Origin of the sequence: Martinezella tropici (genome assembly GCF_003287875.1) — a bacterium.
GTDB classification, from domain to species: Bacteria; Pseudomonadota; Alphaproteobacteria; order Rhizobiales; family Rhizobiaceae; genus Rhizobium; species Rhizobium tropici_C.
Window position 1 is genome coordinate 2,501 of sequence record NZ_QMKK01000027.1, and the last position, 56,380, is coordinate 58,880.

Annotated in this window: 49 protein-coding genes, 1 tRNA gene, 2 rRNA genes and 1 riboswitch (1 of these 53 only partly in view); of the genes, 18 read left to right on the forward strand and 34 right to left on the reverse strand. The window is 60.8% G+C overall.

Annotation, left to right across the window (positions count from 1 at the left end; translation table 11 throughout):
- Positions 1-358: 358 nt before the first annotated feature.
- The 3 genes from DQ393_RS10810 to DQ393_RS10820 all read left to right on the forward strand — a co-directional run bounded on the left by DQ393_RS10810 (position 359) and on the right by DQ393_RS10820 (position 4,167).
- Positions 359-3,252 (forward strand): 23S ribosomal RNA (locus DQ393_RS10810).
- A gap of 269 nt (positions 3,253-3,521) precedes the next feature.
- A 5S ribosomal RNA gene (gene rrf / locus DQ393_RS10815) occupies positions 3,522-3,636 on the forward strand.
- A 454-nt stretch (positions 3,637-4,090) separates the two neighbouring features.
- Positions 4,091-4,167 (forward strand) — tRNA-Met (locus DQ393_RS10820).
- 208 nt (positions 4,168-4,375) lie between these two features.
- Here DQ393_RS10820 and DQ393_RS10825 read toward each other — a convergent pair.
- Genes DQ393_RS10825 through DQ393_RS10840 form a run of 4 tightly spaced genes read right to left on the reverse strand, consistent with a single transcriptional unit; the run spans position 4,376 to position 8,133 of the window.
- Positions 4,376-5,428 (reverse strand): ABC transporter ATP-binding protein, encoded by a 1,053-nt coding sequence (locus DQ393_RS10825; protein ID WP_112341784.1) that lies wholly within the window; start codon positions 5,426-5,428, stop codon positions 4,376-4,378.
- A gap of 6 nt (positions 5,429-5,434) precedes the next feature.
- The gene (locus tag DQ393_RS10830) at positions 5,435-6,226 is read right to left on the reverse strand and encodes an ABC transporter permease (protein ID WP_112341894.1); all 792 of its coding nucleotides are present in this window, start codon (positions 6,224-6,226) and stop codon (positions 5,435-5,437) included.
- Positions 6,226-7,050 (reverse strand): ABC transporter permease, encoded by an 825-nt coding sequence (locus DQ393_RS10835; protein ID WP_112341785.1) that lies wholly within the window; start codon positions 7,048-7,050, stop codon positions 6,226-6,228. Before DQ393_RS10835 ends, DQ393_RS10830 begins: the two co-directional genes overlap by 1 nt.
- Positions 7,051-7,095: 45 nt before the next feature.
- Complete coding sequence (locus DQ393_RS10840; protein ID WP_112341786.1) at positions 7,096-8,133, reverse strand: ABC transporter substrate-binding protein; 1,038 nt, start codon at positions 8,131-8,133, stop codon at positions 7,096-7,098.
- Between the two features lie 271 nt (positions 8,134-8,404).
- Between DQ393_RS10840 and DQ393_RS10845 the strand changes: the two genes are divergently transcribed.
- The 4 genes from DQ393_RS10845 to DQ393_RS10860 all read left to right on the forward strand — a co-directional run bounded on the left by DQ393_RS10845 (position 8,405) and on the right by DQ393_RS10860 (position 13,130).
- On the forward strand, positions 8,405-10,282 hold the full coding sequence (locus tag DQ393_RS10845) for an adenine deaminase (protein ID WP_112341787.1): 1,878 nt from the start codon (positions 8,405-8,407) through the stop codon (positions 10,280-10,282).
- A 295-nt stretch (positions 10,283-10,577) separates the two neighbouring features.
- Positions 10,578-11,351 (forward strand): sugar phosphate isomerase/epimerase family protein, encoded by a 774-nt coding sequence (locus DQ393_RS10850; protein ID WP_245430308.1) that lies wholly within the window; start codon positions 10,578-10,580, stop codon positions 11,349-11,351.
- A 330-nt stretch (positions 11,352-11,681) separates the two neighbouring features.
- Positions 11,682-12,470, forward strand: a complete 789-nt coding sequence (locus tag DQ393_RS10855) for an EAL domain-containing protein (protein ID WP_112341789.1) — start codon at positions 11,682-11,684, stop codon at positions 12,468-12,470.
- Between the two features lie 210 nt (positions 12,471-12,680).
- The gene (locus tag DQ393_RS10860; RefSeq protein ID WP_112341790.1) at positions 12,681-13,130 is read left to right on the forward strand and encodes a MucR family transcriptional regulator; all 450 of its coding nucleotides are present in this window, start codon (positions 12,681-12,683) and stop codon (positions 13,128-13,130) included.
- A 109-nt stretch (positions 13,131-13,239) separates the two neighbouring features.
- Here the strand turns inward: DQ393_RS10860 and DQ393_RS10865 are convergent, their stop codons facing one another.
- Positions 13,240-14,847, reverse strand: a complete 1,608-nt coding sequence (locus DQ393_RS10865) for an inorganic phosphate transporter (protein ID WP_112341791.1) — start codon at positions 14,845-14,847, stop codon at positions 13,240-13,242.
- 239 nt (positions 14,848-15,086) lie between these two features.
- On the opposite strand from DQ393_RS10865, the gene DQ393_RS10870 reads away from it, so the two are divergent.
- On the forward strand, positions 15,087-15,389 hold the full coding sequence (locus DQ393_RS10870; RefSeq protein ID WP_112341792.1) for a GCG_CRPN prefix-to-repeats domain-containing protein: 303 nt from the start codon (positions 15,087-15,089) through the stop codon (positions 15,387-15,389).
- A gap of 48 nt (positions 15,390-15,437) precedes the next feature.
- Here the strand turns inward: DQ393_RS10870 and DQ393_RS10875 are convergent, their stop codons facing one another.
- The 3 genes from DQ393_RS10875 to DQ393_RS10885 all read right to left on the reverse strand — a co-directional run bounded on the left by DQ393_RS10875 (position 15,438) and on the right by DQ393_RS10885 (position 17,058).
- Positions 15,438-15,908, reverse strand: a complete 471-nt coding sequence (locus tag DQ393_RS10875; protein ID WP_348628014.1) for a hypothetical protein — start codon at positions 15,906-15,908, stop codon at positions 15,438-15,440.
- A 187-nt stretch (positions 15,909-16,095) separates the two neighbouring features.
- The gene (locus tag DQ393_RS10880; protein WP_112341793.1) at positions 16,096-16,836 is read right to left on the reverse strand and encodes a CbtA family protein; all 741 of its coding nucleotides are present in this window, start codon (positions 16,834-16,836) and stop codon (positions 16,096-16,098) included.
- A gap of 12 nt (positions 16,837-16,848) precedes the next feature.
- Positions 16,849-17,058 (reverse strand): CbtB domain-containing protein, encoded by a 210-nt coding sequence (locus DQ393_RS10885; RefSeq protein WP_112341794.1) that lies wholly within the window; start codon positions 17,056-17,058, stop codon positions 16,849-16,851.
- Between the two features lie 34 nt (positions 17,059-17,092).
- Positions 17,093-17,215: riboswitch (cobalamin riboswitch) on the reverse strand.
- A gap of 87 nt (positions 17,216-17,302) precedes the next feature.
- Here DQ393_RS10885 and DQ393_RS10890 point away from each other — a divergent pair.
- Positions 17,303-17,869: a histidine phosphatase family protein gene (locus DQ393_RS10890; RefSeq protein ID WP_112341795.1), complete on the forward strand. Its 567-nt coding sequence runs from the start codon at positions 17,303-17,305 to the stop codon at positions 17,867-17,869.
- A 61-nt stretch (positions 17,870-17,930) separates the two neighbouring features.
- Here DQ393_RS10890 and DQ393_RS10895 read toward each other — a convergent pair whose 3' ends face one another.
- The 5 genes from DQ393_RS10895 to cyoA form a co-directional block, all read right to left on the reverse strand.
- Positions 17,931-18,695, reverse strand: a complete 765-nt coding sequence (locus DQ393_RS10895; protein WP_112341796.1) for an SURF1 family protein — start codon at positions 18,693-18,695, stop codon at positions 17,931-17,933.
- Between the two features lie 188 nt (positions 18,696-18,883).
- Complete coding sequence (gene cyoD / locus DQ393_RS10900) at positions 18,884-19,288, reverse strand: cytochrome o ubiquinol oxidase subunit IV (RefSeq protein ID WP_112341797.1); 405 nt, start codon at positions 19,286-19,288, stop codon at positions 18,884-18,886.
- The gene (cyoC, locus tag DQ393_RS10905; RefSeq protein WP_112341798.1) at positions 19,285-19,914 is read right to left on the reverse strand and encodes a cytochrome o ubiquinol oxidase subunit III; all 630 of its coding nucleotides are present in this window, start codon (positions 19,912-19,914) and stop codon (positions 19,285-19,287) included. The genes cyoD and cyoC overlap by 4 nt, the downstream gene beginning before the upstream one ends.
- Positions 19,915-19,918: 4 nt before the next feature.
- Complete coding sequence (cyoB, locus tag DQ393_RS10910; RefSeq protein WP_112341799.1) at positions 19,919-21,922, reverse strand: cytochrome o ubiquinol oxidase subunit I; 2,004 nt, start codon at positions 21,920-21,922, stop codon at positions 19,919-19,921.
- A 47-nt stretch (positions 21,923-21,969) separates the two neighbouring features.
- Positions 21,970-23,088 carry a ubiquinol oxidase subunit II gene (gene cyoA / locus DQ393_RS10915; protein WP_112341800.1) on the reverse strand — a complete coding sequence of 373 codons (1,119 nt, stop codon included), beginning with the start codon at positions 23,086-23,088 and terminating at the stop codon, positions 21,970-21,972.
- Positions 23,089-23,480: 392 nt separating this feature from the next.
- On the opposite strand from cyoA, the gene DQ393_RS10925 reads away from it, so the two are divergent.
- Positions 23,481-24,818 (forward strand): MFS transporter, encoded by a 1,338-nt coding sequence (locus tag DQ393_RS10925; protein WP_112341802.1) that lies wholly within the window; start codon positions 23,481-23,483, stop codon positions 24,816-24,818.
- A gap of 57 nt (positions 24,819-24,875) precedes the next feature.
- On the opposite strand, the gene DQ393_RS10930 is transcribed toward DQ393_RS10925, so the two are convergent.
- Together DQ393_RS10930 and DQ393_RS10935 are read right to left on the reverse strand one after the other, a co-directional pair.
- Complete coding sequence (locus tag DQ393_RS10930) at positions 24,876-25,580, reverse strand: LrgB family protein (RefSeq protein ID WP_112341803.1); 705 nt, start codon at positions 25,578-25,580, stop codon at positions 24,876-24,878.
- Positions 25,567-25,974 (reverse strand): CidA/LrgA family protein, encoded by a 408-nt coding sequence (locus tag DQ393_RS10935; RefSeq protein ID WP_112341804.1) that lies wholly within the window; start codon positions 25,972-25,974, stop codon positions 25,567-25,569. Before DQ393_RS10935 ends, DQ393_RS10930 begins: the two co-directional genes overlap by 14 nt.
- Positions 25,975-26,072: 98 nt before the next feature.
- Here DQ393_RS10935 and DQ393_RS10940 point away from each other — a divergent pair, with 98 nt between their 5' ends.
- From DQ393_RS10940 to DQ393_RS10960, 5 genes are all read left to right on the forward strand, one after another.
- Positions 26,073-26,957 (forward strand): LysR family transcriptional regulator, encoded by an 885-nt coding sequence (locus DQ393_RS10940; protein WP_112341805.1) that lies wholly within the window; start codon positions 26,073-26,075, stop codon positions 26,955-26,957.
- A gap of 119 nt (positions 26,958-27,076) precedes the next feature.
- Positions 27,077-28,093, forward strand: a complete 1,017-nt coding sequence (locus DQ393_RS10945; RefSeq protein WP_112341896.1) for an iron ABC transporter substrate-binding protein — start codon at positions 27,077-27,079, stop codon at positions 28,091-28,093.
- Between the two features lie 217 nt (positions 28,094-28,310).
- On the forward strand, positions 28,311-29,864 hold the full coding sequence (locus tag DQ393_RS10950) for an ABC transporter permease (RefSeq protein WP_210260532.1): 1,554 nt from the start codon (positions 28,311-28,313) through the stop codon (positions 29,862-29,864).
- Entirely contained in the window at positions 29,861-30,922 is a 1,062-nt protein-coding gene (locus DQ393_RS10955; protein WP_112341807.1) for an ABC transporter ATP-binding protein, read from the forward strand. The genes DQ393_RS10950 and DQ393_RS10955 overlap by 4 nt, the downstream gene beginning before the upstream one ends.
- Positions 30,923-30,948: 26 nt before the next feature.
- Positions 30,949-32,130: a M20 aminoacylase family protein gene (locus DQ393_RS10960; RefSeq protein WP_112341808.1), complete on the forward strand. Its 1,182-nt coding sequence runs from the start codon at positions 30,949-30,951 to the stop codon at positions 32,128-32,130.
- Positions 32,131-32,238: 108 nt separating this feature from the next.
- Here the strand turns inward: DQ393_RS10960 and DQ393_RS10965 are convergent, their stop codons facing one another.
- The 3 genes from DQ393_RS10965 to DQ393_RS10975 all read right to left on the reverse strand — a co-directional run bounded on the left by DQ393_RS10965 (position 32,239) and on the right by DQ393_RS10975 (position 36,464).
- Positions 32,239-34,023, reverse strand: coding sequence for an adenine deaminase (locus DQ393_RS10965; RefSeq protein ID WP_112341809.1), 1,785 nt, complete (start codon positions 34,021-34,023; stop codon positions 32,239-32,241).
- Positions 34,020-34,943, reverse strand: coding sequence for a nucleoside hydrolase (locus DQ393_RS10970; RefSeq protein ID WP_112341810.1), 924 nt, complete (start codon positions 34,941-34,943; stop codon positions 34,020-34,022). The genes DQ393_RS10965 and DQ393_RS10970 overlap by 4 nt, the downstream gene beginning before the upstream one ends.
- Positions 34,944-35,075: 132 nt before the next feature.
- Positions 35,076-36,464: a M20/M25/M40 family metallo-hydrolase gene (locus DQ393_RS10975; RefSeq protein WP_112341811.1), complete on the reverse strand. Its 1,389-nt coding sequence runs from the start codon at positions 36,462-36,464 to the stop codon at positions 35,076-35,078.
- Between the two features lie 197 nt (positions 36,465-36,661).
- Between DQ393_RS10975 and DQ393_RS10980 the strand changes: the two genes are divergently transcribed.
- Positions 36,662-39,004: a bifunctional diguanylate cyclase/phosphodiesterase gene (locus tag DQ393_RS10980; protein ID WP_112341812.1), complete on the forward strand. Its 2,343-nt coding sequence runs from the start codon at positions 36,662-36,664 to the stop codon at positions 39,002-39,004.
- Between the two features lie 89 nt (positions 39,005-39,093).
- Here DQ393_RS10980 and DQ393_RS10985 read toward each other — a convergent pair whose 3' ends face one another.
- Positions 39,094-39,510 (reverse strand): MarR family winged helix-turn-helix transcriptional regulator, encoded by a 417-nt coding sequence (locus DQ393_RS10985; protein WP_112341813.1) that lies wholly within the window; start codon positions 39,508-39,510, stop codon positions 39,094-39,096.
- Between the two features lie 439 nt (positions 39,511-39,949).
- On the opposite strand from DQ393_RS10985, the gene polA reads away from it, so the two are divergent.
- The gene (gene polA, locus DQ393_RS10990; protein ID WP_112341814.1) at positions 39,950-42,952 is read left to right on the forward strand and encodes a DNA polymerase I; all 3,003 of its coding nucleotides are present in this window, start codon (positions 39,950-39,952) and stop codon (positions 42,950-42,952) included.
- A gap of 237 nt (positions 42,953-43,189) precedes the next feature.
- Here the strand turns inward: polA and phnN are convergent, their stop codons facing one another.
- The 15 genes from phnN to phnG form a co-directional block, all read right to left on the reverse strand.
- Positions 43,190-43,795: a phosphonate metabolism protein/1,5-bisphosphokinase (PRPP-forming) PhnN gene (gene phnN, locus DQ393_RS10995; RefSeq protein ID WP_112341815.1), complete on the reverse strand. Its 606-nt coding sequence runs from the start codon at positions 43,793-43,795 to the stop codon at positions 43,190-43,192.
- A complete protein-coding gene (locus tag DQ393_RS11000; protein ID WP_112341816.1) occupies positions 43,792-44,931 on the reverse strand; it encodes an alpha-D-ribose 1-methylphosphonate 5-triphosphate diphosphatase in 1,140 nt (379 codons plus the stop codon). The genes phnN and DQ393_RS11000 overlap by 4 nt, the downstream gene beginning before the upstream one ends.
- A gap of 15 nt (positions 44,932-44,946) precedes the next feature.
- Positions 44,947-45,633, reverse strand: a complete 687-nt coding sequence (locus DQ393_RS11005; protein WP_112341817.1) for a DUF1045 domain-containing protein — start codon at positions 45,631-45,633, stop codon at positions 44,947-44,949.
- Between the two features lie 188 nt (positions 45,634-45,821).
- A complete protein-coding gene (phnE, locus tag DQ393_RS11010; RefSeq protein WP_112341818.1) occupies positions 45,822-47,168 on the reverse strand; it encodes a phosphonate ABC transporter, permease protein PhnE in 1,347 nt (448 codons plus the stop codon).
- Positions 47,169-47,176: 8 nt separating this feature from the next.
- Complete coding sequence (gene phnE / locus DQ393_RS11015; protein WP_112341819.1) at positions 47,177-48,157, reverse strand: phosphonate ABC transporter, permease protein PhnE; 981 nt, start codon at positions 48,155-48,157, stop codon at positions 47,177-47,179.
- 83 nt (positions 48,158-48,240) lie between these two features.
- Entirely contained in the window at positions 48,241-49,152 is a 912-nt protein-coding gene (phnD, locus tag DQ393_RS11020) for a phosphonate ABC transporter substrate-binding protein (RefSeq protein WP_112341820.1), read from the reverse strand.
- Positions 49,153-49,247: 95 nt separating this feature from the next.
- The gene (phnC, locus tag DQ393_RS11025) at positions 49,248-50,102 is read right to left on the reverse strand and encodes a phosphonate ABC transporter ATP-binding protein (protein WP_112341821.1); all 855 of its coding nucleotides are present in this window, start codon (positions 50,100-50,102) and stop codon (positions 49,248-49,250) included.
- Between the two features lie 223 nt (positions 50,103-50,325).
- Positions 50,326-50,880 (reverse strand): pyridoxamine 5'-phosphate oxidase family protein, encoded by a 555-nt coding sequence (locus tag DQ393_RS11030; protein WP_112341822.1) that lies wholly within the window; start codon positions 50,878-50,880, stop codon positions 50,326-50,328.
- A gap of 93 nt (positions 50,881-50,973) precedes the next feature.
- Entirely contained in the window at positions 50,974-51,591 is a 618-nt protein-coding gene (locus DQ393_RS11035) for a DapH/DapD/GlmU-related protein (RefSeq protein ID WP_112341823.1), read from the reverse strand.
- Positions 51,588-52,295, reverse strand: coding sequence for a phosphonate C-P lyase system protein PhnL (gene phnL, locus DQ393_RS11040; protein ID WP_112341824.1), 708 nt, complete (start codon positions 52,293-52,295; stop codon positions 51,588-51,590). Before phnL ends, DQ393_RS11035 begins: the two co-directional genes overlap by 4 nt.
- Positions 52,296-52,304: 9 nt before the next feature.
- The gene (gene phnK, locus DQ393_RS11045) at positions 52,305-53,081 is read right to left on the reverse strand and encodes a phosphonate C-P lyase system protein PhnK (protein ID WP_015338361.1); all 777 of its coding nucleotides are present in this window, start codon (positions 53,079-53,081) and stop codon (positions 52,305-52,307) included.
- On the reverse strand, positions 53,078-53,974 hold the full coding sequence (locus DQ393_RS11050) for an alpha-D-ribose 1-methylphosphonate 5-phosphate C-P-lyase PhnJ (protein ID WP_112341825.1): 897 nt from the start codon (positions 53,972-53,974) through the stop codon (positions 53,078-53,080). The genes phnK and DQ393_RS11050 overlap by 4 nt, the downstream gene beginning before the upstream one ends.
- Positions 53,971-55,080, reverse strand: coding sequence for a carbon-phosphorus lyase complex subunit PhnI (locus DQ393_RS11055; RefSeq protein ID WP_112341826.1), 1,110 nt, complete (start codon positions 55,078-55,080; stop codon positions 53,971-53,973). The genes DQ393_RS11050 and DQ393_RS11055 overlap by 4 nt, the downstream gene beginning before the upstream one ends.
- Before the next feature lie 3 nt (positions 55,081-55,083).
- Complete coding sequence (gene phnH / locus DQ393_RS11060; protein WP_112341827.1) at positions 55,084-55,710, reverse strand: phosphonate C-P lyase system protein PhnH; 627 nt, start codon at positions 55,708-55,710, stop codon at positions 55,084-55,086.
- Positions 55,710-56,186 carry a phosphonate C-P lyase system protein PhnG gene (gene phnG / locus DQ393_RS11065; protein WP_112341828.1) on the reverse strand — a complete coding sequence of 159 codons (477 nt, stop codon included), beginning with the start codon at positions 56,184-56,186 and terminating at the stop codon, positions 55,710-55,712. Before phnG ends, phnH begins: the two co-directional genes overlap by 1 nt.
- 101 nt (positions 56,187-56,287) lie before the next feature.
- Here phnG and phnF point away from each other — a divergent pair, with 101 nt between their 5' ends.
- Positions 56,288-56,380, forward strand: partial view of a phosphonate metabolism transcriptional regulator PhnF gene (phnF, locus tag DQ393_RS11070; RefSeq protein ID WP_112341829.1) — the beginning only. The gene runs 642 nt beyond the window's last position; 93 of the gene's 735 nt are visible here — the first part of the coding sequence; its start codon is at positions 56,288-56,290; its stop codon lies off the right edge, out of view.

A 56,380-nucleotide genomic window follows, 5' to 3' on the forward strand; every position in this document is an offset into this window, starting at 1 on the left:
AGGCGTCCGAGCCCGGTCTTTATGAAACCAAGGATGGCCTAGCCGGCCGGATATGGTGGAGAGATCGGAGGTAGGAAGGAAGCTTGTCGCTCTGGGTCGTTGTTGTTTGCAGTCCTTCTGGGCTGCATCTGACGGACGGCTGGATTACCGTTGCCTGACCGCGCGGTATCGGATCAAATCTCGAGAAGCTGGTCTTAAGACAGGCTGCAAGCGAGCTGCTCGGCGTAGCTCCGATAAAGCAAGCCTGTCGAACACGTCGATGGCATTGTTGAGTAGGCTGGGTTGTAAAAGGTAACCCGGTCTGTTGTCGTTTCCGCTGGAAACGAACAACTAGATGATGAGCATTGGCAATGAGAACGATCAAGTGTCGTAAGGGCATTTAGTGGATGCCTAGGCATGCACAGGCGATGAAGGACGTGATACGCTGCGAAAAGCCGTGGGGAGCTGCGAATAAGCTTTGATCCATGGATCTCCGAATGGGGCAACCCACCTTAAATGCTTAGAAAATCAAGCGCGCCGTGAGGTGCGAGGCAGTAGCCAATAGGCAATGGGCAGTAGTGGATTGAAACAGACGCTATTGCCTACTGCCTAAGACCTATTGCCTGAGAGCGCGTCAAAGACGCGCTTGGTTTCTAAGCATTGTAACAAGGTATCTTCACCTGAATAAAATAGGGTGTAAGAAGCGAACGCAGGGAACTGAAACATCTAAGTACCTGCAGGAAAGGACATCAACCGAGACTCCGCAAGTAGTGGCGAGCGAACGCGGACCAGGCCAGTGGCAATGAAGTTTAAAGTGGAAGAACCTGGAAAGGTTTGCCGTAGAGGGTGACAGCCCCGTACGCGTAGATAGCTTTATTGTCCTAGAGTAGGGCGGGACACGTGAAATCCTGTCTGAACATGGGGAGACCACTCTCCAAGCCTAAGTACTCGTGCATGACCGATAGCGAACCAGTACCGTGAGGGAAAGGTGAAAAGCACCCCGACAAGGGGAGTGAAATAGAACCTGAAACTGGATGCCTACAAACAGTCGGAGCCCGCAAGGGTGACGGCGTACCTTTTGTATAATGGGTCAACGACTTAGTGTAACAAGCAAGCTTAAGCCGGTAGGTGTAGGCGAAGCGAAAGCGAGTCTGAATAGGGCGATATAGTTTGTTGCATTAGACCCGAAACCGAGTGATCTAGCCATGAGCAGGTTGAAGGTTGGGTAACACCAACTGGAGGACCGAACCCGCATCTGTTGCAATAGATTGGGATGACTTGTGGCTAGGGGTGAAAGGCCAATCAAACTCGGAAATAGCTGGTTCTCCGCGAAATCTATTTAGGTAGAGCGTCTGGCGAATACTCCCGGGGGTAGAGCACTGGATGGGCTATGGGGACTCACCGTCTTACTGATCCTAACCAAACTCCGAATACCGGGAAGTACTACCAGGCAGACACACGGCGGGTGCTAACGTCCGTCGTGAAAAGGGCAACAACCCTAACCTCCAGCTAAGGTCCCCAAGTCATGGCTAAGTGGGAAAGGATGTGAGGATCCCAAAACAACCAGGATGTTGGCTTAGAAGCAGCCATCATTTAAAGAAAGCGTAACAGCTCACTGGTCTAGTCAAGGGTCTTTGCGCCGAAAATGTAACGGGGCTGAAGCCATGCACCGAAGCTGAGGATTCCTCTTTGAGGAGTGGTAGCGGAGCGTTCCGTAAGCTGATGAAGGGATACCCGTGAGGGGTCCTGGAGGTATCGGAAGTGCGAATGTTGACATGAGTAACGATAAAGAGGGTGAGAGACCCTCTCGCCGAAAGACCAAGGGTTCCTGCTTAAAGTTAATCTGAGCAGGGTTAGCCGGCCCCTAAGACGAGGCGGACACGCGTAGTCGATGGGAACCACGTTAATATTCGTGGGCCTGGTGGTAGTGACGGATTGCTTAACTTGTTCACACTTATTGGATTGTGTGGGCGGGGACGCGGTTCCAGGAAATAGCTCCACCGTATAGACCGTACCCGAAACCGACACAGGTGGTCAGGTAGAGTATACCAAGGCGCTTGAGAGAACTATGTTGAAGGAACTCGGCAAATTGCACGCGTAACTTCGGAAGAAGCGTGACCCTTATGTGCGCAAGCATGTGAGGGTGGCACAGACCAGGGGGTAGCGACTGTTTACCAAAAACACAGGGCTCTGCGAAGTCGCAAGACGACGTATAGGGTCTGACGCCTGCCCGGTGCTGGAAGGTTAAGAGGAGGGGTGCAAGCTCTGAATCGAAGCCCCAGTAAACGGCGGCCGTAACTATAACGGTCCTAAGGTAGCGAAATTCCTTGTCGGGTAAGTTCCGACCTGCACGAATGGCGTAACGACTTCCCCGCTGTCTCCAACATAGACTCAGTGAAATTGAATTCCCCGTGAAGATGCGGGGTTCCTGCGGTCAGACGGAAAGACCCCGTGCACCTTTACTATAGCTTTACACTGGCATTCGTGTCGGCATGTGTAGGATAGGTGGTAGGCTTTGAAGCAGGGACGCCAGTTCTTGTGGAGCCATCCTTGAAATACCACCCTTATCGTCATGGATGTCTAACCGCGGTCCGTCATCCGGATCCGGGACAGTGTATGGTGGGTAGTTTGACTGGGGCGGTCGCCTCCGAAAGAGTAACGGAGGCGCGCGATGGTGGGCTCAGACCGGTCGGAAATCGGTCGTCGAGTGCAATGGCATAAGCCCGCCTGACTGCGAGACTGACAAGTCGAGCAGAGACGAAAGTCGGTCATAGTGATCCGGTGGTCCCGCGTGGAAGGGCCATCGCTCAACGGATAAAAGGTACGCCGGGGATAACAGGCTGATGACCCCCAAGAGTCCATATCGACGGGGTTGTTTGGCACCTCGATGTCGGCTCATCGCATCCTGGGGCTGGAGCAGGTCCCAAGGGTTTGGCTGTTCGCCAATTAAAGCGGTACGTGAGCTGGGTTCAGAACGTCGTGAGACAGTTCGGTCCCTATCTGCCGTGGGTGTAGGAATATTGACAGGATCTGTCCCTAGTACGAGAGGACCGGGATGGACATATCTCTGGTGGACCTGTTGTCCTGCCAAGGGCATAGCAGGGTAGCTATATATGGAATGGATAACCGCTGAAGGCATCTAAGCGGGAAACCAACCTGGAAACGAGTGTTCCCTATCAGAGCCGTGGAAGACGACCACGTTGATAGGCCGGGTGTGGAAGTGCGGCAACGCATGAAGCTTACCGGTACTAATAGCTCGATTGGCTTGATCGTTCCCATTGCCAGTGCTCATCGAATAAATTCGACGAGCCAATAGGATGTAGGCAGTAGGCAATAGCCGCTTCTGCCCAGCATCCAAGACGTGTTCAAATAAAAAAATCCAGCTTCTCAAATTGTCCATGCAGCAGCATGAACAGCAAGCCTCCGTATGGACGGCTGATGTCCCCTTCGAGCGACAAGCGAGAAGGAAAGGCATATCAGCCCAGAAAGAGCAACTTGTTGATCCATGCGTTCGCATGGATCAACAAGTTGCGCTTTGCCGACCTGGTGGTTATGGCGGGGTGGCTGCACCCGTTCCCTTTCCGAACACGGCCGTGAAACGCCCCTGCGCCCATGGTACTTCGTCTTAAGACGCGGGAGAGTAGGTCGCTGCCAGGTCTGCTAATCGCAACTCCACGCTAAATCGATGAAATCGATTTATGCGTCACGCTAAATTGCTCAAGCAATCTATGCCTCATAAAATCTTCTCATCACACAGACGGCTCAAGCCGTGCTACAATAGGCCGCTCATGCGGCCTTTGCCGCTTCTGGAGCCAGGAAATTACCCCGACGCGCCCGAAATACGGTGCCAAGGGCGCGACAAACCAAAGGGTTTGCGCAACCGCGATAAGCCCAAACGCGGCTTACGCTGGAAATACGCGACAAATCGCTCCGCGATTTGCGCTGGATAAGACGACAAATCGCTCCGCGATTTGCGTCGGTAACGCGATAAGCCACAACGCGGCTTACGCTGGGAACAAGGGACAAATCCTTCAGATTTGCCCGGATGAAGCATGAACCGCATAGCGGTTCACGCAAGCGCGATAAGCCGCAACGCGGCTTACGCTGGTGACGCGGGGTGGAGCAGCCCGGTAGCTCGTCAGGCTCATAACCTGAAGGCCGCAGGTTCAAATCCTGCCCCCGCAACCAACCTTCCCACACAAGGCCCGCCTAACGCCGGCTTCTTGCCTTCTGCCAACGCCGAGAGCATCCACCATCAGCCCCCAAAACAAGCATAACCAAACCACGCAACGCAACGCGCAAAACAAAGCCTGAACACCGAACCAAGCGTTCCCCAAGCAGCGCAGCCCAAAGCATAAGCGCAAATCCCGAGCCAAGCGCCGCGTCCTCTTACCCTTCAGGCATCCAGAATGCAGCATTGCTCCGGCACCGGCACGAGCATCGCGCTGCTTCCGGCAGCCATCGGCTCCGATAGGACGCCATTGGCGACGATAGTACCGGCCGCTGTTTCGCATTGATACTGATAGGCGCGGCCGAGATAGGTGCGTGTTCCCAGAACCGCCGGCAGGCCGTCGCCTTCGCGTCGAACGGAAAGCCCGTCCGCGCGGCAGCCGAGGACAAAATTGTTCGGGATCGACCCGAAATCGTCCTGCGACAGAGTGATCCTTGCGCCCCCTGCAGCCTCCGCCGTCACCAGTGTACCTGTCCGCTCGACGACCCTCAACGGCAGCTGGTTTTCGAAGCCGACGAAGCGGGCGACGAAGCTGTTGGCAGGCTTGCGGTAGAGGGTCTCGGGCGTATCGAGCTGCATGATGCGCCCGGCATTCATGATTGCGACGCGATCGGAGATCGAGAAGGCTTCTTCCTGATCATGCGTCACATAAAGCGAGGTCGTGCCGTTGGCGCGCTGTAGCTGGCGGATTTCCACGCGCATGTCGACCCGGAGCTTCGCATCGAGATTGGAGAGCGGCTCATCGAACATGAGGAGCGGCGGCTCGATGACGAGGGCGCGAGCGAGCGCGACGCGCTGCTTCTGGCCGCCTGAAAGGGCGCCGGGCAAGCGGTCACCGAGGCCGGAAAGGCCGACGCGGTCCAGCATGGCGCCGGCTTTTATGAGGCGCTCCCTCGTCGGCATGCGGCGCTGCTTGAGACCGAAGGCGACGTTCTCGAGTACTGTCAGATGTGGAAACAGCGCGTAGTTCTGAAACACCAGGCCGATATCCCTGGCATGCGCCGGCAGTGTCGTCAGATCGCGGTCGCCGAGCTTGATCGTGCCGCTCGTCGGCTGCAGGAAGCCGGCGACCAGCCGCAAGGTCGTCGTCTTGCCGCAGCCGCTCGAGCCGAGCAGCGAGACGAGTTCGCCCGCCGCGATCGAAAGCGAAAGATCCTGCAGGACGGCGGTCTTGCCGTAATGAGCACTGATGGAATTGATGGAGAGCGATACGGTCACGGGCGGCTACTTTGTCAGGAAGGTAAGGCCCAGGGTGGCTTCGACGATCGCCATGACGGCGACGGTGAGGAGCATCAGCAGCACGGAAACCGAGGCGATGGTCGGATCGAAGAACTGCTCCATATGGGCGAGGATCTGGATCGGAAGGGTGGATATGCCCGGGCCGGTCAGGAAGACCGAGACCGAGACATCGTTGATCGAGGTGATGAAGGCGAGGATGAAGGCGGCAATGACGCCGGCGCGGATATTTGGCAGCACCACCGTCAGGAAGGTCTTCAAAGGAGGGCAACCGAGACTGATCGCCGCCTCCTCGATGGAGAAATCGAAACTTGCGAGACTGGCGCTGACGACGCGCACCGAATAGGGCAGCACCAGCAGCGCATGGCCGATCAGGAGGCTCGGAAAGATCGGCAGCCCGAGCTCGATCGTGATCGATTTCATCAGCGAGAAGCCGAAGACGATTTCCGGAACGAGGATCGGCAGGACGAAGAGGGTTGAAAGCCAGCGCGGCAGTTCGACCCTGTAACGGCTGATGGCATAGGCTGCTGGAATGCCGATCAGCAGCGAAAGCGTGGTTCCTAGGAAAGCGAGCTCCAGGCTGGTGATCGCCGTCGTGCGGAAGGCCTCGATTTGAAAGATGTTGGAAAACCAGTGCAGCGTGAGGCCCTGCGGCGGGAAGGTGAGATAGGTCGTGTCGCTGAAGGCGGCGCCGATGATGATGACGAGCGGCGCCAGCAGGAACAGGAAGACGAGGGCCGTGAAAGCGATGAGCGCGGGATGGACCGTCCTTGTCATGATCACACCGCCATCGGATTCAGCCGTCGTGCGAGACGGCTCATGATCGCGACAATTCCGATCGTGACGACCACCATGATGGCGGCGATCGTCGAGGCGCCGACCCAATCGAAGGTGACCATGGCGCGCTGATAAAGGAAGGTGCCCATCATCATCTGCTTTTCTCCGCCGAGCAGCTGCGGCGTGGCGTAGGAGGTGAAGCTGCCGGTGAAAACCAGCACCGCGCCGACGATAAGACCGGGTGTGGCAAGTGGCAGGATAACCTGGCGGAAGGTTGCGGCCGGCGTAGCACCGAGCGACGTCGCCGCCTGGATGAGATCCTGCGGTATGCCTTCAAGCACGCCGAGGAGGGTCAGGATCATCAAGGGCACGAAGAGATAGACCATCGCGACGATCACCGAGCCCTCCGTGTAGAGCATCGAGAGCGGTTCGCTGATGACGCCGAGCGACAGCAATATTGTGTTGAGAATGCCGTTCTTACCGAGAATGATCAGCCAGGCGAAGGAGCGTACGACGACGCCGGTCAGCAGCGGAAAGACGGCGGCGATGATCATCACGCTTTTGGCGCGCCCCGGCATCTGCGCGATCACATAGGCGGCGATGAAGCCGATAAACAGCGATATCGCTGTCGTGATCAGCGCCACTTCGATCGTCCTGAAAAGCACGGTGCGGCGAAAGCCGCTGGAAAAGAAGGCGACATAGGGGGAGAACACCCCCTTGGGTTCGCCGAAGGTCGCTGCAATCGTAATGACAACGGGAACGAGCAGGAAGAGCGTTACGGCCACAATCGCCGGCGTCGCCAAACCCCATTTCATCAAATGCTTCATCAACGAATTCCGTGAGAACGCCGCATGCGTGTACGGCATGCCCTGTTACATGCCGAAGATCTCGTTCCAGCGATCGACCCAGTCCGATTGCGCCTCGATCAGCTTCTGATAGTCGATGCGGTTAAGCTTGGCGATCATCTCGGCGCCATAGGTCCAGAGCTTGGCCTTTTCCGGCGACAGCACCACCTTGGTCGAGACCGGAGCGTCGACGCCCTGTTCGGCTTCCGCCTGCTGTACGTCCTTCGACAGGATGAAGTTGATGAACTGGTGCGCGAGCTCGACGTTTTCCGAGCCCTTTGGAATATTGACCGTGTTGAGGACAGCGATATCGCCCTCCTTCAGATCGGCCCAGGCCATCGTCGGAACGGCTGATCGCAACGATGACAGAACAAAATCCTGCGTGATCGCCACCTTGGCCTCTCCCGTCGAGATCAGGTTCACCAGTTCGGAGCCGGTATTGTAGTTCTTGACGACGTTCGGCTTCAGCGCCTCGATGGCTTCGAAGGCCTTGTCAGCATCGGCGTAGGGATCGGCGCCGGCATGCTTGCCGGCTTGGAGCACCGTCAGCGGTCCGCCTGTCGTGGTGATGCCCGGCAGCGAAATGGCGCCCTTCAGGTCGTCGCGCCAGAGATCGTTCCAGGAGGTAATCGGCGGGTTCACCTTCGCCGTATCGTCGACGATACCGATGCGGCCGATCGTGTAAGCGGGGCCATAATTGCCCTGCGGTGCTTTGGCGATATCGTAGAGATCGGCAAGGTTGGGGAGCTTGCTGCGGTCGACTTCCTGGAAGAGACCCTGCTGTATGCCGAGCTGCGAATAACTATCTGTGAGATAGATGACGTCGACGCCCTTGCCCCCGCGCAGTTTAAGCTTGTTGAGGCGGTCGGCATTGTTGCCGGTTTCGAAGACCACGTCGCAGCCGCAGATCTTCTTGAAGGGCTCGATGATGTTGGCCTTCATCTTCTCACCATTATAGCCCCACCAGGAAATGGTCAGCGTCTTTGACTGGGCAAGGGCCGGATTGACGGCCGCTGCTGTAAGCATGGCAAATCCCGCGACGCGGGCAAGGGAGAGGCCTTTCATTCTCGAAATCCTTTTGGTCAATGAAATCGGACATATGTTTCAAGCTTGCAGGATACTATTTTTCGAGCACTGGCTTTACAAGCCCAACAAATGGGCAGGGTGGTGGGTTTTTGCTTTTCATAGGATGAATATCCTGTGGCGTCATGATGCAGTGCTGGATTATTGAAGTACCTGAGATCATTGGGCTTCCTTGGGCCAACCGGTCGGCTTTACAGGCTCGTCCCTCATCTCTACCCTCGGCTGATCGATTTCACTGGCAGGCATGCGTCTCATGACATCCCCGAACACAAATCTTCCCGACGACCTGCTCGTCAACGCGGCGGACGAAGTGCGGATCCGTCAGGATCTGACGCTGACCGCGCTCGGCCGCCGGCCGGCGGATCGCCTGCTGCGTGTCGGCAAGCTTTTGGATGTGCACAGCCGCAGCTGGCTGGATGATCAAGAAATCGTCATCAAGGGCAGGCGCATCGCCTATGTCGGCCCAGGCGGCAGTTATCGGGGTGAGGTGAGCGAACGCGTGCACGAGCCGCATCTCACAGCGGTTCCGGGTTTCGGCGAAGCGCATAAGCATATTGAAAGCTCGCATCTCACGCCGGAATGGGAAGCGGCTTTGGTCATGCCGCATGGCGTCACCTGGACTTGCGAGGCGAGCCATGAGTTTTCCAATGTGAATGGTGCCCGCAATCTGGAATTCTGGCTGGAAGCACGCCGTCGCGGCTCGCCGATGAAGATATTTCCTCTGCCCGGATCGGCCGTGCCGCCGACGGCTTACGAATGGGGCGGCGGTCACTTCGGCTATGACGAGCAGAAGTCCTTTCTCAAAGAAAGCCTGATGGTGGCCGGCCTTGACGAAGTCATGGACTGGCCCTCGGTCAGCAATCCCGAGAATCCGGCTTACGATCGGCTCTGGGGCATGATCCGCGCCACCTTCGAACAGCGCGGCGTCGTCGAAGGCCATGGTGCGGGCCTGCGCGATCTGGCGTCGATCAATGCCTTTGCCGGCGCCGGCCTCGCCTCCGATCATGAAGGCTGGTTTCTCGACGAGATCTGGGAAAAGCTGACTCATGGCCTCTTCATCGAACTCCGTCCGCATTCCCTGCCCGAGGTGATCAAGGGCCTGATCGAGAAAGGCCTGTCCGACTGGTCACAGATCGCCTTCGTTACCGATGATCGCAGCGCCAGCGATACGCTGAAGATCGGTGCGACGGATTATAATGTCCGCCTTGCGATCGAGAATGGATTGGCACCCGAAATCGCCATTCAATGCGTGACGATCAATCCCGCCCGCCACATGCGGCTGACACCCTGGGTGGGCTCGATTGCGCCGGGCCGTTTTGCCGATATCGTGTTGCTGGACGATGTGAAGACGCTGTCGATCGCCAAGGTCTGGGCCGATGGCACGCCGGCATCCGAGGACAAGGCTTTCGTCGGCGTCCGGCCGGAGATCGATTGGCCGGATTGGGCGACGCGGACGGTGCGCCTTGATCGGGTCGTTACGGCAGAGGATTTTCGCATCGCCGCCCCATCGGATGGGATCACGGCCAAGGCTGCATTGCTGCGGCCGTTCCATTGGGCCGATGATTTCATCACCATGGATCTGCCGGTCCGCGATGGCGCCGTGCAGCGCGATCATGATCGTAACGTCACGAAATTCGCGATCGTCGACCGTTTTTCCGGCGAAGCAAAGGTCGCGCGCATGTTCTGGCTGGGCACGGGCCCGCGCACGCCGAATACCGCGCTCGGCTCGACGCTCGGTCACGATAAGCACAATATCTGGATCGTGGGTTCCTCCGATGAAGCCATGGCCATGGTCGCAAACGCGCTAAAGGAACAGCAGGGTGGCTGGGTGCTGGTTTCGGGTGGAAAGGTCGTCGCCCGTGTCCGCTACGAAGTCGGCGGCCTGATGACGGCGCGCTCGGGCGAGGAGCTGGATGCGGAGATGCAGGCGCTCTATAAGGCCGGCGCCGAGATCGACTGGATGTATGAGCCGACCTTCTCGCCGCGGTGGTGGCCGGGCTTTCCCGAGCGGCTCTCCTTTGCGACGCTTACCTGCGCGCCCTGGCGCTGGGTTCTGGTTGCTCCCTCCGAAAGGGCGCCGGAAGGTTTCGTCAATGTCGCGACCGGTGAAACCCATCCCATCGTTTGGTGAGGAATATCCACCCTCCTTAATAAGAATATCCGCGCTCAAGCCGCCGCTTAGACGAATCGCCTTATCTCGCCAGGTTGCAGTTCGATCGAGCCTTGACGGCTTGGGCATGCTCCTTAATTATCCGTTTGGTTACTTGCGGCGCGTTGCGACCATGCGAGAGGACGGGGATAACCGTCGACGCACATAGGCGGCGCTGTCGGGAAACCAGACGGAGGAGAAAACTGTGGTTGCCGTTGACAACGATGCGCCGCGGATCGTGTCGGCGTTTTCCACGCTGGGATGCGCGGAATTCGAATTGGATGAAGCGCTCGGCTTGGCGGCACGCCATGGTCTGGATGCCATCGAAATCCGTGCTCTTGGCGGCACGATCGATCTTTCTGCTTATTTCACCGAAAGGTTCGGTTCTCCGTCCGGCCTGGCCAAAGTGCTGCAGGACTCTCCTGTTGGCGTATGCGCTTTCAATACCTCGCTGCGTCTTATCGGCGCGACATCGCAGGCGAAGGAGGAGTTCCTGCGCTATCTTCCCTGGGCGGAGGCCGCCGGCGTCCGGTCGCTGCGGGTTTTCGATGGCGGCGAAACCGGTGATGACGGCGAAATGGCGGAAGCGTTGTCGACGTTACAATGGTGGAAGGAGACGGCCAGGCGTGAAGGGTTCCGCGCCGATATCGTCATCGAGACGCATGATTTCCTCGCGCTGACCGATGCCATTCCCCGGTTCCTTGAAATGGCGCCCGATTGCGTGCTCCTTTGGGACACACATCACACGTGGCGCAAGGGTGGGCAGGATCCCGTCGAGACCTGGAAGCAGGTTCGCAACAATACCCGGCATCTTCATGTGAAGGACAGTATCTCCAAGCCGGGGCCGAGGCTGCCGTATCGTTATGTTCTGCCGGGCGAGGGTGAGTTTCCCATGGCTGCACTGCGTGCAGTGCTTGCCGCGGACAATTATACTGGTGTCGTGAGTCTGGAGTGGGAAAGACTATGGCATCCGGATTTGCCGCCCCTGGATTTAGCTGTGCAATCCGCGCAGCATAATGGATGGTGGTTCCAGACGCCGCGCGGTGAATAGTTGTTGAAGTTTACTAATATTTTAGCTTAGTTTCATATAAGAAGGCGCTGCAGCAGTTGACTTTGCCGCGGCTCGCTAATTAATATATTAGAAATAGTTAAATAATAGCTTGTCGCTGCACGGCGCCGGGTTGATTACGATCGGTGCAACGTTTCCAGCTCGATGAAGGGGACCTCGGTGACATGGGGTTTGTGGGTGTCTGGAAGATGGAAAAGACGGATTCTAGACACCAGAAATCCGATGCTTCGGGGTCACGCGCACTGCTGCCCGCCGTCGCTTCCTGTTTCCGAAGTTCCGGCCACAGCCGGCTCCCCTGCGAAAGGGTACGCGATGAAGGATAGTCCGAGCCTCGGAGAGGAGGGACATAGAGCCCTGATTTTGAAGGCGATCGCCGAAGGTGGCCTGGGTTTTGCCGCGCAATGGGTCCATGACGTCGCAAATGCCGGCGAAGTCTTCTATGCGGAAAGCCTCGCGCGCGTTACCGATGCGGACGGCACCGTGCACACCGCCGGCACATTTGTCTCCTTCCTCGAGCGGCAGGATCGCTGGTTCGATCTTGATCTGCGTATTCTTGATATGGTGCTCTCCGCTTTGGCAGAGGATGAAAGGCTGGTGCTGGGGGTCAATCTGAATGCGGCTAGCCTGTCCCGCTCCGATCGGTTTTCCGATGTCTTCGGCCGCATCAGCCGCAAACCGGAGCTTGCCCCACGACTCGTTGTCGAGATCACGGAAGGCTATCCGGTCATCGGCGCCTCCATAGAGCGCATGAAGATGATCCGCGCTCTTGGCTGCCGCATCGCGATAGACGATTTCGGATCCGGCTTTGCCACGCCGGCGTCGCTGTTGCCGGTGGCCGCCGATATCGTCAAGGTCGACGCCGCCTTCGTACGGGACAACAGGCGCGGTCGCGACGGAAACGACAGTCTTTCCCATCTTGTCGGCTTTGCCGCCTGCTTTGCGCCCTTCGTCGTCGTCGAAGGCATCGAAACGAGCTCGCAGCTTGACGCTGCGCGGGAGGCTGGTGCAACGCATGCGCAAGGCTTCTTCCTGTCGCAGCCGGTTTCGTTGGCGCAGCTTCGCCGCGGCAAGGGAAAGGCCGTTTTGCGGGGGGTGGGATGAGCATTGCCGCCATTATCCCGCCAGGCATGGCAGCAAGGTCGCCTTCGCGGGTGTCGCCGTGATGAAGCAACCGGCCCTTCGCTGACCGGGATTCGAGCGCCTGAAAGACGGCGCAATTTGAAACGGCGGATGTCCGGCAGCGGGCGTCGCGCATGATGCAATTCGGGCGGGGCGGCGCGCGAGGAACCAGATGAAATTCGGGAAAAGATCATGGATTCTTTTAGCGAGAGAAAAGTGCCCGCCCAGCCGCAGCCGCGCCCTTTGTTCGACAGCTGCGTCAAGATTGTTTCGGCCTATGTCAGCCACAACGCGGTTCCGCTTCACAGTCTTCCCAGGCTGATCAAGGATGTCCACGAAGCGCTGCAAGCCTTGGATGCAGGCAGCAGGACAGTGGACCGCGCCAATCTGGTGCCGGCGGTGGATTTGAAGAAATCGGTAACGAACGACTACATCGTCTGCCTTGAAGACGGCAAGCGATTCAAAACGCTGAAGCGTCACTTGCGCGTGCATTATGGGATGACGCCGGAAGAGTATCGCCAGAAATGGGGATTGGCACCCAATTATCCGATGGTTGCGCAGAACTATGCGAACCGCCGTTCGGAGCTGGCGAAACTGTCCGGCCTCGGCGCCAATGGCAACAAGAAGGAAAGCGTGCGGTAGGGCTTGTTGCAGTCAGTTGCCGCAAGAAGAATGGCGCCCGCAAGGGGCGCCATCGCTTTCGGATATAGAGGCCGGATCGCGAAATCGGCGTATCGGCCGACACGGCAGGTCAGAAGACCTGACGCAGCACGATGAACAGCACGAAGGCCAGCGCGATCGAGGCGGGCAGCGTCAGGATCCAGGCCATCAGCATGTTGCGCACGGTCGACCATTGCAGACCGGAACCGTTCGCCGCCATGGTGCCGGCAACGCCGGAGGACAGGACGTGGGTGGTGGAAACCGGAAGGCCGAGATGGTCGGCCGCACCGATCGTCAGCATGGCAACGACTTCGGCGGCAGCACCCTGGCCATAGGTCAGATGCGTCTTGCCGATCTTTTCGCCGACGGTGACGACGATCCGCTTCCAGCCGACCATGGTGCCGAGGCCGAGTGCGAGCGCGACGGCGACCTTCACCCAGAGCGGAATGAACTTGGTCGCATGATCGACGGCGGCGTGGTAGCTGGTCACGGCCTTGAGGTCGTCGGCGCTCATCGGCAGCAGCTTCTGCTTGTCGATAAGCTTCAGCGATTCACCGATCAGGTAGATATCGTTACGAACGTTGCCAACGAGGCCGTTCGGCAGCTTCTCGACGCTCGGATAAGCTGATATCTCGGCGCTGGTGGCGTGGATATAGGCCTGGAGCGCCGGAGTCGTCGCGTCCGTCCAGGTCTTGCTCTTGACGGCGTTGCTGACTGCAGCCTTCGGATCCGCCGGCACGGCAATGCCCGGTTTTACATACTTGCCGAGTACGGTCTCGACCTGCGTCGAGGCAGCCTTGTAAGCTTCAAGATAATTGACATCGGGCGTACGGTTCAGCGCGAAGGCAGTCGGTACGAGGCCGATGAGAATGAGCATGATCAGACCCATACCCTTCTGGCCGTCGTTGGAACCATGGGCGAAGCTGACGCCGGTGCAGGTGAAGATCAGCAGGCCGCGGATCCAGACCGGCGGCGGCGCATTGCCCTTCGGCGCCTCATAGAGTTCCTTGTTGCGGATCAGCACCTTGGCGACCAGCAGCAGCAAAGCGGCCGCGCCGAAGCCGACGATCGGCGACAGCAGCAGCGACATGCCGACGTTGCTTGCCTGTGACCAGTCGACGCCACTAGTAGCGGAGCCGGCGGGTGCCAGGAACTGGTTGGCGAGACCGACGCCGATGATGGAACCGACGAGCGTGTGCGAGCTCGATGCCGGCAGGCCGAGATACCAGGTGCCGAGATTCCAGATAATGGCAGCGGTCAGAAGCGCGAAGACCATGGCGAGGCCGGAGCCGGAGCCGACCTGCAGGATGAGCTCGACCGGCAGCAGCGCCAGAATGCCGAAGGCGACGGCGCCCGATGAAGTGAGAACACCGAGGAAGTTGAAGAAGCCGGACCAGATGACGGCGAATTCAGCCGGCAGCGAGCGGGTGTAGATGACGGTGGCAACGGCATTGGCCGTATCGTGGAAGCCGTTGACGAATTCGAAGCCGAGCGCGATCAAAAGCGCCAAACCGAGCAGAATCCACGGAACGGCGGCCGCATCGGCAAGGTCGCTGCCGAGGGCATAGCCGACATAGGCGAGGCCGCCGAGCACGACCAGGCCGAAGAGCGGCAGAAACCATTTTGCCGAGGCCCCGGCGCCGTGAATTGGGTGATTGGCGTTGCCACCCTCGGAAGTGGTTGAAGCGAGGTCGACCATCCCAAACTCCTTTATGGCCATTGATATCCCCGGTGTAAGCCTCGTTCATGAAACTCTCGTGACGCGCGAGAGGGCCGATGGCAGCCGTATCAGTGGAAGGCAGGGCGCTCTTTACGGACATATGGCTCCGACCTGCCGTCTTGATTTTGCCTCCAAAAGGCCTTTTTCGGTTCAGCCGTCGTTCATACGTCTGGGGGTTAAATCCTGCATGTAAGGGACTTGGATAGAGGGCCATCAAAATGAGATCGTCCGTGATTACCATCGCTGCCTTGCTCGGCAGCCTGATCGTATCTTCGGCAGAGGCAATGCCTATCCCAGCCGTTGGGACAACGGCCTCGGTGCCGGTTGTGAAAGTGGATTATGCCTGCGGTCGTGGCTGGCACCTGACGCGTTGGGGCGAATGCCGCCCGAACCGCTGGGGCCCGCCGCCGCGGCGTTGGGGTTACTACAGACCGCCACCGCCGCCGCCATGGGGCTGGCATGGCCATCGTCGCCACTGGCGCGATGACTATGGCTGGCGCGATCGGCGAGGCTACTGGTGATCAGGCTGTGAAATGACAAACACCGTCGCGTTTCGCGGCGGTGTTTCCTTATGGATACGGCGGAGGTCGCACTGCCCGTGCCGTGAGCCATAATGCTGCGATAACGACGAGCCCTGCGGCGACGATGGTCGCAAGGCTCTTGGCGTGCAGGATGACATCGGCGGGCTTCGGGCGGATGAGATCGGCCGTATTGAAGCTCTCGCCGCTGAATTTGCATAAGGTGAGCGAGAGATTGTTGCGCACCAGCGCCGTGTCGATATCAGAGACGATGTCGCCCACCGCTGCCTTTTCGTCCTTCATCGTGCGCATCTGGAGGAGCACCGCTTTCCCCGCTGCAAGATAGGCATGCGAACATTCGTTGAACGGGCTTTCCTCGTCGCTGGTGCTGCCAGGCATCATGCCCCAGAGACAATAGACCCGCTGGATCTGTGCGAAATTCAAGAGGCGCCGGAAGGTTTCGTCGGTGTCGGACGCGCTTTCGGCAAGCGAGATGATCCGCCCGTAATAGGGCGCGATCACGGCCATCTCACCATGGCTGAGGCTAGGTATCGGGATGCCGGCCTGGCTTCCGGAGGAGCCGCCATGCGCGGCGGCTGCAAGCGGCCAAGTCGAAATTATGAGACAAACAATTGCAAGCAGGGCGCCGTTTGAACGCCGCTGTCTCCCGCGCGTGTTGTCATGCGCGGGATGCGAGCTACGTATAAGGCTAAGTCCGGCGCAGGGACGCATTGCGATAGCGCGGCTGCGGCAGCTGGCGTTCCGCCCACGCTCCGAAGGCGAGCCCGAGTGTCGTCCAAAGGATGGCATGCATGCCGAGCGAAGTGATGCGGAAGCGCCAGAGCACGACGGCCGAGAATTGCTCGGGCACTTCGTTGATGGGAGGAAGCAGGTATTGGATCAGCGCGATGAAGACGATGTAGCCGATGCCGGCAATGATCGCTCCGTTCCAGGAACCATATCGCGCCGCCAGCCGGCGACCGAAGCCCACGGCGATGATCATGCCGACGACGGAGGCGACGATCATGATGAAGAACAGCTCGGTTCTCGCGCCGATCGTATCGGGATTGCCGACCGCCGGCGGGTTCGCCGGATACTTGATGTCGGGCACCAGCGAAATCGTCACGAAGGCGGCGAGGGCAAGCAGTGCTGCCGTGCCGCGCGCGCCGAGAGGGCTGACGCGACCGTAGACGAAGGAAAAGACCAGCGCGAACAATCCGCCGATCGCCGTCGAAAAGATTACCGCGCCGATGAGAAGACCAGGACCAGCCTGTGTGGCGCGGCTGACGATTTCCGGCTCCGGCGCTTCGCCGGCGGCCTGGGCGGCCTTTTCCTCAAAGCCGATGGCCCAATCGACCAGCGGTTCACCAAAGGTATGGGCAAAGGCAAAAACGAGAATACCGGCAAGAGCCCCGACGATCATGCCGCGGAGCAAAAGACGTCCAACCATGTGCTTGACCCCTTAGTGGCAGGGGAAGCCGAGAAGGTGACGGGCATCATGCACGAATTCATGCACATACGTGCCCGAGAAGAGCGAAGTCGCGCCTTCTTCCGCGCCGATGAAATAGATTGCAAGCAGCATCAGCAAGCCGGCAAAAATGGCCCAGGGCAGGATCTGGCCGAGCGGAATCGGCTGCGGAACTGCGGATGGGGCAAAAGTGGTGTCGGACATTGTATTTCCCTCTTTAAGAAAAGCGCGTTCCATTTGCGGAAGGGTTCTTGCGGGAAGGGTCTGGCTCTCGGAGACGGAACTCGTCCGCCTTCGATTACAGTGGCGCGACCGCGCCGGAGTTCCACCGGCTTCCACACCCGCAAGTGCAAGTTTATATCTATTTGCAAAGATGGTTGTCAATCAAGCGCCACCGCGATGTGAAATCGCGACAAGAGCGCGGCAGGGGATGGAGTTGGGGAGTCTCATGAAAACGCGTTTGAGCTGGATTTGCCATGGCGCGACGCAGGCCAATCGGAATGGCTGCTTCCCCGATGATGAACCGTTGGAGGTCAAGGCGACACAGCAGGCTCAGTCACTGTCCTTCGGGCTTGGTGCGATTGATCGGGTCTGGACGAGCCCGGCCTTGCGCGCCCGCCAGACAGCCAGCGTCCTCGGTCTCGACGCCATTCCGGACGTCGCCTTGCGCGAATGCGATTATGGCGACTGGCGCGGGCAGTCGCTTGCCGAATTGCATGAAAAGGATGCGGAATCTCTGACCTTGTGGATGGCAGACCCATCGGTTGCGCCGCATGGAGGCGAATCCCTGTCGGCGGTCATGAGGCGTGTCGGCGAATGGATGGGAAATCATATCGAGGATGCCGGTCATATCGTCGTCGTCACCCATGCGAGCGTCATCCGCGCTGCCGTTCAGCATGTGCTGCAGGCACCGGCAGCCGCATTCTGGGCAGTCGACGTCGAGCCGTTCGGCGTCGTCGAAATGACCAGCGACGGTCATCGCTGGCAGCTCCGCTTTCCGAAGATGGCGGCATAGAGGAATTCCCGCAAAGTGCGAAGCGGTCCTGATTCTGTTTAAAACGGAAGTGCTCTGGCGATCAGCGGGCCGCCTTTGCCCGCCGCCGTTCGACATGGATGAGATAGGCGGCCATGCCGAAGGTCATCACGGCCAGTCCATACCAGGTGATGGCATAGACGAGATGGCTGTTATGGAAGGTGATCTGTGTCAGCCCTCCTACGGGCAGCCCGCCCGGATTTTTTGCGTCGTCGGCATCGATGAAATAAGGCGCCACGTTCTCTAGGCCGCGGGCCTTTGCGATCGCAATTACATCGCGTGAATACCAGCGCTCCTCCGCCGGCATGTTCGAACGAAGCAGCGTGCCCTTGGGCTCGTTTATCCGCAGCAGGCCGGTAATGGTGGTTTCACTCTCGATCTGGCCCTCGGGGCGCGTAACCGGACTGCGCTTCTCGGTCGGCACGAAGCCGCGATTGACGATGATGGTCGTGCCGTCGGCGAGCTTCAGCGGCGTCAAGATCCAATAGCCGGGACCGAGCGTGGTCGAGGCATAGACCTGCGCTTCCTTGTCATTGAGGAAAATGCCGCTCGCCTGGACGTGCCTGTATTCGGAGTTTTCGGCGTTGATACCAGCCCATTGCGCCGAACCGGGCGCCTGAACCGGCGGCGCATGCACGCGCGCATCGACCCTGGCGATCAGATCCAGCTTCCAGTGCAGCCGCTTCACCTGCCAGGTGCCGAGACCGATGAGGAGGCCGGTCAGAAGCAGAAGCAGCGATACCCAGACGACCAGCGTCAGCGTCGAGCGCGGTTTGCCCTGAGATGTGCTCGAGGAAATATCGGTCATGGCGCTGGTCTCCGGGGAGGCGCTGCCGCATGATGTCGAGCGGTTCAATTCTCTTCGCTGAAGATCATGCGCGGTCGGGAAGATTTGGCTGCGGCTCCTGGCATTTCAGGCATGCATCGGGCAGCATCCGGCGGAATTTTCGCGCCGGGAAGAGGGCGGGCCCTCGCTTGAAGGCCCGCCGCTTAGTCTTAAGGCATGTTGCGCATCATCTCGGGCGACATGGGCATCATGTTCGCGTTGAGGTGATGCATGACCCAGAGCGAGCCGGAAAGGGCGATGATGACGATCACGATCGTAAAGATCAGCGCCATCATGTTCCAGCCGCCTTCCGAGCGGGTGTTCATGTGCAGGAAGTAGATCATGTGCACGACGATCTGGATCGCGCCGAGGATCATGACGATCGCGCCGGTGACGGCCGGGTCGGGGATGACCTTGGCCATGACCAGCCAGAAGGGAATGGCGGTCAGGATGACGGAGAGGATGAACCCCGTCATGTAGCTCTTGAAGGTGCCGTGTGCCGCCTCGTGGCCGCCATGATGATCGTGGCCGTGGGCGTCGGCGGAATGATGCGAATGGTCTGCGTTCGAGCTCATCCGAGAACTCCCATGAGATAGACGAGGGAAAACACGCCGATCCAGACGACGTCGAGGAAGTGCCAGAACATCGAAAGGCACATCAGGCGGCGCTTGTTTTCCGTGATCAGGCCGTAGCGGCCAACCTGCACCATCAGCGTGATCAGCCAGACGATACCGGTGGTGACGTGCAGACCGTGCGTGCCGACCAGCGTGAAGAAGGCCGACAGGAAGGCGCTGCGCTGCGGGCCGGCACCGTCGAGGATCAGGTGATAGAACTCATAGAGTTCGAAGAAGATGAAGAGGGCGCCGAAGATGCCGGTGATCGTCAGCCAGATCAGCGTGCCCGACTTGTTGTCCTTCTCCATTGCCAGCATAGCGAAGCCATAGGTGATGGAGGAGAAGAGCAGCATCGCCGTGTTGAGGGCGACGAGCGGTAGCTCGAATAGATCGGCCGGCGACGGGCCGGCCGCATAGCTGTGGCCGAGCACGGCGAAGGTGGCGAAGAGGACTGCGAAGATCAGGCAGTCGCTCATGATGTAGATCCAGAAGCCCAGCATGGTGCTGCCTTCCGGATGATGCTCCTCCTTCAGATAGAAGGCGGGTGTTTCGCCGTCCATGGGAGCTTGTGCGGAGTGGATCGTCATAGTCTTACACCTGTCCTGCGAGCTGCTTCGTACGCTCGTTCTCGGTCTTAACGACCTCGTCGGCGGGGATGTGGTAGTCGCGCTTGTAGTTGAAGGTATGGCCGATCGTAATGACGATCATCGCGACGAAGGTGATGGCTGCAAGCCACCACATGTACCAGATCATACCGAATGCGAAACCGATCGAGAGAACGCCGAGAATGATGCCGGTGCCGGTGTTCTTCGGCATGTGGATCGGAATGAAGCCTTCGGTCGGCCTGACGTAGCCGCGGTTCTTCATGTCCCACCACGCGTCGTGATCGTAGACAATCGGCGTGAAGGCGAAGTTGTAGGCCGGCGGCGGCGACGAAGTGGACCATTCCAGTGTGCGGCCGCCCCAGGGGTCGCCGGTATGGTCGCGAAGCTCTTCGCGCTTCATGAAGCTGACGGCGAGCTGGATGAGGAAGCAGGCGATGCCGATGGCGATGAGGCCGGCGCCGAAAGCGGCGATGATGAACCAGATCTGCAGCGACGGATCGTCGAACTGGCTGACGCGGCGCGTCACGCCCATCAGGCCGAGGATGTAGAGCGGCATGAAGGCGAACCAGAAGCCGATCTGCCAGAACCAGAAGCTCATCTTGCCCCAGAAAGGATCGAGCTTGAAGCCGAAGGCCTTCGGGAACCAATAGTTGACGCCCGCGAACATGCCGAAGAGCACGCCGCCGATGATCACGTTATGGAAGTGGGCGATCAGGAACAGCGAGTTGTGCAGCACGAAGTCGGCCGGCGGAACGGCGAGCATGACGCCGGTCATGCCACCGATGGTGAAGGTCACCATGAAGCCGACAGTCCACAGCATCGGCGGCTCGTAGCGGATACGACCGTGATACATCGTGAACAGCCAGTTGAAAAGCTTCGCACCCGTCGGGATCGAAATGATCATCGTCGTGATGCCGAAGAAGGAGTTGACGCTGGCGCCCGAGCCCATCGTGAAGAAGTGGTGCAGCCAGACGAGGTAGGAGAGGATCATGATCACGCAGGTGGCGTAAACCATCGAGGCGTAGCCGAAGAGGCGCTTGCCGCAGAAGGTGGCGACGACTTCCGAGAAGACGCCGAAGGCCGGCAGGATCAGGATGTAGACTTCCGGGTGGCCCCAAATCCAGATGAGGTTGACATACATCATCGGATTGCCGCCGAGGTCGTTCGTGAAGAAATTCGTGCCGGCGTAGCGATCGAGGGTCAGCAGGGCGAGCGTGGCGGTCAGGATCGGGAAGGACGCAACGATCAGGATGTTAGTGCAGAGCGAGGTCCAGGTGAAGACGGGCATTTTCATGAAGGTCATGCCCGGCGCGCGCATCTTGACGATGGTGGCGATCAGGTTGATGCCCGAAAGCGTCGTTCCGATACCCGCGACCTGCAGGCCCCAGATATAATAGTCGACGCCGACGTCAGGACTATAGGCGATGCCGGACAGCGGCGGATAGGCCAGCCAGCCGGTCTTGGCGAATTCGCCGATGAAGAGCGAAATCATGATGACGATCGCGCCCGCCGTCGTCATCCAGAACGAGAAGTTGTTGAGGAAGGGGAAGGAGACGTCGCGGGCGCCGATCTGCAGCGGCACGACGAGGTTCATCAAGCCGGTGACGAAGGGCATCGCCACGAAGAAGATCATGATCACGCCGTGGGCGGTAAAGATCTGGTCGTAGTGATGCGGCGGCAGGTAACCCTCGGATCCGTTGAAGGCGATCGCCTGCTGCAGGCGCATCAGCAGCGCGTCGGAAAAGCCGCGCAGCAGCATGATCAGCGCCAGCACGACATACATGATGCCGATCTTCTTGTGGTCGATGCTGGTGAACCATTCCCTCCAGAGGAAGCCCCAGAGGCGGAAATAAGTCAGCAGGCCGAGAAGGGCGATACCGCCGAGGGCGACGCCGATGAAGGTCACGACGAGGATCGGCTCGTGATACGGGATCGAGTCGAGCGTCAGCCGACCGAAGATGAATTTATAGAGGTCCGGGTTGGAAAACATGGATTGCCTCTGTCCCTTATGAATGTCTTGTTATTGAGCGCACCGGATCAGTGACCCTGATGCTGCGCCGAACCGGTCGACGAATCGGAAGAAGAGCCGTTGCCCATATCCATGCCCGGCATGGAGTTGTCTCCATGCTGCATGGTGTGGCCGGCGCCGCCGTCGGCCTTGACTGGCGTGACCTCGGTCGAGGCGCCATCGCGATTGTCGTAGATCAGGCGCTCGCGGTTTTCGTGGCTTTCCTTGCCGCCGCCGCCCTTGGCGTCGATATGCATCATCTCGCTCATGCACATTTTGCTCGGATCGGCGCACATGTTGAGGATGGCGTTGTAGAGACCATCGTCGACGGCGTTGAAGTACTGCACCGGGTTGCGCTCGCTCGGCTTGGCAAGCGTCAGGTATTCCTGGCGGCCGAGCGCCGTCCCCTGGCTCTTGGCCTTCTGGACCCATTGGTCGAAACCGGCCTGATCCAAACCGTGGAACTTGAAGCGCATGTTCGAGAAGCCGGCGCCGCTGTAGTTGGCGGACAGGCCCTGGAATTCGCCGGGATGATTGATGACGGCATGCAGCTTCGTCTCCATGCCCGGCATGGCGTAGATTTGGCCCGCCAGCGCCGGAATGAAGAAGGAGTTCATGACGGCCGAAGCCGTGATCTTGAAGTTGATGGGCCGGTCGACCGGAGCCGCCATCTCATTGACGGTCGCAATGCCGTATTCCGGATAGAAGAACAGCCATTTCCAGTCGAGCGCGACCACTTCCACCGTCAGCGGCTTGACATCGGCGCTGAGCGGCTTGTCGGCGGCAATGCGATCGAGCGGACGGTAGGGGTCGAGCTGGTGCGTGCTGATCCAGGTCACCGCGCCGAGCGCGATGATGATGGCAAGCGGAGCGGACCAGATGACCAGCTCCAGACGTGTCGAATGATGCCAATCCGGCTCGTAGGTCGCTTCGTTGTTTGACTGGCGGTATCTCCAGGCGAAGAACAGCGTCAGGAAGATCACCGGGATGATGATGATCAGCATCAGCACGACCGAGACGATGATGAGGTCTCGCTGCTGCATGGCGATATCGCCGGACGGAGCCATCACCACCAGATTGCAGCCTGACAGCAGCAAAAACAAAGGAATGATGGATAAACGGCTGAAAATCTTCGATAGTCTTGGCACGTCTTAAAGCTCTTTTTGTTTCGACCCTACCGCGACTAAAGGACGGCGGTCATGAACGATATGAGGTGTTTCGTCGCACCGCAGCAAGCTCGGGTGCGTTGCGGTATGGAATGCTGTCCCACCTATCCGCAAAACCCTGAGAAATCCAGAAGGTTTCCGCGAGGCTCTTCGCTTTTGTCGCCGCCAATATACCCGGATCGGAACAAATGGCTATCGCCGCCGGTTTCTGCTTGGACGGAATAGGGCGGCAAAAGCGGAAAAGAACCCGATTTGATCGCTAATTTGCGAATTATTTCATGCTCGATACTTGATATGTTCGCAGGTTTGATCGACATTTTCATAACGCGCGAGTTCGTGGAGGAATTCGCGCTCGGAGAGGGAGGCTCCCGCGCATGGTCAGCGTTACGCATGAATCATTGAATCCCACATCTTCAACGCTTGAGAGCGATGCCCGCAGCATGCATGCGGGCGGCACCGTCGCTCCCGGCAATATCGCCATAGGCGTGATCATCGGTCGCACGTCCGAGTTCTTCGATTTCTTCGTCTATGCCATCGCATCAGTCCTGGTCTTCCCGAAGCTGATCTTCCCCTTCGCCGATCCGCTGCATGGCACGCTCCTTTCCTTCCTGGTTTTCTCACTCGCTTTCATCGCCCGTCCGATCGGTTCGTTCATCTTCATGGCGATCGACCGCACCTACGGTCGTGGCGTGAAGCTGACGATCGCGCTGTTCCTGCTTGGCGGCTCGACGGCGGCGATGAGCTTCCTGCCCGGCTATTCGGAAGTCGGCGTCTATGCGATCATCCTGCTTGCCATTTTCCGCATCGGCCAGGGCCTTGCGCTTGGCGGTGCATGGGACGGCTTGGCTTCGCTGCTGGCGCTCAACGCACCGACGAACCATCGCGGCTGGTATGCGATGATCCCGCAGCTCGGCGCCCCGATCGGCTTCATGCTGGCAAGCGCTCTGTTTGCCTATTTCGTCACGAGCCTCACGACGGCGGACTTCCTCGATTGGGGCTGGCGCTATCCCTTCTTCTGCGCCTTCGCCGTCAACGTCGTCGCACTCTTCGCCCGCTTGCGTCTGGTCGCCACCGAGGAGTTCGGCACGCTCTTGGAGCGTCATGAGCTCGAGCCGGTGAAGATGACGGAACTGCTGCGCGTGCATGGTCGCGACGTCCTGATCGGCGCCTTCGTGCCGCTGGCAAGCTTTGCGACCTTCCATCTGGTTACGGTCTTCCCGCTCGGCTGGGTCACCCTCTACAGCGAGCAGACCCCGGGTTCGTTCCTGCTGGTGGAGTTCCTCGGCGCGATCTGCGGCATTCTCGCCATCATCTGTTCCGGCATGCTCGCCGACCGGATCGGTCGCCGCAACCAGCTCGCTATCGGTGCCGTGCTGATCGCCTGCTTCGCTTTCGTCGCGCCATGGCTGCTCGATGGCGGGATCACGGGCCGTCACATCTACGTGGTTCTCGGCTTCACGTTGCTCGGTCTCTCCTTCGGCCAGGCAGCCGGCGCCAGTGCTTCCCGTTTCAGCCAGAACTACCGCTACAGCGGCTCGGCCCTCGTGTCGGATCTGTCCTGGCTGATCGGTGCCGGCTTCGCACCTTTCGTGGCGCTTGCCCTCTCCAGCCAGTTCGGCTTGGTCTATACGAGCCTGTATCTGCTGTCGGGTGTCGTCTGCACGCTGGTCGCGATCTTCTTCAGCAAGACGCTGGAGACGCGCGACAACTAGGTCAGATTCGCGAAATGAAACAAGGCTGCGGCATAAAAGTGCCGCAGCCTTTTTCGTTCAGGCTGAATGCAGGAGCCACGCGATCAGCGGTGCCGCCAGCACGTTCGTCAATCCCACCAGCACCATGACGAGACCGGCGATCGATCCTTCCTCGCGCCCGATCTCATGCGCCTTGGCGACACCGACGCCATGTGCCCCCATGCCGTAAAGTGCACCGCGGGCCATGCCGGACTTCAGCGGCAGCAGCTTCAGCAGTGCCTGGCCGGCGACGGCGCCGAACAGGCCGGTGATGACGACGAAGATGGCTGTCAGGTTGGGGACGCCGCCGATATCGCCTGAAACCACCATGGCGAACGGCGTGCTGATCGAGCGCGGCATCAGGCTGAGCCGCAGGTTCGCATCGAGGCCGAGAAGGCTTGCAAACCCCCAAGCCGAAACCATGGCCGTGGCACTGCCGACGATCACGCCGAACAGCAGGACTGGCCAATAGCGCTTGATGAGACCGCGCTGTTCGTAGATCGGTACGGCGAACGCGACGGTCGCAGGCCCGAGCAGGGCCAGCAGCCAACCGCTGTCATGCATATAATCCTGATAGTTCGCATGCAGCATGAGCGCGGTCGCAATCAAAGCCGCCGGTGCCGCCACCAGCGGTGACAGCCAGAGCGAAGGTCGACGCCGATAGAGCATCTTGGAAAGATAATAAAGTCCGATCGTCGCCAGCGGCCAGAACAGGCCGGCTGCCAGACTTTCAATGCTGGGCATGGCTGGGTGCTCCCTGGCGCATCATCAGCCGGTAGCCGAAATCGATCGCTATCGCGGTGACACCCATGACGATGATGGTGCCGGCGAAGATCACCGCAAGCACTTTAAGCCCGATGATGCCGATGAATTCGCCATGATCGAGCAGGGCCAGCACCGCCGGCACGAAGAACAACAGCATTTCGGCGAGAAACCACTCCGCGCCACGCTTCATACTCGCCAGTTTCACCTTGCCGCTCGCAAACAGTACCAGCACCAGCAGCATGCCGACGATGGCGCCGGGTATCGGCAGATGTGCCAGGCGGACGATGGCTTCGCCCGCTTGCCAGAAGGCAAGCAGCAGCAGGATCTGAGCGAGGCAGCTCAATTTCGGATGGTTCTTTGGGTCGATACGCATAGAAAGCTCGGGAAAATCTGTCGGCCCGACAATAGGCGTTTCTACTCTATGAAGAAAATGAATTGATTTCATAAAATCCAGTCCTATAAGGAATAGTAATGGAACTTCGAACGCTAAAAGCCTTCGTCGAAGTGGTGCGCCAGGGCGGTTTTTCGGAAGCCGCCAAGGTGGTGTTCACAACGCAATCGGCCGTCAGCAAGGCCGTGCGCCAGCTGGAGGACGAGCTTGGCCTGCCGCTGCTGAACCGCATCGGCCATCGCACGACAATGACGGATGCTGGCGAGGTGGTTTATCGTCGGGCAATTGCGATCCTTGCCGGGCGCGACGATCTGCTGGCGGAATTGTCGGAGCTTCGTGGGCTCTCGCGCGGCGCCCTCCGGCTTGGTCTGCCGCCGATCGGCAATGATGCACTATTTGCGCCGGTCTTCGCCGTCTTCCGCAATCGTTATCCGGGCATAGAGATCAGGCTGGTAGAACAAGGCGCCAAGCGGCTGGAAGAAATGGTACTGGCCGATGAGGTCGATCTCGGAGCCTCGCTGCTGCCGATGCCCGATGTCTTCGAGTGGCAGACCGTGCGCTGCGAGCCGATGCATGTCCTCCTACCGTCGGCACATCCGCTCGCCGGGCAGCAAACGGTGCCGCTGGCGGGGCTCAAGGACAACCCCTTCCTCCTCTTCGAAACCGGCTTCGCGCTGAACGGCATCATTCTCGACGCCTGCCGCGCGGCCGGCTTTGCGCCTGACATCGCCGCGCGCTCGAGCCAGATCAATTTCATCATCGAACTGGTTGCTGCGGGCCTCGGTGTAGGCTTCCTTCCGCGGCTGATCGCTGAACAGCGCCAGCGTTCGGGCATCGCCCATGCGCTCGTCGTCGAACCGGGCATGGAGTGGAACATGGCCTGGATCTGGCGGCGCGGCGGATATCTGTCGCATGCCGGCCGTGCCTGGCTCGACCTCGCTGCTGAGATAGCGGCGAAATCTTGACTCTATTCTCAAACTTTTGTGATAAGCGGGAACGACCGTAAACTTGAAATAAACGGTCAGGAAAAATATAGGCTATTCCAATGCCGCTTCAGGCGGTGACTTTCAAGCGAGAGGACTTAATGACTTTTTCCTTTACTCATCTCACCAGTGCGCTGGCGCTGGCCGCAGGCCTTGCGGTTGCCCCGATGATGGCGAATGCCGCCGATTCCGAAGGCATCGTCGTCTACAATGCCCAGCATGAGACGCTGACGCAGGCCTGGGCTGATGGCTTCACCAAGGAAACGGGCATCAAGGTAACGATCCGCAACGGTAGCGACATGCAGTTCGCAAACCAGATCGTCCAGGAAGGCGCGGCTTCGCCTGCCGACGTCTATCTGACGGAAAATTCTCCGGGCATGGCGTTGGTCGATGCCAACAAGCTTTTTGCCCCGGTCAATGCCGATACGCTGGCGCAGGTGCCGGACACCTTCAAGGCCGCCGACGGCAATTGGATCGGCGTTGCCGCCCGTTCCACCGTCTTTGCCTATGACAAGACCAAGCTGAAAGAAGCCGATCTGCCGAAGTCGATGCTCGATCTCGCCGATCCCAAGTGGAAGGGCCGCTGGGGCGCTTCCCCGGCCGGTGCCGATTTCCAGGCGATCGTCAGCGCGCTGCTTGAGCTGAAGGGCGAGGACGCGACCCGTGCCTGGCTGAAGGCGATGAAGGAAAATGCCAGCTTCTACAAGGGCAACAGCGTCGCCATGAAGGCCGTCAATGCCGGCGAGGTCGAAGGCGCTGTGATCTATCACTATTACTGGTTCGGCGATCAGGCCAAGACCGGCGAAAACAGCAAGAATGTCTCGCTGCACTATTTCAAGAACCAGGATCCGGGTGCCTTCGTCAGCATTTCCGGCGGCGGCGTTCTCGCTTCCAGCCAGCATCAGAAGGAAGCCCAGGCATTCCTGAAGTGGATCACCGGCAAGGGCGGTCAGGCCGTCCTGCGCGATGGCAACTCCTATGAATATGCCGTCGGCAACGGCGAGGCTTCCAATCCGAAGCTCGTTCCACTCTCCGACCTGCAGGCACCGAAAGTCGAGCCTTCGAAGCTGAACAGCAAGAAGGTTACCGACCTGATGACGGAAGCAGGCCTTATCTAAGGCAAAGCCCTTGCCGCGGCGCCTTTAGGGCGCTTTCGGGCGGGCGTGGCTCTTGCATCACTATCCTGTGCCCTGCTAGGGGCATACGACATACGAATGGTCTCAAGGCCGATCGATCGGGCAACCGCCGCAAGCGGCGGTTGCCTTCCTATTTCAGGGCGTGAAAGGCAGCTCGGATTTGCTGCAGAAAAACACATATGCCGGCGAAGCTGCCGCCATGCGAATGCCCCAATTGACGGCCGCTCCCCGCGGGCGCGTTCGGCATGCCTCCGTCGTCGCCCTTGCCTCCATCGTTGCGCTTCTAAGCCTGGTGCCGCTTGGCTTCATCATCTGGATCACGATCGACACCGGCTGGGCCGAAGTCATTGCCCTGATCTTCCGCAATCGCGTCGGCGAACTGCTCGTCAACACCGTCCTGCTTGAAGTCTGCACCATTCCGCTTTCCATCCTGCTGGCGGTCACGCTCGCCTGGCTGACGGAGCGCACCGATATCCCCGGCGCCCGCCTCTGGTCCTGGCTGGCGGCCGCACCGCTTGCCGTCCCCGCTTTCGTGCACAGCTACGCCTGGGTCAGTCTCGTGCCCGGCATGCGCGGGCTCTGGAGCGGCGTGCTGGTATCGGTGCTCGCCTATTTTCCCTTTCTCTACCTGCCGGTCGCGGCAGCGCTACGCCGGCTCGATCCGGCGATCGAGGATGCTGCCGCCTCACTTGGCCTCGGCCCCTGGCGTGTCTTCTTCCGGGCGATCCTGCCGCAGCTTCGCCTCGCCATCTGCGGCGGCTCGCTGCTGATCGGCCTGCATCTCCTGGCGGAATACGGTCTCTACGTGATGATCCGCTTCGACACGTTTTCGACAGCCATCGTCGATCAGTTCCAGTCGGCCTATAACAGCCCGGCCGCCAATATGCTCGGCGGCGTCCTCGTTATTTGCTGCCTTCTGCTGCTCGGCATCGAGGTATTGGTGCGCGGCAACGAGCGTTATGCGCGCATCGGTTCGGGTGCCGCCCGACCTGCCGACCGCCGCCGTCTCGGCTGGTTCGTCGTTCCCGCGGTCGCGCTGCCCGTCGTCACCGCCGCGTTGACGCTCGGTGTTCCCTTCGTCACCCTGGCGCGCTGGCTTTATCTTGGCGGTATAGATATCTGGCGGATCGAAACGGTCGGCTCCGCCCTGCTGCAGACCATTCTTCTCGCGATCGCCGGCGGCCTGCTCGCCACCATTGCGGCAACCCCCATGGCCTGGCTGTCGGTGCGTGCGCCGGGCCGGCTGCAGCGCATTCTCGAAGCATGCCACTATTATGTCGGCTCGCTGCCGGGCGTCGTCGTCGCCCTGGCCCTGGTGTCGATCACCGTGCGGCTAATCCTGCCGCTCTACCAGACCTTTGCGACGCTGCTGCTCGCCTATGTGCTGTTGTTCCTGCCGCGCGCCATGGTTGGCCTGCGTGCCAGCATCGCCCAGGCACCCGTCGAACTCGAACGTGCCGCCATGGCGCTCGGCCGCACGCCTGCGCAGGCCGTGCGGCAGATCACCATGCGTTTGGCGGCCCCCGGCTTTGCCGCCAGCGTCGCGCTTGTCGCGCTCGGTATCACCAACGAGCTGACGGCGACGCTGATGCTCTCTCCCAACGGCACGGAAACGCTGGCAACCAAATTCTGGTCGCTGACCAGCGAGATCGATTATGTTTCCGCAGCGCCCTACGCCTTCATGATGGTCGTCCTGTCGCTGCCGCTCACCCTCCTTCTTTATGTGCAATCCAAGCGGACGGCCGGACAATGACCTTTCTGGCGATCAAGAATATCAGCAAGCATTATGGCCCCGTGCATGCGCTTGATAATATCGACCTTACGGTCGCCGCTGGCAGCCGCACGGCGATCGTCGGCCCGTCCGGTTCGGGAAAGACGACGCTGCTGCGCATCATCGCCGGCTTCGAGGTCCCCGATGCGGGGCAGGTGGTGCTGGAAGGCGAAACCCTGGCGGATGGGGAGGCGATCGTGCCCGCACATCGCCGCGGCATAGGCATCGTCTCGCAGGATGGCGCCCTGTTTCCGCATCTCAGCGTATCGGAGAATATCGGCTTTGGCATGGAGCGCGGCGCGCGCGACCGTGAGCAACGCATAAACGCCCTTATCGACATGGTCGAGCTCGACCGCGGTATGCTTGATCGCCGCCCGCATCAGCTTTCGGGGGGCCAGCAGCAGCGCGTCGCACTTGCGCGGGCACTCGGGCGCAAGCCGAAGCTGATGCTGCTCGACGAGCCTTTTTCCGCTCTCGATACCGGCCTGCGCGAGAACATGCGAAAGGCGGTCGCTCGCGTGCTGCAGATTGCCGGCATCACCGCGGTTCTAGTGACGCATGATCAGGCGGAAGCCCTGTCCTTCGCGGATCAGGTCGCCGTCCTGCGCGAGGGCAGGCTCATACAGGCTGGGACGCCGCAGGCGCTCTATCTCAACCCCAGGGATCGCGAGACCGCGCTCTTCCTCGGCGATGCCCTCGTGCTGCCGGCCGATCTCGACAATGGATCAGCCAAATGTGTTCTCGGGCACATACCGGTCGACGCCAGAAGCCAGCAGGGACGCACCGATATCATGCTGCGGCCCGAGCAATTGCGCCTGACCGCCCTTGATGACGCCGGTGCGAATGCAGCATGCATCGGCAAGGTGACTGAAGTCGAATTCGGCGGTGCCGTCTGCGTCGTGACGGTCGTCTTGTCTAATGCCAACGGTTCGGAGACATTGAATATCAAGAGCTCCGGCGTCGGCCTGCCCGAGATCGACAGCATGGTTTCGGTGACCGTCATCGGAAAGGCGCACGTCTTCAGCAAGCTCGGTGCCTGAGCATCATTTAAGCCGAAGGAATTTCCATGTCTTTTCCCGATGAGATCGAGCCGGATCTTCCTTTCCTCACCTCGCTTCGCCGCAACCTTCATGCCCATCCGGAGCTCGGTTTCGAGGAGGAGCGCACCAGCGGCATCGTTGCCACCCTGCTGGAAGAGGCCGGGCTGACAGTGCATCGTGGCCTCGGCAAAACCGGGGTTGTGGGAACGCTGCAGGTCGGCAACGGCACCCGCCGCATCGGACTTCGTGCCGATATGGATGCGCTCGCCATGCCGGAAAAGGCCAATCGCCCCTACAAATCCACCATTCCGGGCAAGATGCATGCCTGTGGACATGACGGCCATACGACGATGCTGCTCGGTGCCGCCCGACACCTTGCCGCCAAGCGCGGCTTTTCCGGCACGGTGCATTTCATCTTTCAGCCGGCGGAAGAAGGTCGCGGCGGCGCCAAGCGCATGGTGGAAGATGGTCTTTTCGAGCTGTTTCCCTGCGATGCCGTCTACGGGCTGCACAATATGCCCGGTCTCGCGGTCGATGAGATGGCCGTTGTGGAAGGGCCGCAGCTTGCCTCGTCGGACAGCTGGCGCATCACCTTCCGCGGCACCGGCACCCATGGCGCCAAGCCACATCTCGGCAAGGACCCGATCACCGCGGCAGCGACCTTCCTGTCTTCGCTGCAGACCATCGTCGGGCGCGTCGTCGATCCGCTGCAGCCGGCCGTCGTCAGCGCCTGCTCGCTGCAGGCAGGCGATCCCAAGGCGCTGAACGTCATCCCCGACATCGTCGAGATCGGCGGCACCGCGCGTGCCTATACGCCTGAGGTCCGCGATCAGCTTGAGGAGGAGATCGGACGTTTGGCGCATGGGACGGCCGCAATGTTCGGGATCGCCGTCGACTATCAGTTCGAGCGCCGCATTCCACCCGTCGTTAATGATGCCGATGCCACGGCGCGGGCGCTGAAGGCCGCGACGACAATCTTTGGCGAGAAGGTGCTGACCCGCTTCCCGCCTTCGACTGCCGGCGATGATTTTGCCTTTTTCGGCCAGAAGGCTCCCGGCTGCTACGTCTGGCTCGGCAACGGCCCGGCCGTCGACGGAGCTTTGCACCATAACACCGGCTATGACTTCAACGACGCTGCGATCGCCTCGGGCGTGGCCTTCTGGACGACACTGGTCGAGCAGGAGTTGGGGGGAGGCGAGCGGACTTAATCTTGGTTGAGACCGCGAGTTTGCCGCAGCTTCGATACCCCTTCTGTCACGATAGTGACAGAAGGGGCGCACCATCCACGAACGCGCAGCCGATCGCAGGTGAAGAACTTACACCTCCCCAAGCACCGGCGTCTCCAACACCCTACCGAGCGTAACATCGGCAATGCCGCGATCCGTCTGGTGCGGGCCGGCATTGCAGGCAAGCGTTGCGCCGAAGCAGGCCTTGAAGACGAGGTAGGGCGGGTTCCAGTCGACGATGGTATCGATCGCCTCACGGACGGCGCGGAAGGCATTGGCGGCTTCTGCGAGCGGCGCATCGCTGACCAGCCCGGAGAGCGGCAGCGGCAGCAGCGCCTCGATCCTGCCGTCGCGTGCCACCGCAAGTCCGCCGCCGGCCTTAATGACAGCGTTGGCGGCAATCGCCATATCGTCTGCATTGCCGCCGAAAACCGTCAGGTTGTGGCTGTCATGAGAAACCGTGGTGCAGAAGGCGCCGCGCCATTCGCCCCAGCCCGTCAGGAAGCCGACGCGCGGCCGGCCGTCCGCCTTGTCATGACGATGGGCGACGGCAATCATCGCCGTTCCCGCCGGCGGCACGACAAAGCCGTTTTCCACATCGGCTTGCGTTTCGCCCCACTGCGTGAAGCGCGGCCGATCTATGGTCGCAAGCCGGACGCGGTCGCCCGTCGCCGCCACACGGAAATCGTTGTCGCTGAACGATCTCAGCTTGATCGAGTTGCGGAGCGGTGCGGCATCGGCCAGTTCGATCGGACCGATCATCCGGCCGGCCTCGGCGACTGCCGCACCATTGACGATCACATGCCGCGCCTTGAAGCTCGACAAATCTTCGAAAAGCACGATGTCGGCGCGTCGTCCAGCCGCGATCAGGCCCAGATCGCTGCGCCCCAGCCGCATGGCTGCATTGAGGGTTGCTGCCCGCAAGGCCCATTCGGGCTTCAGTCCGTAGCGCACGAGGCGGCGCACCACATCATCGAGACCGCCGCCGTCATGAAGCTCGTCTGGAAAGACGTCGTCGGTGCAGAGCGTCACGGTCTGTGGCAGGAAGCCGAGATCGTTGATGACGTCGACGAATTGCGGCAGCAGATGGTCGTGCGAGCCGCGCAGCTCGATGGCAAGGCCCGCCGAAAGTTTTGCCAAAAGATCGGCGCCGGACGTCAGCTCATGGTCGGAGGAGATGCCGGCAGCCATGAAGGCGTTGAGATCGGCACCCTCGAGCCCGCGGGCATGGCCGCAAACCATCTTGCCCGAAAGCAATCCGGCATTGACGATACCGGTGGCGCGCGGATCGCCGTCGATGACGCCGCGCATGGTCATGACCTCGGCCACACCGCCGATATCGGGCCATGTCAGCATCTCGGCCATTACTGCCGCGTCGAAATCGGCGCCTGCGATCTCCAGTCCCGGTGCGGAAGGCACACAGGACGGCGCCAGCGGTATCACGCGCAGCGGCAGTTGCCGTGTCGCCTCGATCGCCCAGCGCACGCCATCGAGGCCGTGGACGTTGCCGAACTCATGCGGATCCCAGACGATGGTCGTCACCCCGCGCGGCAGGACGGCTTCGGCATAGATCGCAGGCGCCACCATCGAGCTTTCGATATGCATATGCGTGTCGATCAGGCCGGGCGAAAGGAAGCAGCCCTCGGCATCGACCGTCCGCATCGCGTCGGTACGGCTGCCGGGCGCATGCACGCTTGCGATCAATGGGCCGACGATGCCGATATCGGCGGCGCGGATCTGCCCGGTCACCATGTCGACAAGGCGGCCGCCGGCAATCAGTAGATCGAAGGCTTGATCGCCGCGTGCTGCGGCGACCGCGCGTAAACGCAGCTCCGGAACATTCAGGTCCGCCGGTTCGTCGCCATCCCTGTTCATCGGCCGGCCTCCCGAAGCAGCGCGTCGAATATGATTCCGCGTGCCTGCTCCGCATCGATTTCGGCGGCGAAATGGGCGTTGAACTCGGCATGCGAGACGCGCATTTCGACGACGGTACGTCCGCGCGTATGCTGCCCGTAAAGTTCCACGTCGATCCGGGCGTGCCGAAGCGTTGCGATCCCTGGTTCGACGAAGATGGCCGCTGCCGTCGGATCGTAGATCGCCATCGCCGGTCTGCCGCGGCTGATGGCGATGTTGACGTAGCCTTCCAGCAAATCGGCGAGCAGCTGCGCCTTTTCGCCGGCGATCTCGCGGATGCGGGCGACATCTTTGGGTGAAGCCAGCACCTTCCGGCAGATATCGAGATCAATCATGCGCAACGGCAGGGCATGCGCCAACACGATGGCGAGCGCTTCAGGGTCGGCAAAGGCGTTGAATTCCGCCGATGCCGTGTGGTTGCCGGATGTGACGCCGCCGCCCATCCAGGTCACCTCGTCGATGCGGGCGGCGAGATCCGGCCGTGCCAGTGCCAAGGCGGCGACATTGGTAAGCGGCCCGAGCGCCAGGATGCGCTTCGGCACGTCGCCGTCGGCCAGCCAGTTGCAGAGCGCCGTAAAAGCGTCGCTTGCCGGAAGCGCATCGGCTGGCGGCAGGCTTCGGCCTGTGCTGGGAATGCCGGTCTGGCCGAGAATGCCTTGCGCCGTTTCCAGCCTGCAGAGCACGGGCAGCTCGCGGCCGGTATGGATTGGAAAGGTCCAGTTGAAGACCGCGGCCGCGCTCGCCGCATTGGCCCGGACATGGGACAGGGGCGCGTTGCCGCTGACAAGCGAAACGCCGTCGATGACGAGATCCGAATGTGCCACCACCAGGATAGCGGCGATGTCATCGAACCCCATGTCGGTATCGATCCAGATTCCCATGTCCTATCTCATTGATCTCGGCCGGAAGACGCGAGGGCAGCCTCACCGCTCGGTCCGGCTGACGGCATGCCGTGCCGTCGAGGCGGGAACAGTGCGGGACGCGCGGAGAAGGCTGCGCGTCCCGCAAATTGCTTAGCCGGCGAGTGCGTCGAGGATGCGGATCCAGGAACGAATGCCCTTGTGATAGGAGCGCAGCTCGTATTTCTCGTTCGGTGAATGGATGCGGTCGTCGGAGAGGCCGAAACCGACGAGCAGCGACTCCATGCCAAGCATCCTCTGGAAGTCGCCGACGATCGGGATCGAGCCGCCTTCGCCGACAACGATGGCGGGGTTCGGCCACTCGTTGGAAAGTGCCATCTTCGCCTTGCTCAGTACGGGCGAGTCGTAGGAAAGCTGAATAGCCGGCGAGCCGCCGTGTTCATGGAATTCCACCGAGCAATCCCCAGGAACTTTCGAGCGCACATAGGCGCGGAAGCTCTCGCGGATCGCCGCCGGGTTCTGCCGGCCGACGAGACGGAAGGAGACCTTCGCCGATGCCTTGGCGGCGATCACGGTCTTGAAGCCGGCGCCGGTGTAGCCGCCGGTGATGCCGTTGACTTCCGCGGTCGGCCGCGCCCAGATCAGCTCCATCACCGAACGGCCCTTTTCGCCCGAGGGAATGGATAGGCCGACCTCGCCGAGGAATTTTTCCGTAGTCATCCCGAGCGTTTCCCAGGAGGCCTTGATATTGGCAGGCGTTTCCTCGACGCCGTCATAGAAGCCGTCGAGCGTTACGCGCCCGGTCTCGTCATGCAGGCCGGCGAGAATATCGGAGAGGATGTGGATCGGATTGGCAGCGGCACCGCCGAACATGCCCGAATGAAGGTCGCGGTCGGCAGCGTTGATGATGATCTCCTCGCCGACGAGGCCGCGCAGGCTGGCTGAGATCGACGGCGTTTCACCATCCCACATGCCGGTATCGCAGACGAGGGCAAAATCCGCCTTCAGCTCGGCGGCATTGGCCTCGAGGAACGGCTTGAGCGAGGGCGAGCCGGATTCCTCCTCGCCTTCGAAGAGGATGGTGATGCGCACCGGAAGCGCGCCCCTGGTTTCCTTATAGGCGCGCACCGCCTCCACGAAGGTCATCAGCTGCCCCTTGTCGTCGGACGTGCCGCGGCCGACCAGAACCTTGCGGTCGTTGCCCAGGTCTTTGATTGCGGGGGCGAAGGGATCGCTTTCCCAAAGCTCGATCGGATCGACTGGCTGCACGTCGTAGTGGCCGTAGAAGAGCACATGCGGCGCATCGGCACTGCCGGCATCGTGATGGGCGACCACCATTGGATGGCCGGGCGTGTCGCGCACGGAGGCTGTAAAGCCGAGCGAGTTCAGATAGGCGACCAGCCATTCCGCCGCCTTACGGCATTCCGCCTTATAGTCCGGATCCGTCGAAATGGACTTGATGCGCAGCAGTTCGAAGAGATTGTCGAGGCTGGAGGGGAGGTTCTGATCGGCGCGATCGAGAACGGGCGATAGATCGGTCATATCCGACTCCTTACATGAGATTTGGAGGGACGATAGACCAAAGCCCGGTTGGTTTCGAGGCGTTAAAATTGAAAATTTACCGCAGCTTGCCGGTTTGGGTTGAGCTCGATCTTATGTGATTAGTTGCGTATGTAGTTTACAAGTTTTTTAGAGTATTAGAAATAACGTGATCCAGAAGAATATTCTGGAGACGTGTAATGTTTTCAGTGATTGCATGCATTCGTGACGATCATGACTTCAGGCTCATTCTCGTTGCGGCAGTCATTTGCCTCATCGGCAGTCTTGCCACCATGCTTCTGTTCTCCCGTGCGCAGGAATGCCAGTCGCATCAGCGTCGCTATTGGATAGCCGCTGCAGCCTTTGCCAGCGGTATCGGCATCTGGGCGACGCATTTCATCGCCATGCTCGCCTATCAGAGCAGCCTTCCCATCTACTATGGTCTTTCGCTGACCGTGCTTTCGGTGGTTCTTGCCATCATAGGCTCCTGGCTTGCTGTTGCCATCGCCTTCGAGTGGGATAACGGCGTTTCCTTTGCTGTCGGTGGCATCCTGATGGCGTTTGGAATTGGCGCCATGCACTTCAGCGGCATGCAGGCCATCGAGGCCTCGGCAGAGCTTTCCTATGACTTGCAGCGCGTCGTCATTTCCATCGCCGTCGGTGCCGTCTTCTCCTCGCTGGCCTTCCTCGCATTTCGCAGCCTTCATGGCCTCAGGCGCATCATTGCCGGCGCCTTTCTCCTGCTGCTGGCAATTTGCTCGCTGCATTTCACCGCGATGAGCGGTGTGACGCTGACGCCGGAAGCGGATATATTCGCCACCATCGTCTCTATCGATCGTAGCATCCTTGCCGGCATCGTCATGGCTGCCGCGACGTGCCTTATTCTCATCGCTCTCGGAGCGATCTTCATCGATCGCCATCTGACCGATCTCCGCGGCTTCGTCAACGCTTCGCTCGAAGGACTGCTCATCGTCCGCGACGGCAGAATCATCGATGCGAACGAGCGCTTCTTTGCCATTTCCGGATGGTCCGCCCAGCAGGTGACGGGCGTCGCGCCCGAAGCCTTCCTGACGCTCGACATGGAGGCTCACGCCGATGCGGCCATTCCACTCGAGACGACGCTTTCGGGTTCAGACGGCAAATCGATCCCCGTCGAAACCGTGCGGCGTTCCATCACCTATCGCGGCCATGAATGCAGCGTACTGGTCGTGCGCGACCTGACGGAACGGCGCCAGGCACAGCAGATGATCGAGCATCTGGCCCATCATGATATTCTGACGGACCTCCCCAACCGCTCGCTATTCGACCAACGCATGCGGCAGGCGCTGCAGGTGGCCGACCGCAAAGGCGGCGAAGTCGCCGTCTTCTGCCTGGACCTGGACCGCTTCAAGGCGATCAACGACGTCTTCGGCCATGCCGAAGGAGATCGCATCCTTTGCAAGGTCGCCGGCATCCTGCAACACATCATCGAAGAGGGCGATACGGTGGCGAGGCTCGGCGGCGACGAATTCGCCATCATCCAGCCCAAGCGCCAGCAGCCCGCAGGCGCCACGCGTCTTGCCGAGCGCATTCTTGCCGAATTCGCCATGGAGATGGACATGGCGCGTGATCCGACGGCCGTCGGTGTCAGTCTCGGCATCGCCATCTATCCGCGTGACGGCGCCAGCGCCGAGCAGCTGTATGCCAATGCGGATACGGCGCTTTATCGCGCCAAGCGAGCTGGCCGGGGCCATGCCTGTTTCTTCGATGCCGAAATGGACAAGGCCGTGCGCATGCGCCGCCAGCTTGAGAACGACCTGCGCCAGGCCATTCTGCGCAGGCAGCTCTTTCTGGAATATCAGCCGATCTACGATGTCGGCAGCGACAGCGTCAGCGGCTACGAGGCACTGCTGCGCTGGGCGCACCCGGATCGGGGCTTGATCGATCCGGAAACCTTCATTCCCATTGCCGAGGAGAGCGGATCGATCGTCGCGATCGGTGAATGGGTGCTGCAGCAGGCATGCCAGGAAGCGATGCGCTGGAGCGAGCCTGCGAATGTCGCCGTCAACCTCTCGCCTCTGCAATTCATGATCCCCACCCTCTATGACCAGATCGAAGGCATTCTGCGAAGAACCGGTCTTGAGCCGCGGCGCCTCGAGCTGGAGATCACTGAAGCGGCCCTGATGCGCGAGCGGGCGGTTGTCATCGCGACATTGCAGCGGCTGCACCGCCTCGGTGTGCGCGTGGTCATGGATGATTTCGGCACCGGCTTTTCCTCGCTCAGCAACCTACGCGCCTTTCCCTTCGATAAGATCAAGGTCGATCGCAGCTTCACCGGCGCACTCGAACACGATCCCGCGGCGCGTTCGATCGTGCGCGCCATCATTGGCCTCGGGCATAGCCTGAACATGCCCGTCGTGACGGAAGGCGTGGAAACGGAAACCCAGCGCCGCATCGTCATCGAGGAGGGTTGCGCGCAGCTTCAAGGGATATTCTTCGGCAAGCCGGACGTCGGGCCCAGTCAGCATCACGCTGTCTTGGTCAAGGCGGTCGGGCAATCCTAGAGTCCCAGGAAACGTGCGGAGCGGTTTTCGTTCGGAATTGCGTGACAACAAAGAGATAGAGCGGCTCGGAGATTGAAAAGCTGAACCCACTAGAGCTGCTTGGCGTTGTCCAGGACGCGCCGGATATATTCCAGCAGAAGTTCGCGCTCGAAATGGCGGAAATCTTTCAGGAGGTCCGTATCCGCGGCCATCGCCGCTTCGATAGCCTCCGCCTCCATCGCCGCCGCCCGGCTCGTCAGGAAGATCAGTTGTGCCCGCTTGTCCGATGGATGCGGGCGGCGCTCCACCAGCCCATCGCGCTCCATGCGCGACAGCGTATTGGCCATCGTCGCCTGCTCGATATCGACCCGTTCCAGCAATTGTTTCTGGGTGAGGCCGTCTTCGGACCATAATTCCAGCAGGATCGGAAACTGACCGGGGGAAAAACCGAGTTTCGCCGCGCGTTGGTGTAACGAGCGAGCAAATCCCTTTGCCATTTGACTGGCAAGGTAGGCGGCGGAGTCCATCCGATTAAATCCCATGATTGCAAATATGCCGACAATTCAGAATCAAGACAATCGGCAATTTCTTGGGTAGAGCTACTCGAAAATCAGCAACTTCAGGCGCTTTTTTCACGTTTTCAGGTTGCATCTTTCGGCATGAAAAAGCCGCCATGGCCTGGAGGTTTGCCATGGCGGCTCGTAAAAGGGGGGACAAAGGCCCGGAGAGGGGATAGGCCTTTGTCCAAGTCTGACATGGCGGGGGACAGGCCGGTTGTCAGACCCTCGGCAAATCAATCGCCGGTGAATATGATTTGAGATTCCGAATGTGGTTTTTCAAGGGAATGCGCAGATTAGATTGATTAAAACTTAGTAACGTTTCGGTGAGAGATTTCGCTCTTTCCACAGGCTGCAAAAGCAGAAGTTTATATGGACGTTGGAAGTGCGCCACGCTATCCATGCTTCCATGAAAAAAGGTGATCATCTTTTCCTCGTCGACGGCTCCGGTTTCATTTTCCGGGCCTTTCACGCCCTGCCGCCGCTGACGCGCAAGTCCGACGGATTGCCTGTTGGCGCCGTCTCCGGTTTCTGCAATATGCTGTGGAAGCTGCTGACCTCGGCGCGCGATACCTCCGTGGGTGTGACGCCCACGCACTTCGCCGTGATCTTCGACTATTCTTCGAAGACCTTCCGCAAGGACATTTTCCCGGAATACAAGGCGAACCGTTCGGCGCCGCCGGAGGAGCTGATCCCGCAATTCGGCCTCATCCGTGAGGCGACCCGCGCCTTCAACCTGCCCTGCATCGAGACCGACGGCTTCGAGGCCGACGACATCATCGCCACCTACGCTCGTCAAGCGGAGGCAGCCGGCGCAGACGTGACGATCATCTCGTCCGACAAGGACCTGATGCAGCTCGTCACGCCGATGGTCCACATGTATGACAGCATGAAGGATAAGCAGATCGGCATTCCCGACGTCGTCGAGAAATGGGGCGTGCCGCCGGACAAGATGATCGACTTGCAGGCGATGACGGGTGACTCGATCGACAACGTCCCCGGCATTCCCGGCATCGGCCCGAAGACGGCCGCCCAGCTTCTGGAAGAGTTCGGCGATCTCGACACGCTGCTTGCCCGCGCCGACGAGATCAAGCAGCAGAAACGCCGCGAAAACATCATCGCCAATGCCGAGCTTGCCCGCATTTCCCGCCAGCTGGTGACGCTCAGGACCGATGTGCCGCTGGAGCTCGCGCTCGATGCGCTGGTGCTCGATCCGCAGGACGGCCCGAAGCTGATCGGCTTCCTGAAGGCGATGGAATTCACCACGCTCACGCGGCGTGTGGCGGAGGCCTGCGATTGTGATGCGGCGGCGATCGAGCCCGCCGTCGTCAAGATCGAATGGGGCGAGGGCGCTCATGGCCCCGATCTCGATGTCGGCGAGAATGTCGATCTCGTCGCCGGCAGCACCGTCGAAGCCGAGGGCGCGACCGTCCCGGCGCCATCGGCCAAGGCGCGCCTGGCTTTGGATGGCACTGCTGCGCCCGAGGATCTCGCCAAGGCCCGCGCCGCAAGTTTCGCAAGCGCGCCGATCGATCATTCGAAATATGTGACCATCCGCGATATCGCCACGCTCGACCGATGGATCGCGGATGCGCGCGAAACCGGCATCGTCGCCTTCGACACCGAAACGACCTCGCTCGATGCGATGCAGGCCGAAATCGTCGGCTTCTCGCTGGCGATCGCCGACAACCGCAACGATCCCTCGGGTTCTTCCATCCGCGCCGCCTATGTACCGCTCGGCCACAAGACCGGTGTCGGCGATCTGCTGGGCGGTGGCCTGGCCGACAATCAGATTCCGGTTCGCGATGCGCTGGCGCGCCTGAAGAATCTGCTTGAAGATGCCTCCATCCTGAAGATCGCGCAGAACCTGAAATACGACTACCTTTTGATGAAGCGCTACGGCATCGAGATGAAGTCGTTCGACGACACGATGCTGCTCTCCTACGTGCTCGACGGCGGCTCCAACGCCACGCACGGCATGGACAGCCTTTCGGAACGCTGGCTCGGCCATAAGCCGATCGCCTACAAGGATGTGGCCGGCAGCGGCAAGTCCAACGTCACCTTCGATCTCGTCGATATCGACCGCGCCACGGCCTATGCTGCCGAGGATGCCGATGTGACGCTGCGTCTTTGGCTGGTGCTGAAACCACGACTTGCAGCAGAAAAACTCTCTGTCGTCTATGAGCGGTTGGAACGGCCTCTGGTGCCGGTGCTTGCCCACATGGAAGAGCGCGGTATCACAATCGACCGGCAGATCCTCTCTCGCCTTTCCGGCGAGCTGGCGCAGGGCGCCGCCGCTCTCGAGGACGAGATCTACAATCTGGCTGGCGAACGCTTCAATATCGGCTCTCCGAAGCAGCTCGGCGACATCCTTTTCGGCAAGATGGGATTGGCCGGCGGCAGCAAGACTAAGACCGGGCAATGGTCCACCTCGGCGCAGGTGCTGGAGGATCTGGCGGCCGCCGGCTTCGAACTGCCGCGCAAGATCGTCGACTGGCGTCAGCTCACCAAGCTGAAATCCACCTATACGGATGCGCTGCCGAGCTATGTCCATCCCGAGACGAAGCGTGTTCACACCTCCTATTCGCTGGCCTCGACCACGACGGGGCGCCTGTCCTCCTCCGAGCCGAACCTGCAGAATATTCCGGTACGCACGGCGGAAGGCCGCAAGATCCGCACGGCCTTCATTTCGACACCGGGCCACAAGCTCGTCTCGGCAGACTACAGCCAGATCGAACTGCGCGTGCTGGCGCATGTCGCCAATATCCCACAGCTCAAGCAGGCCTTCGAGGACGGCATCGACATTCACGCCATGACGGCCTCCGAAATGTTCGGTGTGCCGGTGGACGGCATGCCGAGCGAAGTGCGCCGCCGCGCCAAGGCGATCAACTTCGGCATCATCTACGGCATCTCTGCCTTCGGCCTTGCCAACCAGCTCTCGATCGAGCGCTCGGAAGCCGGCGACTACATCAAGAGGTATTTCGAGCGCTTCCCGGGCATCCGCGATTACATGGAGGGCGCCAAGCAGGCGGCGCGCGACAAGGGCTATGTCGAGACCATCTTCGGCCGTCGCATCCATTTCCCCGAAATCCGCTCGTCCAATCCCTCCGTCCGCGCCTTCAACGAGCGCGCCTCGATCAATGCGCCGATCCAGGGATCAGCTGCCGACGTCATCCGTCGCGCCATGATCAAGATGGAGCCGGCACTGGCTTCGGCCGGCTTGGGCGATCGCGTCCGCATGCTGCTGCAGGTTCACGACGAACTGATCTTCGAAGTCGAGGACGCCGATGTCGAGCGCACCACGCCGATCATCGTCTCGGTCATGGAAAACGCCGCCATGCCAGCGGTCGATATGGCCGTGCCGCTGAAGGTCGACGCGCGCGCTGCCCATAATTGGGATGAGGCGCACTGAAGCTGCATTGGGTGCATCGAGGAGATCAGCCCTCATGGTGAGGTGCGGAGGCTCCTGAGCTTGTCGAAGGGCCGAAGCCTCAAACCACGGGGGCGGGTGAAGATACTCTACCGGGCCACCTCTTGTTTCGAGGCCTTGACGCTTGCGCGCCAAGGCACCTCAGCATGAGGTGGGGAGAGTTTCGCGACCCGACGTAGCTACGAATTCACTGCGATAATCCGGGCGTGACACAACCGCCTACTTCCCAACCAGCGCTTCCAGCACCGAAATAATGGCGCGTTCGGCTTCTTCGAGCGTCCCGCTATTGTCAATATCAACAACGTCGTAGCTGCCCTGGACGGTCAGTGCACTTCTTTCCAGGCGCTTCAGCACGTCTTCGCGGCTCTCGCGTCCGCGCGCCATCAGCCGTTCGGCCAGCACTTCGCGCGTAGCCGTGATGTTGATGACCTTGAGCCGCGGAAATGCGGCCTGGAAGCGGTGCAGCGCCGAGCGCGAGCCGTTGGCGATCACCAGATTGTCGCGCGCAAGTTCCTCGGCGACTTCGGCCGGGATGCCGTATTTCAGGCCGTGGGCTTCCCAGGAGACGGCAAAGGCGCCCGCTTGTTCCATCGCATCGAAATCCACTTCCGAAACGCTTCTATGGTCTTCGTTGCCGGCATCGCCATCGCGGGTGATCACGCGGCGCACGAAGTGGACATCGGGCCGGCCGGCAAAATGCCGGGCAGCCAGATTCATCAGCGTATCCTTGCCGGCGCCGCTCGGGCCGACGACGACAGCGAGCGTGCCTGCTGTCGCTTCCGTCAGGCCGAGATTAGCCGGCTTGATATTGGCGTCCGGGCTCATGCGACCCGGCGTCCTTCCCGCCAAACCGAGCGCGTGACCGGCACGCCGTGATCGCGCCGTACGCGCACGAGATCCGCCCGCAGCCCTTCGGCAATGCGGCCGCGGTCATTGAGGCTGACCGTCCTTGCCGGCGTCGCCGTCACCATGGCAATCGCCTGGGGCAGCGAAATGCCCTCGACTTCGTCCGCGAGGATGAAAGGCGCATGCAGCAGGCTGAGCGGCACGTAATCGGAGGAAAGCACATCCAGTACGCCAAGCTCGGCGAGATCGCGGGCCGCGATATTGCCCGAATGCGACTTGCCGCGCACGATGTTCGGCGCGCCCATCAGCACGCTCATGCCGGCGCCATGCGAAGCTTTGGCGGCGTCGATGCTGGTCGGGAATTCCGCAAGGCGAACGCCGTAGTTGATGGCCTCGTCGACATGGGCGAGCGTCGCGTCGTCGTGGCTTGCAACGGTGATGCCACGTTCGGCACAGACCTTGGAGATAGCGTCGCGGCTCGGCTTCGCGTACCTGGCCGATTCTTCCTGACGCTTGGCGATGAACTTGGCAAAGGCCTCGTCGCTGAGCCCGCGCTTCTTCTGATAGTAGAAGATGTACTGATCCATGGTCTGGAACTGGCGCTGGCCCGGAGCATGGTCCATCAGCGAGACCAGGCGGACGTAAGGATCTTTCTCGAAATCTTCGAAATGGTCGAGAACATTGTCGGAGGAGACTTCGCAGCGCAGATGGATCAGGTGATCGGCGCGCAGGCGGTCTTCACGCTGGGCCGCCTGGATGGCGTCTGCCATGTCGCGCATCTCGCCCTTTTCAAATCCGTCATCGGCGTCCGAGCCCATGCGCAGGCAGTCGAATACTGTCGTGATGCCCGAGGTGACGATCTGGGCGTCATGCGCCTGGATCGCCGCCGTCTTGTTCCAGCGCACGCCCGGACGCGGCGAGTAATGGGCTTCCAGATGGTCGGTGTGCAGCTCGACCAGACCGGGGATCAGATAATCGCCCTCGAAATCCTCGCCCATATCGGACTTGCCCTCGGAAATGGCGGCAATGCGACCGTCGCGGATCAGCACGGAGCCCTCGATGATCTTGTCTTCAAGGACGATGCGGGCGTTGGAAAGGACGGTTTCTTTGGTCATATCGGCTCTTTCATTTTAGGCGCCGGCAAGCGGCAGCCATGAACGGACGGTAAAGGGAGCACCCCGCTCTTCTTCGATAAAGACGGCGAGGCCGGAAATGTCGAGCGGCTTGCCGGTATGGTCGGCGAAGCGCTCGCGCAGAACGTCGTGCATCTCGGCCTGGCGCTCGGCAGGGACGCGTCCCGTCAGGGTCATATGGAAACGGAACTCGTCATTGACATAAGGATAGCCCCAACGCAGCAGATTGGCACGCTGCTGCTCGGTCAGGCCCTCCGGCTTACGCCGGGCGATGTCATGGTCCGAAAGCGGTGCGCGAAACGGCTCGAAGGTTTTTACCACACGGGAGGCGAAATCCTGCAGCGGCTGGTAAGCGGAACCGGGAACGAGCGCGAAGAAATGGCCGAGTTGGCCGAGTACGAGCTCCGGAATGGCGAAAGCCTTGGCCTGCGAGGCGAATTCGGCAGCGACCTCGAGAAGATCGCGCTCGGTCACCGAAGCGGCAAGCTCGAATGGTGCCTTCAGCGTGGCATGGAAGCCATAGCGGCGCGGATCGGCCGTCAGTTCGGCATGACCTGCCGGCACGGGGCCGATGGCCTTGTCGGAAAAAATCTCGTCGGAAAATGCATCGCGTCCCAGCCAGCGCGCGGCGAGAGATGTCAACGGATCGTCTTTGGGTGGCGTGAAATAGAGAGCATAGCGCAAGGCTGCATTCCTTGGAAAAATCGGCTGCGCGAGACACTGTTGGGTGATTTGCGACAAACCGCAAGAGCAGCAAGGCAGCAACGGTTCGAATCCGGCTAAAGCCGGTTTGAGCGCTACGGTCTTGCCGGCCTGCGCTACCGGATTCCCGTGACAGAATGATGATGGGAAACGATTTTTTACCGATATTTTTATTTCACCCGCGCGCCCATCAGCCGCGAGCGCAAGGCGTTGGATGCGGCATCGAACAGGAAGACGACGATCAGGATCAACAGCACCATGTAGGCGACGTTTTCCCAGTTGGCATTGGTGCGCATCGCTTCCCAAAGCTTGAGGCCGATACCGCCGGCGCCGACGGCGCCGATGATGGTCGCGCCGCGCACATTCGATTCCCACTGGTAGAGCGTCTGACTGACGATGACGGGCACGATCTGCGGCATGATGCCGTAGCGATGCACGAGGATCGTCGACGAACCGGTGGACTTCACGCCTTCGCGCGGCTTGTTGTCGATGTTCTCCAAGCCTTCGGAATAGAGCTTGCCGAGCGTGCCCGTCTCCGTGAGGAAGATGGCGCCGCTGCCCGCAAGCGGGCCGGGGCCAAAGGCGCGTGTCAGGAACAGCGCCCAGATCAGCATGTCCACCGAGCGCAAGAAGTCGAAGAAGCGCTTCAGTACCTGGTTGAGCAACCGGTTCGGCGTGATGTTGCGGGCCGCCATGAAGGCAAGCGGGAAGGCGGCGAGCGAGCCGAGCAGCGTGCCGAGGAAGGCCATGACGATCGTCTGGAACAGCTTGGTCCAGACGTCGCCATGCTGCCAGGCGCCATTGTTCCAGATATTGTCGAATGCCAGCGAGAGATTGGACTGTGCAGGATCGAGCCGCGGGCCCGAAACGATCAGGCTGATGACTTCGCTTACCGGCTTGTCGAAGAAGGGTGAATGCGTATCGAAGACGAAGTTGGCCCAGCCGAGAAAGCGCTTGCGGATCTTCACGCGATCAGTGGAAATGCTAGCATCGCCCGCAAAGCCGAGATTGACCAGGATATTGTCGTCATAGACGGTCATCCAGCTGGGAACAGGCTCTGAGCCGACGATTTTCGGCACATCGCCGGTAATATCGATCGGAATCGTGATGCCGTGCGCGGTGACGATCGCCTGCGTCTTGGTGACGGTTACCATGCGGCGTGTGCCGCTGACGGAAACGGTCTTGCTGCCGTCGGGGTTGGTCTTTACCCAGTCCGGGTTCGGATTGTCGCCCAGCGGCGAAAAGCGCGGATACTTGATGCTGATCTCATCGCCGGAGATGCGGAATTCCGGCTGCACGTCATAGCTCACCCATTCGCTGAGATAGATGCCGACGCGCTCCCAACGTGCTTCTGAAATGACTTTCGGCAGATCGAAGAACCAGACTGCATAGATGCCGTAGAGGATGATGCCGATGAAAATCATCAGGGCACCGAAGCGCTGGCGGAAGGACCGGTGAAGGATTTCCGGGTAACGCGCTTCGATTTCCTGCATGCGGCCGGCGTCGATGATGGACATGGTCAACCTCAATGCTGCAAAAGGAAGGCATGTTCGCCGATCAGACGGCGGCGGAGCCATGCGGAAAACTGGTCGACGGCGATGATCGTCAGGAAGAGAAGCAGCACCAGCGCCAATGTCTTGGCGCCGAAACCGCGCGAAATCGCAAGTTTCAGCTCCTCGCCGATGCCGCCGCCGCCGACGGCGCCGATGATCGTGGAGGCACGAACGTTGATCTCCAGACGCAGCAGTGCGTAGGACATGAAATTCGGCAGCACCTGTGGCAGGGCGGCGAAGCGGACGCGCTCGCTCCAGCTCGCGCCGACGGCGCGCATGCCCTCGTCGGGCTTCATGTCGATATTCTCTACGACTTCGTAGAAGAGCTTGCCGAGCGCGCCGATCGTATGCAGGCCGACGGCGATGATCGCGGCGATGGGACCGATCGACAGGATCGCGGAAAATAGGCCGGCGATGACGATTTCCGGGAAGGCGCGCAGAAGCTCCATGATGCGCTTCGTTACCAGTCGGATCGGATTGGATGGCGACATGTTGCAGGCGGCGAAGAAGCTCAAGGGCACGGCGAAGACGACGCCGATGATGGTCGATACCAGGGCGACATTGATCGTGATGATCATCAGCTCGAAATATTCGGGGATGTAGAAATCGCCCCAGACATAGACGCGGCCAAGCGGGAAATTGAACTCCTCGCCGCCGGTGCCATTGGCCCCGTTCGGGCTCGGCAGGTCGAAGAGCGCGCGGTAGACGTCAGCCCAGTCCTTTGGAATGAGCCAGCTCAGGAAATCGAAGAGATGCGGCAGGCGGTCAAAGAAATGCCCGGCGTTGTTTTCATCGGCGAAGCGCACCGAGCTGACGAAGGCAACGAGCAGGATCACCAGACCGATGCCGGTGTAAAGACGGCGGCGAGCCACCATTTTGCTCCAGGCGTCGCCGATCTCCTTGGCGCTCTGCGGTGCGCTTTGCATGTTCGGGTGCGTATCGGCGATCGTCATGAAGTCCTGCCCTTGTGAATCGCAAAGGGGTGTGAATAGCAAAAGGGCGGCCGTTGCCGGCCGCCCCATTATCGGGATGCAGATCAGCCGCCGATGGCAGCCTTACGGACTTCGATAACGGCGTTGTAGAAATCCGGGGTAACCTTGACGTAGCCCTTGAAGTCGCCGCCTTCGATGGCGTTGAAGCACTTGGCGTCGGTGGTCGGCAGCTTCAAGAAGAAGTCGGCCAGCTTGGTCTGCCATTCTGTGCCGAGAGCGTTGCGAACGACGAGCGGGCCGTTCGGGATCAGCGGCGAGCGCCAGACTTCGACGAGCTTGTTCGGGTCGACGGTGCCCTTGTCGACGGCCTTGCGGAAGGTACCGGAGGTGAAGCCATCCTTGAAATTGCCGATGCCCGAGGAGTCGTCGACTGCAACGTCGACCTTGCCGTCGTAAGCGGCAAGCAAGTTGTTCTCATGGCCGCCGTTGAACTGGGTCGAGGCGAAGAACTTGTCGTTCGGGGCGCCGGTGGTCTTCGGAATCTGCGTCAGCGGAACGAGGTAGCCCGAGGTGGAGTCCGGATCGGCATAGCCGAGCTTTTTGCCCTTGGCGTCGGTGATCGTCTTGATGCCGGAGGACTTGAGAGCGAGGCCGATGGAGTAGTAGCCGGTCGCACCGTCGGTCTGCTGCGTGGTCAGGATCGGGGTAACGGCCTTCGGGTCCTTGATGGCGACGGCTGCATAGCCGGAAGCGCCGAGTTCTGCGAAGTCGAGCGTGCCGCCGAGCAGGCCCTGGATCACGCCGTTATAGTCTGCGGCCGGGAACAGCGAAACCTTCTCGAAGCCGAATTCCTTCTTCAGGTGGTCGGAAAGGCAGGCGTAGTTGCGCAGGCGGTCGGCTTCGTTTTCGCCGCCGAGAATGCCGACGCGGAATTCCTTGAGATCAGCTGCGTTGGCAGCAGCGCCGACTGCGAGCGCAACGAGCGCCGTAGCGGCAAAGAGTGCTTTCTTCAACATGGGTTCGTCTCCTGATTAACCGGTGTCCCCGGATGTCTTCGGTCTGATAGAAGAAATGCGCCCTTGACGCGGGCATTCGATCCCGGCCGTCCCCCTCAGAGACCGGCCAGCGCCAGCGGTTGCGGGCCGGCAGATTCTGTCGCCGCGGCTTGCACGGCCGGATCGGCAATGTTGATTGATGTCGACGTCATGGTCTCATCGATGCCAGCGCCGTCCTTGTCGGTGCCGTAGATTTCCTTGACGGCTGCTGCCGTCAGATCGCTCGGCTTGCCGTCGAAGACGACCTTGCCGCCTGCCATGCCGACGATGCGTTCGCAGTAGTTGCGCGCCGTATCCAGCGTGTGCAGGTTGGTGATGACGCTGATGCCTTCGCGCTCGTTGATATCTCGCAGCGCATCCATGACGATCTTGGCGTTCAGCGGATCGAGCGAGGCGATTGGCTCGTCGGCCAGCATCATCTTCGGCTGCTGCATCAGGGCGCGGGCGATGGCGACGCGTTGCTGCTGGCCGCCGGAAAGCGTGCCGGCCATCTGCAGGGCCGTCTGCTCGATGCCGAGGCGCTCCAGCGCCGCAATAGCTTGGATGCGCTCCTCGCGGGTGAAGACGGAGAGAAGGCTCAGCACCGTCGAACGATGGTTGAGGCGGCCGAGCATGACATTGGTGAGCACGTCGAGGCGCGGCACGAGGTTGAACTGCTGGAAGATCATGGCGCAGTCGCGGTGCCAGCTGCGCAATGCACGGCCGCTGAGCTTTGAGACCTCGGTACCGGCGAAATGGATGGAACCGGAGCTGGGATCGGAGAGGCGATTGATCATGCGCAGCAGCGTCGACTTGCCGGCGCCGGAACGGCCGATGACGCCGACCATCTGTCCCTGCGGAATGTCCAAAGTCACGGAATCGACAGCGAGCTTGTTGCCAAACCGGCGCGAGACATTCCTGAGTTCGAACATAGTGCTTCCCTTTCGCGGCTGCCGGGCTGCAGAAATTTCAGCGGTACCGGTGCTAAGAATGGGCGCGTGCCTCTGTCTCCAAAGGAGTTCGAAGGGGCTGGCGCCGACCACAAGGCAACCGATTAGTCCCGCTTCATGAAGCTCCAATGTCAGTTTTATGTAACTGCTGTTACAATTCCCGGCGATTTTGCAAAATTAGCCGGCTGAGGGCTTTCCTTGGAGTTTAGCCGTCAAACATACCTGTCGGCAGACCGTCCATGCTGAAGCTGTTCTTCTCGCGCCGGTATTCCTCAATGCCGTCGGTACCCTTGGCTTTCGCCCATTGATCAAGGCTCGGCCTCTCGCCTTCATAGGTGAAAAGCGGCACGCCGAAACCGCAGGACGTTTGTACGAGATCGAAGTCCAGCCATACGATCTGCCGCGCCCCGAGCGGCTCTTCGTCCGCATAGTGAGCGTGCAGCAATTCCCGATATTCGGCGGACGAGCGATGGATGATCCGGCCGCGGCCATAGAGGCGCAGGATCATCGGCGGCCCTTCGACGGCGCAGAACATGATGGTCAGCCGCCCGTCGGCCTTCATATGCGCAGCGGTCTCGTTGCCGCTGCCGGTGCGGTCGAGATAGATAGCCGTGTTAGGGGATATGATGCGCAGGCACAGCGTCTCGCGGGGCGAAACATTGACACGGGACTCCGATGTCGCGGACGCCGTGAAGAATATATGTTGCCGCGCGATGAAATCGCGCAGCCGGTCGTCGATGCTGGAAAATTGCTTCGCCATGGAAACTCCTCTCGATCCCGTCCTTGCAAGGATCATCTGAAAGCTGGATCGCTTGTCACCGCCTCGCAAGCCCGATGAGGGTCGAAAGCGTCCTCAGGCGGCGTAGCGATCCAGGAAATCTTCCGCAGACAGGGCGCGGAAGTCGGCAAGCGCTGTGCGCAGGCGGTCGTGATCCCAATCCCACCAGGCAAGCCTATCCATGCGCGCGCCGACCTCGGGCGTGAAGCGCTCGCGGATCAGCTTGGCCGGCACGCCGCCGACGATCGTATAGGGCGCGACATCCTTGGAGACGACCGCGCCGGCCCCGATCACGGCACCATTGCCGACCGTCACACCCGGCAAGATGGTGGCGCCATGGCCGATCCACACGTCATGGCCGATGACGACCCGGTTGTCGCGCCGCCAGGTGAAGAAATCCGTCTCCATATCGGCGTCAGGCCAGTAATCGGCGGCGCGATAGGTGAAGTGATGCAGCGTGGCGCGCCATGTCGGATGGTTTGTGGCATTGATGCGCACGGCGGCGGCGATGTTGACGAACTTGCCGATCGTCGCGCACCAGACCGCGCCATCCTGCATGATATAGGAATAGTCGCCCATCTCGACTTCATCGATGCGGCAGCGGTCGGAGACTTCGGTATAGCGGCCGAGCGTCGAATTGTTGACGCTCGCCGAAGGGCTGATGAAGGGCGTCTCGCCCAATTTGCGGCTCATGCGGCGGCCTTCCGCGGCGAGAATTGCGAGACGTCGAGAACGCGGCTGCCGACGGCCTCGCGCACTTCTTCATCGTGGAAGATGCCGAGAAGGGCGACGCCGGCCTGCTTCTTCTGTTCGATCATATCGACGACGACGGCCCGGTTGCGGGCATCGAGCGATGCCGTGGGCTCATCGAGCAGCAGGATGGCGTGATCGGTGATGAAGCCGCGCGCAATGTTGACGCGCTGCTGCTCGCCGCCGGAGAAGGTGGCAGGCGGCAACTGCCAGAGTTCCTTCGGCAGGTTCAGCTGCGCCAGGAGCTCGGCTGCCCTATCCCGGGCCTCGCTCAAGGTCACGCCGCGTGCCAGCAATGGCTCGGCGACGACGTCGATGGCAGCAACGCGCGGCACGGTGCGCAGGAACTGGCTGACATAGCCCATGGTCTGGCGGCGGACGTCGAGCACGGTGCGCGGATCGGCGGTGGCGAGATCGACGATCCTGTCCCGGTGAGTGACCAGGATCTGGCCGCTGTCGACGGCATAGTTGCCATAGATCATCTTCAGCAACGAGCTCTTGCCGATGCCGGACGGTCCGCCGAGCACGACGCATTCGCCCGCGGCGACGGAGAAGGAGACATCGGCAACGACGGGCAGGCGAATGCCGTCGCGCAGATGCATGGTGAAGCTTTTGAAGACTTCGGAAACGACGAGTGGGGTTGCCATGTTTCTTCCTCAGACCTGCAGGATCGAAGAGACCAGCAGTTGCGTATAGGGTTCGCGCGGATCGTCGAGAACGCGGTCGGTGAGACCGTGCTCGATCACCTGGCCGTCCTTCATCACCATCATGCGATGCGACAGGAGGCGGGCGACGGCAAGATCGTGGGTTACGATGATTGCCGAAAGCCCGAGATCGTTGACGAGACCACGGACCAGGTCGAGCAGACGGGCCTGCACGGACACGTCGAGGCCGCCGGTCGGTTCGTCCATGAAGACGAGGCGGGGACCGGTTACAAGGTTGCGGGCGATCTGCAGGCGCTGGCGCATACCGCCGGAGAAGGCGCGCGGCTGGTCGTCGATGCGGTCGGCATCGATCTCGACCCGCTCCAGCCAGTCGATAGCCGTGTTGCGGATGTTGCCGTAGTGACGGTTGCCGATCGCCATCAGCCGCTCGCCGACATTGGCACCGGCCGAAACCGTCATGCGCAAGCCATCGGCCGGGTTCTGATGCACGAAGCCCCAGTCGGTGCGCATCAGGAAGCGGCGCTCGGCCTCGTTCATGCGGAAGAGATCGCGATAGGTCTCGTCGCGCATGTGGTATTCGACACTGCCCGTCGTCGGCAGTAGCCGCGTCGAGATGCAGTTGAGCAGCGTCGTCTTGCCGGAGCCGGATTCGCCGACGATGGCGAGCACTTCGCCGGGCCAGAGTTCGAAGGACACATCGCGGCAACCGATGCGGCTGCCGTAGAATTTCGAGACGTCCTTGACCTTGAGAAGGGGTGAGTCACTCATTCGGCAGCCTCCTTGCTAGCCGGCAATCCATCGGGCGCAAGCATAGACCCGGCATGGCCGTGGGCGCGGCGATCCTCGCAGAAATCGGTATCCGAGCAGACGAACATGCGCCCACCCTTGTCGTCGAGGATCACCTCGTCGAGATAGACCTGCTCCGCCCCGCAAAGCGCGCAGGGCTTGTCGAAGCGCTGCACTTCGAAGGGATGGTCCTCGAAATCCAGGCTGACGACTTCGGTATAGGGCGGCACGGCATAGATGCGCTTTTCGCGGCCGGCGCCAAACAGCTGCAGCGCGTCCGACAGATGCATTTTCGGATTGTCGAACTTCGGCGTCGGCGATGGGTCCATGACGTAGCGGCCGGCGACCTTGACCGGATAGGCGTAGGTCGTGGCAATGCGTCCGTTGCGGGCGATATCCTCATAGAGCTTCACGTGCATGAGGCCGTATTCCTCGAGTGCATGCATCTTACGCGTCTCGGTCTCGCGCGGCTCCAGGAAGCGTAAGGGTTCCGGGATCGGCACCTGGTAAACCAGCACCTGGTTCGGCCCGAGCTTGGCTTCCGGAATGCGGTGGCGCGTCTGGATGATGGTCGCCTCTTCCGTGCGGGTTGTCACGGCGACATTGGCGACCTTCTGGAAGAAGGCGCGGATGGAGACGGCGTTCGTCGTGTCGTCGGCCCCCTGGTCGATGACCTTCAGAACATCCTGCGGGCCGATGATCGCCGCCGTCAGCTGCACGCCACCGGTGCCCCAGCCATAGGGCATCGGCATTTCGCGCGAGGCGAAGGGCACCTGATAGCCAGGAATGGCGATCGCCTTCAGGATGGCGCGGCGGATCATCCGCTTGGTCTGCTCGTCGAGATAGGCGAAATTGTAGGTGGCGAGTTCGGTCATTCGGCTGCCTCCGTCATGGGTTCCATGCCGCGGTCGCGAGCCGCTTCGAAGTCGCGGCGCATGCGCCGCACCAGGTCGAGCTCGGCCTGGAAGTCGACATAATGCGGCAGCTTCAGATGTTCGACGAAGCCCGTCGCCTGCACATTGTCGGAGTGGGAAATGACGAATTCCTCGTCCTGAGCCGGCGCAACGATGTCTTCGCCGAGTTCCTCTGCCCGCAGGGCGCGATCGACCAGCGACATGGCCATCGCCTTGCGCTCGCTCTGGCCGAAGACCAGGCCGTAGCCGCGGGTAAACTGCGGCGGTGCCTTGGCCGAACCCCTGAACTGGTTGACCATCTGGCATTCGGTCACCTGGATGCGGCCGAGCGAGACGGCAAAGCCGAGTTCCGGCACCTCGAATTCCACTTCCACTTCGCCGATGCGGATTTCGCCGGTGAAGGGGTGGGTGCGGCCATAACCGCGCTGCGTCGAATAGCCGAGCGCCAGCAGAAAGCCTTCGTCGCCGCGGGCGAGCGCCTGCAGGCGAAGGTCGCGGGTCATCGGGAACTCTAGCGGCTCGCGCGTCAGGTCGCCGATCTCGTGATCGATGGGCATGGTGCCGTCGCCTTCGATCAGCCCCTCCTGGCCGAGGATTTCCGAGACGCGCATCACGCGGCCATCTTCCACCGGCCGCTGCATCGGCTCGTCGACAGGTTCATCGGTCAAAAGGCTCGGGTCGAGCAGGCGATGCGTATAATCGAAAGTCGGGCCGAGAAGCTGGCCGCCCGGCAAGTCCTTGTAGGTCGCGGAGATGCGGCGCTCGATCTTCATTGCTGATGTGTCGAGCGGCTGGGAATAACCGAAGCGCGGCAGAGTGGTGCGGTAGGCTCTGAGCAGGAAGATCGCCTCGATCATGTCGCCCCGTGCCTGGCGAACGGCAAGCGCGGCCAGCGTGCGGTCATAAAGCGAGCCCTCGGCCATGACGCGATCGACGGCGAGCCCCAGCTGCGCCACGATCTGGTCGATGCCGACTGCCGGCAGCGAGCGGTCGCCGCGGCGACGGTCGGCCAGCAGCCGGTGAGCATTGGCGATGGCGGCTTCGCCGCCCTTAACGGCAACATACATATGTCACAACTCCGTTGCGGTGATCTTGGTGGTGCGCGGCAGGCAGAGGAATTGCCGGTCCGCCGTCAGGATGAGATCGACGCCGCGCGGGAAGAGCGCGCGATTGTCGTTCCAGATGCGCAGCAACGCGTCCGGCAGCCCAACCGGGCCGATCATGGTCACATCCTTGATGCCAGGCCCCGAAAGCGCCAGTTCCTTGCCGCCCTCCAGGCTTTGGACTTCCAGAACGATCGTGGTCGACCGATCGGGATATTCCTGGGTGCCGATGCCGAACTGGCTGAAGGAGGAAAGCGCCATGCCGGCTTCGATGAAGGCGAACTGCGCCTCCAGCCGATCCGAAATGACGGGCGCTCCGGTGTGGAAGCCGAGCCATTCCGGCAGGCTTGATCTTGCCAGGCTGTTGGAGAGCCAGACAGGCGTGTCGTGATCACAAAGGGTGAGGCCGATGGCGCCAGCGGCAACACCGAGTGGAGCGGGCGGCGCGACGTCAGCCTCAACGGTCTGCAGGGTGCCCGGACGTGCCATGGCGTCCATTGCCTTCTTGAAGACACTCTGGGCATCGAAAACCGGATCGATGAAGCCGCCGGTCAGGGCTTCGTTGCCGAAGGTTGGGGTGCTGGAAAGGCTCATCAATCTTCTCCGCGAACCATGGTGAAGAAATCGACGCGGGTTGCCGCCGTCTCTTCCGCGCGCTTGCGATCATAGTTTTCGATACGTTCGGTCACGGGCTGCAGAATTGCCCTTTCGACGAACTCCTTCGTGGCCGACTGCTGCCAGAGGGCATCGAAGATGGCCGAAAGCCGGACCTTTTCCCGATCCGTGCCGAGCGCGTGAGCGTGCCCGATTGTATTGGATGCCAGCCTGACGGTGGCGCGTGTCACCGTGACTTCACCGAGGTTAAAGGGGGAGCCACCGCCGCCGATGCGGCCGCGCACCATGACGAGCCCTGTCTCCGGTCCGCGCACCGGCTGTACCGTCGGCTTGCTCGGCAATGCTTCCCAGGCCGCCTCGAGCTCGTCGCGCTCGGCCTGCGCCAAGAGATCGGCGACGCGCTTGCGTTCCCGACGCTCCTGAGCGGCCGCTTCCTGCCTTTGTGCTGAATTCATCGCGCCTTCCTCTAAATGTCTATTGATATAGACAACCATACAAGATAGTTTTATATCTATTAGCGAGTCGTGACAAGCGTGTGACAGGGCGAGTGGGCGAAATGGCAGGGCAGAAGATCCAGAGGCAAACGGGCGTGGCGCTCTGGCGGCAGATCGCCGACCGGATTCGGACCTCGATCAACCACGGCGACTTC

What these genes read in the sequence shown, in the direction of transcription:
- DQ393_RS11035 (WP_112341823.1), bottom strand. Translation starts at nt 51,591, where the DNA reads ATGAGCCGCAAATTGGGCGAGACGCCCTTCATCAGCCCTTCGGCGAGC.
- phnE (WP_112341818.1), bottom strand. Translation starts at nt 47,168, where the DNA reads ATGTCCATCATCGACGCCGGCCGCATGCAGGAAATCGAAGCGCGTTAC.
- phnN (WP_112341815.1), bottom strand. Translation starts at nt 43,795, where the DNA reads ATGAGCCCGGACGCCAATATCAAGCCGGCTAATCTCGGCCTGACGGAA.
- cyoD (WP_112341797.1), bottom strand. Translation starts at nt 19,288, where the DNA reads ATGAGCTCGAACGCAGACCATTCGCATCATTCCGCCGACGCCCACGGC.
- DQ393_RS10880 (WP_112341793.1), bottom strand. Translation starts at nt 16,836, where the DNA reads ATGGTTGGACGTCTTTTGCTCCGCGGCATGATCGTCGGGGCTCTTGCC.
- DQ393_RS10940 (WP_112341805.1), top strand. Translation starts at nt 26,073, where the DNA reads ATGGAACTTCGAACGCTAAAAGCCTTCGTCGAAGTGGTGCGCCAGGGC.
- DQ393_RS10930 (WP_112341803.1), bottom strand. Translation starts at nt 25,580, where the DNA reads ATGCCCAGCATTGAAAGTCTGGCAGCCGGCCTGTTCTGGCCGCTGGCG.
- DQ393_RS10935 (WP_112341804.1), bottom strand. Translation starts at nt 25,974, where the DNA reads ATGCGTATCGACCCAAAGAACCATCCGAAATTGAGCTGCCTCGCTCAG.
- DQ393_RS11000 (WP_112341816.1), bottom strand. Translation starts at nt 44,931, where the DNA reads ATGACCAAAGAAACCGTCCTTTCCAACGCCCGCATCGTCCTTGAAGAC.
- DQ393_RS11030 (WP_112341822.1), bottom strand. Translation starts at nt 50,880, where the DNA reads ATGGCGAAGCAATTTTCCAGCATCGACGACCGGCTGCGCGATTTCATC.
- phnH (WP_112341827.1), bottom strand. Translation starts at nt 55,710, where the DNA reads ATGAGCCTTTCCAGCACCCCAACCTTCGGCAACGAAGCCCTGACCGGC.
- DQ393_RS10855 (WP_112341789.1), top strand. Translation starts at nt 11,682, where the DNA reads ATGAAGGATAGTCCGAGCCTCGGAGAGGAGGGACATAGAGCCCTGATT.
- DQ393_RS10845 (WP_112341787.1), top strand. Translation starts at nt 8,405, where the DNA reads ATGACATCCCCGAACACAAATCTTCCCGACGACCTGCTCGTCAACGCG.
- DQ393_RS10985 (WP_112341813.1), bottom strand. Translation starts at nt 39,510, where the DNA reads ATGGACTCCGCCGCCTACCTTGCCAGTCAAATGGCAAAGGGATTTGCT.
- DQ393_RS10840 (WP_112341786.1), bottom strand. Translation starts at nt 8,133, where the DNA reads ATGAAAGGCCTCTCCCTTGCCCGCGTCGCGGGATTTGCCATGCTTACA.
- DQ393_RS10945 (WP_112341896.1), top strand. Translation starts at nt 27,077, where the DNA reads ATGACTTTTTCCTTTACTCATCTCACCAGTGCGCTGGCGCTGGCCGCA.
- DQ393_RS10950 (WP_210260532.1), top strand. Translation starts at nt 28,311, where the DNA reads ATGCGAATGCCCCAATTGACGGCCGCTCCCCGCGGGCGCGTTCGGCAT.
- phnK (WP_015338361.1), bottom strand. Translation starts at nt 53,081, where the DNA reads ATGAGTGACTCACCCCTTCTCAAGGTCAAGGACGTCTCGAAATTCTAC.
- cyoC (WP_112341798.1), bottom strand. Translation starts at nt 19,914, where the DNA reads ATGACGATCCACTCCGCACAAGCTCCCATGGACGGCGAAACACCCGCC.
- phnG (WP_112341828.1), bottom strand. Translation starts at nt 56,186, where the DNA reads ATGAATTCAGCACAAAGGCAGGAAGCGGCCGCTCAGGAGCGTCGGGAA.
- DQ393_RS10885 (WP_112341794.1), bottom strand. Translation starts at nt 17,058, where the DNA reads ATGTCCGACACCACTTTTGCCCCATCCGCAGTTCCGCAGCCGATTCCG.
- cyoB (WP_112341799.1), bottom strand. Translation starts at nt 21,922, where the DNA reads ATGTTTTCCAACCCGGACCTCTATAAATTCATCTTCGGTCGGCTGACG.
- DQ393_RS10965 (WP_112341809.1), bottom strand. Translation starts at nt 34,023, where the DNA reads ATGAACAGGGATGGCGACGAACCGGCGGACCTGAATGTTCCGGAGCTG.
- DQ393_RS10895 (WP_112341796.1), bottom strand. Translation starts at nt 18,695, where the DNA reads ATGACCGATATTTCCTCGAGCACATCTCAGGGCAAACCGCGCTCGACG.
- DQ393_RS10865 (WP_112341791.1), bottom strand. Translation starts at nt 14,847, where the DNA reads ATGGTCGACCTCGCTTCAACCACTTCCGAGGGTGGCAACGCCAATCAC.
- DQ393_RS11055 (WP_112341826.1), bottom strand. Translation starts at nt 55,080, where the DNA reads ATGTATGTTGCCGTTAAGGGCGGCGAAGCCGCCATCGCCAATGCTCAC.
- DQ393_RS10970 (WP_112341810.1), bottom strand. Translation starts at nt 34,943, where the DNA reads ATGGGAATCTGGATCGATACCGACATGGGGTTCGATGACATCGCCGCT.
- phnL (WP_112341824.1), bottom strand. Translation starts at nt 52,295, where the DNA reads ATGGCAACCCCACTCGTCGTTTCCGAAGTCTTCAAAAGCTTCACCATG.
- DQ393_RS10955 (WP_112341807.1), top strand. Translation starts at nt 29,861, where the DNA reads ATGACCTTTCTGGCGATCAAGAATATCAGCAAGCATTATGGCCCCGTG.
- DQ393_RS10890 (WP_112341795.1), top strand. Translation starts at nt 17,303, where the DNA reads ATGAAAACGCGTTTGAGCTGGATTTGCCATGGCGCGACGCAGGCCAAT.
- DQ393_RS10980 (WP_112341812.1), top strand. Translation starts at nt 36,662, where the DNA reads ATGTTTTCAGTGATTGCATGCATTCGTGACGATCATGACTTCAGGCTC.
- DQ393_RS10835 (WP_112341785.1), bottom strand. Translation starts at nt 7,050, where the DNA reads ATGAAGCATTTGATGAAATGGGGTTTGGCGACGCCGGCGATTGTGGCC.
- polA (WP_112341814.1), top strand. Translation starts at nt 39,950, where the DNA reads ATGAAAAAAGGTGATCATCTTTTCCTCGTCGACGGCTCCGGTTTCATT.
- DQ393_RS11050 (WP_112341825.1), bottom strand. Translation starts at nt 53,974, where the DNA reads ATGACCGAACTCGCCACCTACAATTTCGCCTATCTCGACGAGCAGACC.
- DQ393_RS10925 (WP_112341802.1), top strand. Translation starts at nt 23,481, where the DNA reads ATGGTCAGCGTTACGCATGAATCATTGAATCCCACATCTTCAACGCTT.
- DQ393_RS10860 (WP_112341790.1), top strand. Translation starts at nt 12,681, where the DNA reads ATGGATTCTTTTAGCGAGAGAAAAGTGCCCGCCCAGCCGCAGCCGCGC.
- phnD (WP_112341820.1), bottom strand. Translation starts at nt 49,152, where the DNA reads ATGTTGAAGAAAGCACTCTTTGCCGCTACGGCGCTCGTTGCGCTCGCA.
- phnC (WP_112341821.1), bottom strand. Translation starts at nt 50,102, where the DNA reads ATGTTCGAACTCAGGAATGTCTCGCGCCGGTTTGGCAACAAGCTCGCT.
- DQ393_RS10960 (WP_112341808.1), top strand. Translation starts at nt 30,949, where the DNA reads ATGTCTTTTCCCGATGAGATCGAGCCGGATCTTCCTTTCCTCACCTCG.
- DQ393_RS10975 (WP_112341811.1), bottom strand. Translation starts at nt 36,464, where the DNA reads ATGACCGATCTATCGCCCGTTCTCGATCGCGCCGATCAGAACCTCCCC.
- phnE (WP_112341819.1), bottom strand. Translation starts at nt 48,157, where the DNA reads ATGACGATCGCCGATACGCACCCGAACATGCAAAGCGCACCGCAGAGC.
- DQ393_RS10870 (WP_112341792.1), top strand. Translation starts at nt 15,087, where the DNA reads ATGAGATCGTCCGTGATTACCATCGCTGCCTTGCTCGGCAGCCTGATC.